Source organism: Senegalia massiliensis (assembly GCF_900626135.1).
Lineage (GTDB): Bacteria > Bacillota > Clostridia > Tissierellales > SIT17 > Anaeromonas > Anaeromonas massiliensis.
Genome location: NZ_LR130785.1, coordinates 773,396 through 831,066, shown reverse-complemented (window position 1 = coordinate 831,066; position 57,671 = coordinate 773,396). Strand labels below are relative to the sequence as shown.

General features: G+C 28.7%; 55 protein-coding genes, 1 pseudogene and 2 riboswitches (2 of these 58 running past the window's edge). Of the genes and pseudogenes, 8 read left to right on the top strand and 48 right to left on the bottom strand.

Features of this window, described 5'->3' with window-relative positions; all coding sequences use genetic code 11:
* The 4 genes from E0D94_RS04050 to E0D94_RS04035 all read right to left on the bottom strand — a co-directional run.
* Positions 1 to 118, bottom strand: the beginning of a protein-coding gene (locus tag E0D94_RS04050; protein WP_130806023.1) for a type III restriction-modification system endonuclease. It extends 2,870 nt beyond the left edge of the window; the window shows 118 of its 2,988 coding nt (coding positions 1–118); the start codon lies at positions 116 to 118; the stop codon falls past the left edge of the window.
* 1 nt (position 119) lies between these two features.
* The gene (locus E0D94_RS04045) at positions 120 to 2,111 is read right to left on the bottom strand and encodes a site-specific DNA-methyltransferase (RefSeq protein ID WP_130806022.1); all 1,992 of its coding nucleotides are present in this window, start codon (positions 2,109 to 2,111) and stop codon (positions 120 to 122) included.
* Complete coding sequence (locus E0D94_RS04040) at positions 2,104 to 2,331, bottom strand: helix-turn-helix domain-containing protein (RefSeq protein ID WP_130806021.1); 228 nt, start codon at positions 2,329 to 2,331, stop codon at positions 2,104 to 2,106. The genes E0D94_RS04045 and E0D94_RS04040 overlap by 8 nt, the downstream gene beginning before the upstream one ends.
* A 414-nt stretch (positions 2,332 to 2,745) precedes the next feature.
* Positions 2,746 to 3,054, bottom strand: coding sequence for a hypothetical protein (locus tag E0D94_RS04035; RefSeq protein WP_130806020.1), 309 nt, complete (start codon positions 3,052 to 3,054; stop codon positions 2,746 to 2,748).
* A gap of 254 nt (positions 3,055 to 3,308) precedes the next feature.
* Here E0D94_RS04035 and E0D94_RS04030 point away from each other — a divergent pair, with 254 nt between their 5' ends.
* Both E0D94_RS04030 and E0D94_RS04025 read left to right on the top strand, forming a co-directional pair.
* A complete protein-coding gene (locus tag E0D94_RS04030) occupies positions 3,309 to 3,863 on the top strand; it encodes a helix-turn-helix domain-containing protein (RefSeq protein ID WP_130806019.1) in 555 nt (184 codons plus the stop codon).
* Between the two features lie 361 nt (positions 3,864 to 4,224).
* Entirely contained in the window at positions 4,225 to 5,325 is a 1,101-nt protein-coding gene (locus E0D94_RS04025) for a DNA polymerase III subunit gamma/tau (RefSeq protein ID WP_130806018.1), read from the top strand.
* Between the two features lie 240 nt (positions 5,326 to 5,565).
* Here the strand turns inward: E0D94_RS04025 and guaA are convergent, their stop codons facing one another.
* Both guaA and guaB read right to left on the bottom strand, forming a co-directional pair.
* Positions 5,566 to 7,110: a glutamine-hydrolyzing GMP synthase gene (gene guaA / locus E0D94_RS04020; protein ID WP_130806017.1), complete on the bottom strand. Its 1,545-nt coding sequence runs from the start codon at positions 7,108 to 7,110 to the stop codon at positions 5,566 to 5,568.
* A gap of 11 nt (positions 7,111 to 7,121) precedes the next feature.
* Positions 7,122 to 8,576, bottom strand: coding sequence for an IMP dehydrogenase (gene guaB, locus E0D94_RS04015; RefSeq protein ID WP_130806016.1), 1,455 nt, complete (start codon positions 8,574 to 8,576; stop codon positions 7,122 to 7,124).
* A gap of 76 nt (positions 8,577 to 8,652) precedes the next feature.
* Positions 8,653 to 8,754, bottom strand: a riboswitch (purine riboswitch).
* Between the two features lie 122 nt (positions 8,755 to 8,876).
* Between guaB and E0D94_RS04010 the strand changes: the two genes are divergently transcribed.
* Positions 8,877 to 9,851: an LCP family protein gene (locus E0D94_RS04010; protein ID WP_130806015.1), complete on the top strand. Its 975-nt coding sequence runs from the start codon at positions 8,877 to 8,879 to the stop codon at positions 9,849 to 9,851.
* 32 nt (positions 9,852 to 9,883) lie between these two features.
* Here E0D94_RS04010 and larC read toward each other — a convergent pair.
* The 3 genes and pseudogenes from larC to larE form a co-directional block, all read right to left on the bottom strand.
* Positions 9,884 to 11,103 (bottom strand): annotated as a pseudogene (larC, locus tag E0D94_RS04005) (nickel pincer cofactor biosynthesis protein LarC).
* 35 nt (positions 11,104 to 11,138) lie between these two features.
* Positions 11,139 to 11,894, bottom strand: a complete 756-nt coding sequence (larB, locus tag E0D94_RS04000) for a nickel pincer cofactor biosynthesis protein LarB (RefSeq protein WP_130806014.1) — start codon at positions 11,892 to 11,894, stop codon at positions 11,139 to 11,141.
* The gene (gene larE, locus E0D94_RS03995; protein ID WP_130806013.1) at positions 11,887 to 12,699 is read right to left on the bottom strand and encodes an ATP-dependent sacrificial sulfur transferase LarE; all 813 of its coding nucleotides are present in this window, start codon (positions 12,697 to 12,699) and stop codon (positions 11,887 to 11,889) included. Before larE ends, larB begins: the two co-directional genes overlap by 8 nt.
* A gap of 304 nt (positions 12,700 to 13,003) precedes the next feature.
* On the opposite strand from larE, the gene E0D94_RS03990 reads away from it, so the two are divergent.
* From E0D94_RS03990 to E0D94_RS03980, 3 genes are all read left to right on the top strand, one after another.
* Positions 13,004 to 14,524: a Na+/H+ antiporter NhaC family protein gene (locus E0D94_RS03990; RefSeq protein WP_130806012.1), complete on the top strand. Its 1,521-nt coding sequence runs from the start codon at positions 13,004 to 13,006 to the stop codon at positions 14,522 to 14,524.
* Between the two features lie 188 nt (positions 14,525 to 14,712).
* The gene (locus E0D94_RS03985) at positions 14,713 to 14,898 is read left to right on the top strand and encodes a CsbD family protein (protein WP_130806011.1); all 186 of its coding nucleotides are present in this window, start codon (positions 14,713 to 14,715) and stop codon (positions 14,896 to 14,898) included.
* 35 nt (positions 14,899 to 14,933) lie between these two features.
* Complete coding sequence (locus E0D94_RS03980; RefSeq protein WP_130806010.1) at positions 14,934 to 15,125, top strand: CsbD family protein; 192 nt, start codon at positions 14,934 to 14,936, stop codon at positions 15,123 to 15,125.
* A gap of 45 nt (positions 15,126 to 15,170) precedes the next feature.
* Here the strand turns inward: E0D94_RS03980 and groL are convergent, their stop codons facing one another.
* The 13 genes from groL to E0D94_RS03915 form a co-directional block, all read right to left on the bottom strand.
* Positions 15,171 to 16,808, bottom strand: coding sequence for a chaperonin GroEL (gene groL / locus E0D94_RS03975; RefSeq protein WP_130806009.1), 1,638 nt, complete (start codon positions 16,806 to 16,808; stop codon positions 15,171 to 15,173).
* A 31-nt stretch (positions 16,809 to 16,839) separates the two neighbouring features.
* Positions 16,840 to 17,121: a co-chaperone GroES gene (locus tag E0D94_RS03970; protein WP_130806008.1), complete on the bottom strand. Its 282-nt coding sequence runs from the start codon at positions 17,119 to 17,121 to the stop codon at positions 16,840 to 16,842.
* A 196-nt stretch (positions 17,122 to 17,317) separates the two neighbouring features.
* Complete coding sequence (locus E0D94_RS03965) at positions 17,318 to 18,415, bottom strand: AI-2E family transporter (RefSeq protein WP_130806007.1); 1,098 nt, start codon at positions 18,413 to 18,415, stop codon at positions 17,318 to 17,320.
* Between the two features lie 67 nt (positions 18,416 to 18,482).
* Positions 18,483 to 19,175 (bottom strand): DUF554 domain-containing protein, encoded by a 693-nt coding sequence (locus tag E0D94_RS03960; protein ID WP_130806006.1) that lies wholly within the window; start codon positions 19,173 to 19,175, stop codon positions 18,483 to 18,485.
* A 14-nt stretch (positions 19,176 to 19,189) separates the two neighbouring features.
* Entirely contained in the window at positions 19,190 to 20,074 is an 885-nt protein-coding gene (locus E0D94_RS03955) for a DNA-3-methyladenine glycosylase family protein (protein WP_130806005.1), read from the bottom strand.
* Positions 20,075 to 20,178: 104 nt separating this feature from the next.
* Entirely contained in the window at positions 20,179 to 21,522 is a 1,344-nt protein-coding gene (gene gdhA / locus E0D94_RS03950) for an NADP-specific glutamate dehydrogenase (protein WP_130806004.1), read from the bottom strand.
* 142 nt (positions 21,523 to 21,664) lie between these two features.
* Entirely contained in the window at positions 21,665 to 22,480 is an 816-nt protein-coding gene (locus tag E0D94_RS03945) for a hypothetical protein (RefSeq protein ID WP_130806003.1), read from the bottom strand.
* A 73-nt stretch (positions 22,481 to 22,553) separates the two neighbouring features.
* Positions 22,554 to 24,635, bottom strand: a complete 2,082-nt coding sequence (locus E0D94_RS03940; protein ID WP_165442856.1) for a methyl-accepting chemotaxis protein — start codon at positions 24,633 to 24,635, stop codon at positions 22,554 to 22,556.
* Positions 24,636 to 24,811: 176 nt separating this feature from the next.
* The gene (locus E0D94_RS03935; RefSeq protein ID WP_130806001.1) at positions 24,812 to 26,035 is read right to left on the bottom strand and encodes an electron transfer flavoprotein subunit alpha; all 1,224 of its coding nucleotides are present in this window, start codon (positions 26,033 to 26,035) and stop codon (positions 24,812 to 24,814) included.
* Between the two features lie 19 nt (positions 26,036 to 26,054).
* Positions 26,055 to 26,840, bottom strand: coding sequence for an electron transfer flavoprotein subunit beta/FixA family protein (locus tag E0D94_RS03930; protein WP_130806000.1), 786 nt, complete (start codon positions 26,838 to 26,840; stop codon positions 26,055 to 26,057).
* 20 nt (positions 26,841 to 26,860) lie between these two features.
* Positions 26,861 to 28,000, bottom strand: coding sequence for an acyl-CoA dehydrogenase (locus tag E0D94_RS03925; RefSeq protein ID WP_130805999.1), 1,140 nt, complete (start codon positions 27,998 to 28,000; stop codon positions 26,861 to 26,863).
* Positions 28,001 to 28,318: 318 nt separating this feature from the next.
* A complete protein-coding gene (locus tag E0D94_RS03920) occupies positions 28,319 to 30,067 on the bottom strand; it encodes a sigma 54-interacting transcriptional regulator (RefSeq protein WP_130805998.1) in 1,749 nt (582 codons plus the stop codon).
* 41 nt (positions 30,068 to 30,108) lie between these two features.
* The gene (locus E0D94_RS03915) at positions 30,109 to 30,738 is read right to left on the bottom strand and encodes a redox-sensing transcriptional repressor Rex (RefSeq protein ID WP_130805997.1); all 630 of its coding nucleotides are present in this window, start codon (positions 30,736 to 30,738) and stop codon (positions 30,109 to 30,111) included.
* 222 nt (positions 30,739 to 30,960) lie between these two features.
* On the opposite strand from E0D94_RS03915, the gene E0D94_RS03910 reads away from it, so the two are divergent.
* A complete protein-coding gene (locus E0D94_RS03910) occupies positions 30,961 to 32,871 on the top strand; it encodes an ABC-F family ATP-binding cassette domain-containing protein (protein ID WP_130805996.1) in 1,911 nt (636 codons plus the stop codon).
* Between the two features lie 296 nt (positions 32,872 to 33,167).
* On the opposite strand, the gene E0D94_RS03905 is transcribed toward E0D94_RS03910, so the two are convergent.
* Positions 33,168 to 33,368 (bottom strand): TM2 domain-containing protein, encoded by a 201-nt coding sequence (locus E0D94_RS03905; protein ID WP_130805995.1) that lies wholly within the window; start codon positions 33,366 to 33,368, stop codon positions 33,168 to 33,170.
* 39 nt (positions 33,369 to 33,407) lie between these two features.
* Positions 33,408 to 34,427, bottom strand: a complete 1,020-nt coding sequence (gene tsaD / locus E0D94_RS03900; RefSeq protein ID WP_341274568.1) for a tRNA (adenosine(37)-N6)-threonylcarbamoyltransferase complex transferase subunit TsaD — start codon at positions 34,425 to 34,427, stop codon at positions 33,408 to 33,410.
* Positions 34,428 to 34,528: 101 nt separating this feature from the next.
* Here tsaD and E0D94_RS14720 point away from each other — a divergent pair, with 101 nt between their 5' ends.
* Positions 34,529 to 34,705, top strand: a complete 177-nt coding sequence (locus tag E0D94_RS14720; protein WP_165442855.1) for a hypothetical protein — start codon at positions 34,529 to 34,531, stop codon at positions 34,703 to 34,705.
* A gap of 35 nt (positions 34,706 to 34,740) precedes the next feature.
* Here E0D94_RS14720 and E0D94_RS03895 read toward each other — a convergent pair whose 3' ends face one another.
* The 24 genes from E0D94_RS03895 to E0D94_RS03780 all read right to left on the bottom strand — a co-directional run.
* Positions 34,741 to 34,962: a hypothetical protein gene (locus tag E0D94_RS03895; RefSeq protein ID WP_130805993.1), complete on the bottom strand. Its 222-nt coding sequence runs from the start codon at positions 34,960 to 34,962 to the stop codon at positions 34,741 to 34,743.
* A 49-nt stretch (positions 34,963 to 35,011) separates the two neighbouring features.
* A complete protein-coding gene (locus E0D94_RS03890; RefSeq protein WP_130805992.1) occupies positions 35,012 to 35,734 on the bottom strand; it encodes a YIP1 family protein in 723 nt (240 codons plus the stop codon).
* Positions 35,735 to 35,748: 14 nt separating this feature from the next.
* Positions 35,749 to 36,201 (bottom strand): ribosomal protein S18-alanine N-acetyltransferase, encoded by a 453-nt coding sequence (gene rimI, locus E0D94_RS03885; protein ID WP_130805991.1) that lies wholly within the window; start codon positions 36,199 to 36,201, stop codon positions 35,749 to 35,751.
* Positions 36,194 to 36,907, bottom strand: coding sequence for a tRNA (adenosine(37)-N6)-threonylcarbamoyltransferase complex dimerization subunit type 1 TsaB (gene tsaB, locus E0D94_RS03880; protein WP_130805990.1), 714 nt, complete (start codon positions 36,905 to 36,907; stop codon positions 36,194 to 36,196). Before tsaB ends, rimI begins: the two co-directional genes overlap by 8 nt.
* Positions 36,876 to 37,364, bottom strand: coding sequence for a tRNA (adenosine(37)-N6)-threonylcarbamoyltransferase complex ATPase subunit type 1 TsaE (gene tsaE / locus E0D94_RS03875; protein WP_130805989.1), 489 nt, complete (start codon positions 37,362 to 37,364; stop codon positions 36,876 to 36,878). Before tsaE ends, tsaB begins: the two co-directional genes overlap by 32 nt.
* 88 nt (positions 37,365 to 37,452) lie before the next feature.
* The gene (locus E0D94_RS03870; protein WP_130805988.1) at positions 37,453 to 38,055 is read right to left on the bottom strand and encodes an ECF transporter S component; all 603 of its coding nucleotides are present in this window, start codon (positions 38,053 to 38,055) and stop codon (positions 37,453 to 37,455) included.
* A 97-nt stretch (positions 38,056 to 38,152) separates the two neighbouring features.
* A riboswitch (FMN riboswitch) is annotated at positions 38,153 to 38,274 on the bottom strand.
* Between the two features lie 52 nt (positions 38,275 to 38,326).
* A complete protein-coding gene (locus E0D94_RS03865; protein WP_242620474.1) occupies positions 38,327 to 39,562 on the bottom strand; it encodes an MFS transporter in 1,236 nt (411 codons plus the stop codon).
* A gap of 100 nt (positions 39,563 to 39,662) precedes the next feature.
* Positions 39,663 to 40,475 (bottom strand): metal ABC transporter permease, encoded by an 813-nt coding sequence (locus E0D94_RS03860; protein ID WP_130805986.1) that lies wholly within the window; start codon positions 40,473 to 40,475, stop codon positions 39,663 to 39,665.
* A complete protein-coding gene (locus tag E0D94_RS03855; RefSeq protein ID WP_130805985.1) occupies positions 40,472 to 41,230 on the bottom strand; it encodes a metal ABC transporter ATP-binding protein in 759 nt (252 codons plus the stop codon). The genes E0D94_RS03860 and E0D94_RS03855 overlap by 4 nt, the downstream gene beginning before the upstream one ends.
* A 67-nt stretch (positions 41,231 to 41,297) precedes the next feature.
* Positions 41,298 to 42,251, bottom strand: coding sequence for a Gfo/Idh/MocA family protein (locus tag E0D94_RS03850; protein WP_130805984.1), 954 nt, complete (start codon positions 42,249 to 42,251; stop codon positions 41,298 to 41,300).
* Positions 42,252 to 42,354: 103 nt separating this feature from the next.
* Positions 42,355 to 43,713, bottom strand: coding sequence for an N-acyl-D-amino-acid deacylase family protein (locus E0D94_RS03845; RefSeq protein ID WP_130805983.1), 1,359 nt, complete (start codon positions 43,711 to 43,713; stop codon positions 42,355 to 42,357).
* A gap of 26 nt (positions 43,714 to 43,739) precedes the next feature.
* Positions 43,740 to 45,152, bottom strand: coding sequence for a YfcC family protein (locus E0D94_RS03840; protein WP_130805982.1), 1,413 nt, complete (start codon positions 45,150 to 45,152; stop codon positions 43,740 to 43,742).
* A 19-nt stretch (positions 45,153 to 45,171) separates the two neighbouring features.
* Positions 45,172 to 46,374 (bottom strand): M20 family metallopeptidase, encoded by a 1,203-nt coding sequence (locus tag E0D94_RS03835; RefSeq protein WP_130805981.1) that lies wholly within the window; start codon positions 46,372 to 46,374, stop codon positions 45,172 to 45,174.
* Between the two features lie 116 nt (positions 46,375 to 46,490).
* Entirely contained in the window at positions 46,491 to 47,246 is a 756-nt protein-coding gene (locus E0D94_RS03830; RefSeq protein ID WP_165442854.1) for an IclR family transcriptional regulator, read from the bottom strand.
* Positions 47,239 to 48,483 (bottom strand): M20 family metallo-hydrolase, encoded by a 1,245-nt coding sequence (locus tag E0D94_RS03825; protein WP_130805979.1) that lies wholly within the window; start codon positions 48,481 to 48,483, stop codon positions 47,239 to 47,241. The genes E0D94_RS03830 and E0D94_RS03825 overlap by 8 nt, the downstream gene beginning before the upstream one ends.
* Positions 48,484 to 48,515: 32 nt before the next feature.
* Positions 48,516 to 49,676: a M20 family metallopeptidase gene (locus E0D94_RS03820; protein ID WP_130805978.1), complete on the bottom strand. Its 1,161-nt coding sequence runs from the start codon at positions 49,674 to 49,676 to the stop codon at positions 48,516 to 48,518.
* Between the two features lie 115 nt (positions 49,677 to 49,791).
* The gene (gene orr, locus E0D94_RS03815; RefSeq protein WP_130805977.1) at positions 49,792 to 50,865 is read right to left on the bottom strand and encodes an ornithine racemase Orr; all 1,074 of its coding nucleotides are present in this window, start codon (positions 50,863 to 50,865) and stop codon (positions 49,792 to 49,794) included.
* Between the two features lie 45 nt (positions 50,866 to 50,910).
* Entirely contained in the window at positions 50,911 to 53,067 is a 2,157-nt protein-coding gene (locus tag E0D94_RS03810) for a Tex family protein (protein ID WP_130805976.1), read from the bottom strand.
* A gap of 155 nt (positions 53,068 to 53,222) precedes the next feature.
* Entirely contained in the window at positions 53,223 to 54,023 is an 801-nt protein-coding gene (locus E0D94_RS03805) for an HAD family hydrolase (protein ID WP_130805975.1), read from the bottom strand.
* A 52-nt stretch (positions 54,024 to 54,075) separates the two neighbouring features.
* On the bottom strand, positions 54,076 to 55,002 hold the full coding sequence (pfkB, locus tag E0D94_RS03800) for a 1-phosphofructokinase (RefSeq protein WP_130805974.1): 927 nt from the start codon (positions 55,000 to 55,002) through the stop codon (positions 54,076 to 54,078).
* Positions 55,003 to 55,011: 9 nt separating this feature from the next.
* Entirely contained in the window at positions 55,012 to 55,866 is an 855-nt protein-coding gene (locus tag E0D94_RS03795) for a tagatose bisphosphate family class II aldolase (RefSeq protein ID WP_130805973.1), read from the bottom strand.
* Positions 55,867 to 57,021, bottom strand: a complete 1,155-nt coding sequence (gene nagA / locus E0D94_RS03790) for an N-acetylglucosamine-6-phosphate deacetylase (protein ID WP_130805972.1) — start codon at positions 57,019 to 57,021, stop codon at positions 55,867 to 55,869.
* A 9-nt stretch (positions 57,022 to 57,030) separates the two neighbouring features.
* A complete protein-coding gene (agaF, locus tag E0D94_RS03785; RefSeq protein WP_130805971.1) occupies positions 57,031 to 57,456 on the bottom strand; it encodes a PTS galactosamine/N-acetylgalactosamine transporter subunit IIA in 426 nt (141 codons plus the stop codon).
* A 62-nt stretch (positions 57,457 to 57,518) separates the two neighbouring features.
* Positions 57,519 to 57,671 carry the end of a PTS system mannose/fructose/sorbose family transporter subunit IID gene (locus E0D94_RS03780; RefSeq protein ID WP_130805970.1) on the bottom strand. It continues 690 nt past the right edge of the window, so only the last 153 of its 843 coding nucleotides appear in the window; its start codon lies beyond the right edge, outside the window; it ends in the stop codon at positions 57,519 to 57,521.

The following is a 57,671-nucleotide window of genomic DNA, read 5'->3' as shown; positions in this document are numbered from 1 at the left end:
CTATTATTGGATTTTGATAGATTGGATTGTTAGAAGTTATTCTCACATCTTTTAAAACTTTAGTTACGGCATTTAAAGCTTCTGTTTGATGTGGTAATATTTTTAACTTTATGTTCATCTTAATACCTCTCAATCAAGCTAATAGTTTTTCCATTTTTTAAGCTTTTCATATTCTTCTTTAACTCATGAATCACATTAAACACCACGGAATAAGGATATATTACTATTCTAGATAGATTAATTTCATCTTTTTCTATTTTCTTTATCAGTTCCATTGCATCTTGTGAGGTTAAACCTGGATCTATTATATAAAGTGTGTCTTTATATATATCTGCTTTATATTGATATAATTTAATTTTTTCTGGATTTGATGTTAAACCATATCCATCCATGTTTAGCCAAGTATATAATATAGTTTCTCTACCTCCTACACCATTAAAGTCAAATAACTCTGTCATATCATCATAAATAAAATTCTCATGGGGATCAAACTCTATTATTTTATCTAAAGTTTTATCTTCAGGCTTTTTTAAATTATATAATTTATAGCCATAGTCTACATCCGCCTTAGTTTCTTTTTTTATCTTTTCAGCTGCCTTTTCTATGCGTGCTCTACCGATTTCATCTATTGTTCTATATCCTGCTTTATAAGCAGCCTTGTCCTTATCTATTCCTTCTGGCAATTGAACCATAATATATTTTCTATTGCCATTATCTTCTGAATTTAGTTTCATTGTTGCATGTGCTGTTGTAGCAGAGCCTGAGAAGAAATCTAAAACAATCTCATCGTCATTAAAGCCAGTACCTAATTGAATACACTTTTTTAATAAATCTAACGGTTTAGGAAACGAAAAATAATCTGAGAGACCAATTTCTCTTAGTTGTACAGATCCTTTTTCATAAATTACTTCCTTTTCATCCCAAACACCCCGATTAGAACTATACAACTCATTATCAAACCATATAGTTTTTGAAGTTACTTTAGGATTCCTATATTTTTCATACACTCCGAATTCACCTGTTCTTTTTAATTTCCCTACTACGTTGTTTTCCATTGTTATTTTATCAGAATTTGCAATTAATCTATCCTTCCCCCATCTCCAACAGCTCTCTTCACCCTTGCTATTTAATGGAAGTACTTCAACACTAAAATGCTCATCTTTTTCAAGGGATACAGGGTAGTATCCATTCTTATCTTTTTCATTGGAATTCACATAAATTGGATAAAATAAATTAGGTCTATTAAATTTACCGAACTTAGGATTCCTATTTCTTAGCTCTCGCTCACTAAATCCTCCAATATTATCCTGCATAGAGAACCCTTCACCATTACCATTTAGTTGAGCAATTTTTGTAGCAGAACTTTTAGCATAGACAAGAATATATTCATGCGTTTTTGCAATGTCCTTATAAGTCTGTCCACGCTTATTAGACTGAACTATAATTTGTGCAATGAAATTTTCCTCACCAAATATTTCATCACAAATCAATTTTAAATTTGTCATTTCATTATCGTCTATAGATATAAAAACAACTCCATCATCGGTCAATAAATCTCTTGCCAACATCAATCTTGGATACATAAAAGTCATCCAAGCAGAATGAGTACTTTTTCCTGCTAAACTTAAAATTCTTTCTGCTTCATCTTCTTCTATTCCTATGGATTTGGCCAAATTTTCTTTTGTAAATTTAAAATTATCTGAATATACAAAATCACCACTTCCAGTGTTATATGGTGGATCAATGTAGATACATTTAATTTTATTAGAATAAGAATTTAATAAATGTTTGATTGCATCTATATTATCTCCTACTATGTACATATTCTCAGAATTAATATTATCATCTTTAAGATTATGTTGTAAATCTGGAACTACTACTGTTTCCGTTTCTAAAGAGGTTTGAAGTTTTGCATAGTTTTTGCCTAAAAAGCTAAGTTCATATCCCTCTTTTTCTATATCAATCTCTTCTTCTATTAACATCTTCTTAAATTTATCAATTAAAAAGTTTGCATCTTTATCAAAATAATTAGGGAAATTTTTTTTTAGTTTTTCTATTTCATAACTATTTATTTTTTTATTTTCATTACTTTGTATCTGGTTCTTAATCATATTTTAAGCTCCTCTCATCTACCCTTATATACTCAATTATATCTTCAATATTACATTCCAGAACTTCACAAATCTTTTCTAAACTCTTCATGTTTATATTTTCATTTTTACTTAGTTTTGCTATTGTTGCGCTAGACATTCCAGTAGCTTTTTTTAAATCTTCTTTTGTCATATCCTTCTTTTCTAGTAGTTTCCATAAGTTATTATATGAAAAAGCCATAAGTGCCTCCCGTATTTCTTCTTTAGATATCTAAAGCTATTGTATCATATATTTAACTATTATTTCCACTACCACCTATAAACTTTTATTTAATTTATTTTTGTGTATTTTAAATTAGTTCACTATAATTATTTTAGGGGATTGGGGATACTCCCCAACAAGCAATTTATAAATTTAAACTTCTAGTTTTAAATAAACAAATTTCGGAAGTGAGTACTCACTTCCTGTGCTTGCTAATATAGTATTGTAACTTGTAACCTACTTTTCAAAAGTGCTAGGGGAGGACTTATTATATTTTAGAGTCTTACTCAAAGAGCTCTATTTACAGGTCTTTATCTTGTGTCTTTTTTAGCTAATTATCCTACTCTAAGAGTTTTAAATTCTTGGTTACAAGTTACAAAGTTACAAAATATTTTAATCTATTTCTCTCTCATAATAAATTTTTACTGGTATAGATATTCCATTTGGTTTTATTCTTTTAGTTTTTGGAAGTCTAACTGCTTTCCATTCTGTGAAGTAGTTTCCCATAATCTCAGTAAAGGATTTTGATTTGAGAGTAAATCCAGCCATAGTTAATTCTCTGAAACATGTTATATGTGGAAGTAGTGTCCTAGGTTTATATTCTTCTAGGAAATATCTTAGATCCTCTACATCTGGATTTATATATTTAAACTTTTCTTGTTCTATATCTAATGCTTTTGCTAAATGAATTGATATATTCATATCATACTTATTTGATTTATAAATAGATACAGCCTGAGCTATAGCTTGTTCAAAATCATAATTTACTTATCTTTCATATTCTTCTTTTAAAAGACCATTAGAATAGTCTTCATTATAATAAATTGATTCTTCTATTCTGCTTTTATGACATTCTACAGGTAGGTATATTTGGGTAAAATATTCTTAAGAAGTTTAAAGGTCTTTGCCTTTAATTTTTACTGATGGTATAATATAACAAAAAAGTTACTCTACTTATGAATTTTGGATCAATATTAAAGTTTTTTAGAAGTTTAAGAGGATATACCCAGGCAAAGCTAGGAGCTAAAGTAGGATTAAATGATGTCAGAATTAGACAATATGAAAGTGGAGCGAGAACTCCAAGAGAAGATTTACAAAAAGAATTAGCAGAGTCTTTAGATATAAAAGATTTATACTTAGAAACAGGGGGATTTCCTGAAAGTTTAGAAGAAGCTATGTATAGCTTATTTAAACTAGATACTACTTATCCATTAAAGATAGAAGAAGTTGATATTGAATATACTGGCAAAAAGGGAAACACCTATACTAAAACTGAATATGTAATGCATTTTCAAGATGCAGCTGCTGCATCTATGACAAGCTTTTTAACTGCTTGGAAGAAAATGAGAGATGCTTATGATAATGAAGAAATTACTTTAGAAGAATACCAAGATTGGAAAGCCAATTTTCCTGGAAGTACATCTAATAACTACAAACCTACTATAATGAATAAGGAGAAAAATTATAAATATCACTTTGAAGAGAAATATAAGTTATACCATTATATTTAATTCCCTTTAATTTCAGGAAATTAAAACCTATTAATTCAATAACTTAAATTTTAACCGTGTATAATTCTACACGTTTAAAAATAAAGCCCTCTTAAACGATATACATTAAAACTTAAGTAATAGATTGAAAAAAGAAATTCAATTCATTATCTCTAAATCAGACAATATTGTTATACACTAGTATATTCAAAGATATTGCTTTTGAATTTATTTCATGGATATTTCCTGAATTTAAATCTCGTTTTATTTTAACTTTACCATAAAAGTAAATCCGCTATTCTAAATAAGATTTCACTTTTCACATGAATGAATATATATCTAGCAGTATAATTATTATAGATTTCTTAACTGGAGGATGAAAATGAAAAACTATGCTTATGAAACTGCATATTATGATTTGTGTGGTATCTACTATTTAATTAGATTAAGAGATAATAAAAAATTCAATCAGCTACCCATACATTCTATAGGCCGAGATTCTTGCTTAATTATTTATCAGATAAACAAAGACCTTTTTAATAAACAAGTCTCATTAGATAACAATATTAAAGTAATTAGGCATAAAATTAAACAGTACAATAAAAAAGGAAAAAATGAAAAAATATACAAAGATATCGTTGATAACTCTATTCTTCAGTTTGGAGACGACATTGATAATATTGGTTTATATGTAGAAGATGGCTTTTTGGTTGGAAGCACGATATTTCATCAATACGTATATTTAGACACTGACCTTTTAAATTCAAAATCAAGCGAACATAGTGTTTTTGAATTTTACAAAACCATTGGTAGTACAATTCGTGAATTTGCAAATATAATATATGATTTGTCCACATACAAATTAAGAACATTAGAAAATACTCCAATTCTTGAGTATGTAGATGAACAAGATTATCAAATGAAAGATATTCATCATTCTCAATTATTTAATGGAGGAACAAAAAACAACATAATTAAAACCAGACTTTTAATTATGTTGCAAGAGGTCACCTTTTGCCTATGGTTACAAAAAGCAACAAAATTTAGTAGTGATGAGAACTATTTAAGTAAGTATATAGCTGTTCGTTTAATATCTATAAAAACTGATGAAATTATGGATAATCTTAAAAATATACAAAAACATTTAAAAGACGGATTTGAAATAATTGATAAAAAATTTAATGGGGAACTTAGCAACATAATAATAGAATACGATTCAGAATTAAAAAAAGAGTGTCAAATACTTAGAAATTTTTTACACTATGATCTTAATGGAAGTAATTTTTTAGATTATATTATTTGTAAAAAAGAAAAAGAACCTAACTATGAAAAAAATATCGTATATAAAATAAATAAATATACAATGAAACCTTTATATATAGTACTATCGCAATACTTCGATATAAAACAGTTTAAAAGTATGAGCGATTGGCAAAAAATAAAGAATAGAATAATAACAATTTTAAAAAATAATTTCTTTTAAAATAACTCTACTTATAAATTTATATACTGATATTTAATTTAAGGAAATGTAAATAGTATATTTTTGGCTTTAAAAACAAATTATTTTACAGGCTCAATTACTATAATTTATAATCTATTATTTTTACTTCTTTTATATAATATAAACTCAAAATATTCATAAATATTATTTAAATAGTACTTCCAAAAAACAAAAAAGTCTTGAACCCTCTGTTTCCAAAGGTTTCAAGACTTTTATTCATTACTCCCACTCAATAGTACTTGGTGGTTTACTTGTTATATCATATACTATTCTATTTACTCCATCTACATTGTTAACTATCGTGTTTGATGCTCTTTCTAATACTTCATATGGTATTCTTGCCCAATCACTTGTCATTCCATCTGAGCTATTCACTGCGCGAAGTCCAACTGTATGAGCATAAGTTCTTCCATCTCCCATTACTCCAACACTTTTTATATTAGGTAATACTGCGAAGTATTGCCATATACTATTTTCAAGTCCAGCTTTTTTTATTTCTTCTCTAAATATATAATCTGCTTCTCTTACTATATGAAGTTTTTCTTCTGTTATTTCACCTAAAACTCTTATAGCAAGTCCTGGTCCTGGGAATGGTTGCCTCATTATTACATCATCAGGCATATTAAGTGCTTTTCCAAGTACTCTTACTTCATCTTTAAATAATTCTCTTAAAGGTTCTACAAGTTTAAAATCTACATCTTCTGGAAGTCCTCCTACATTATGATGTGATTTTATAACTTCTGCTTTATCTGTTCCACTTTCAATTACATCAGGATAAATTGTACCTTGAACAAGATAATCAATATCCTTAAATTCTTTTTTCAACTTTTCTTTTTCTCTTTCAAATACTCTTATAAATTCTTCACCAATAATTTTTCTTTTAGTTTCAGGGTCTGTTACGCCTTCTAATTTTGATAAGAATATATCTTGTGCATTTACTCTTATAAGGTTCATGTCAAATCTTTCTTTAAATACTTTTTCTACTTGATCCCCTTCATCTTTTCTAAGTAATCCATGATCTACAAATATACATGTAAGATTTTTTCCTATTGCTTTATGAACAAGTACTGCTGCAACTGATGAATCTACTCCACCAGATAATGCACATATTGCTCTTTTATCTCCTATTTGATTTTTAATTCTCTGGATTTCTTCTTCAGCAAAATCTCCCATATTCCAATCTTCTTTTAAATCACATACATTATATAGGAAGTTTCTTATCATATCCGTCCCTTTTTCTGTGTGATTAACTTCTGGATGAAATTGAATTGCATATATTTTCTTTTCACTATTTTTCATAGCTGCTACTGGACAAGAGTCTGTATTTGCTGTTACTTCAAATCCTTCTGGTAATTCACTTATAAAATCTGTATGACTCATCCAACAATTTAAATTATCACCTAAATCTTTGAATATGCCTTCGTCATCTAATATGTTTAGTTCTGTTTTTCCATATTCTCTTTTTTCAGCTCTCATAACTTTTCCACCAAATTGTTCTGCTATTAATTGGCCACCATAACATATTCCAAGTATTGGAGCATTTAATGAAAATATTTCTGAACTTACTTTAGAAGAACTTTCCCCGTACACGCTATTTGGTCCACCTGAGAATATTATTCCATCAGGATTTAGAGATTTTATTTTTTCTACATCTGTGTCATATGGTAATATTTCACAAAATATTCCTGCTTCTCTTACTCTTCTTGCTATTAATTGGCTATACTGTCCACCAAAATCTAGTATTAATATATAATTGTTTTTCATTTAATCACCCTTTAACCTTTAGTATAATTTGGAGCTTCTTTTGTAAGTTCTACATCATGTGGATGACTTTCAATAAGACCTGCACCAGTTATTTTTATAAATTGAGCTTTTTCTTTTAAATCTTCTATGGTAGCTGTTCCACAATAGCCCATACCTGATTTTAATCCTCCAATTAATTGATATATTGTATCTTTAAGAGGTCCTTTGTAAGGTACGATTCCTTCTATTCCTTCTGGAACAAACTTTTTATTATCTTCTTGGAAATATCTATCTTTACTTCCTTCTGCCATTGCACCCATAGATCCCATACCTCTATATACTTTGAATCTTCTACCTTTATATAATTCAGTATGTCCTGGACTTTCTTCGCATCCTGCAAAAAGTGAACCTAACATTACTGTATCTGCACCTGCTGCAAGTGCTTTTACTACATCACCAGAATATTTGATTCCTCCATCTGCTATTACAGGGATATTATACTTTGCTGCTGCTTTAGCACAGTCATAAACTGCAGTTATTTGTGGTACTCCTACTCCTGCTACAACTCTTGTAGTACAAATTGAACCAGGTCCTATTCCCACTTTTACTGCATCTGCACCTGCTTTTATAAGGTCTTCTGTAGCAGATGCTGTTGCTACATTTCCTGCTATTACTTGAAGTTCTGGATATTTATCTTTTATTTTCTTTACTGCTTCCATTACGCCTTTAGAATGACCATGAGCTGTATCTACTACTATTACATCCACTTTCTTATCTCTTAATGCACTTACTCTTTCCATCATATCATTAGTTACACCTACTGCGCCACCTACTAATAATCTTCCACCTTCATCTTTTGCAGAGTTTGGATGTTCTATAGCTTTTTCAATATCTTTTATAGTTATAAGTCCTTTTAGATTATTCTCACCATCTACTAATGGTAATTTTTCTATTTTATTTTTTTTCATTATTTCAAGGGCATCATCCATTATTATGCCTTCTTTTGCTGTAATTAAATTTTCTTTTGTCATTACATCATCTATTTTTTTATCTAATTGTTTTTCAAATCTTATATCTCTATTAGTTATTATCCCTACTAATTTATTATCATTATCTGTGATAGGAACTCCTGATATTCTATATCTCTCCATAAGTGCCAATGCATCAGATATGAGATTTTCACGTGATAAATAAAATGGATCTGTTATTACACCATGTTCTGATCTTTTTACTCTATCTACTTCTAAAGCCTGTTTTTCTATGCTCATATTTTTGTGAATTATACCTATACCACCTTCACGAGCTATTGCTATAGCCATTTTTGCTTCAGTTACTGTATCCATTCCTGCAGTAAGAAGTGGTATATTTAAGCTTATTTTATTTGTAAGTCTTGTTGCTGTTTTAGTGTTTTTTGGTAATACTTCTGATTTTGCTGGTACTAATAATACGTCATCAAATGTTAATCCTTCTTTAAGAAATTTTTCCATTGTAATCCTCCCTTTCAATATTTTAAAAAACCTTAAGCTCCATAAGTGGAACCTAAGGTTTTATATAATCATATTATATCCTAAGTTTTCCACTCATAGTCAGACAATTTATGGTTGCCCGGTAGAGACTTTCTGGCCATATCCCAGAGTATATATGAGTAATCGTTTATTAAGTTTTAATAATGGTAACAAATTTTTAAATTGGTGTCAAGAAAAGTTTAATTATGTTACAATAATGTATTATTACAGCTGTGTTAATATTTAAATTTACTATTGTAGTTTCCATTATATAGATATATAATGTTGAGTAGGTATTTTAAAAAAAGGAATGATAATATGTCGAAAAAGAAGATATTTTTAATAGGATTTTTAGCTTTATTTATAGGATTAGTTTTAGGTGGAGGAGCTTATTTCCTTTCTACAATAAATAAACTAGACAGAACTGATATTCCTACTGATCATGAAGATTTAGGAATTGATGAAGAAGTAGCAAAAGAATTAGAAGAAAAAAATAGTAATATAAAAAATATAGCACTTTTTGGTATTGATGCAGAAGAAGGACTTAAGGGAAGATCTGATGCTATTATGGTTCTTACTATAGATGATAAGCATAATAAATTGAAGCTTACTTCTATAATGAGAGATTCTTATGTAAAGATGGAGGGTAGAGGTCAGGACAAATTAAACCATGCTTATGCTTTTGGAGGTCCTGAACTTGCTATAAAAACTATAAATCAAAACTTCAATCTAAACATAAAAGACTTTGCTACAGTTAATTTTTCAACATTACCAAAAATTATAGATGCAGTAGGTGGAATTGAAATAAATATAAAAGATTATGAAGTTTCAAGAGCTGGTGTATCTAGTGCAGGTCTTCAAACATTAAATGGTGAACAAGCATTAAAATATAGTAGAATCAGATATGCTGGAAATGGTGACTTTGAAAGGACACAAAGACAAAGAGAAGTGTTGCTTTCACTTTTTAACAAAGTGAAAAATAGAAGTATAACTTCAAATATTTCTCTTGCAAATGAAATACTTCCACTTATAAAAACTAGTCTTACAAATTCAGAGATTATAAAAATGGGAACATCTGTTATGAAAAATGGTTCAATGACTCCTGAAATGGCACGATTCCCAAGAGATGAGCATGCTCATGGAGAAAAGATTAATGGTGTATATTATTTAGTATATGATGAAGATGAAACTATTCAAACAATGCATGATTATATATTTGAAGATAAAAGTTTAGACTCTAAAGCAAGTTCAAATTAATCGAAAAGTGAATGCTTAAGCATTCACTTTTTTTAATATAATATATTTTTATTTACTTCATCATATATCATTTTTATAGATATATGATTTTTTTCTGCTACTGATTTTACATCTTCATATTCAGGTGAAATTTGAATTATTTTTCCATTTTTAAATCCAATCTTTACTTTGATTTTTCCGTACTTTGTATCTATATAATCAAATTTTCTTTCAAGAATTTCTCTATTAATCTCAATAATTCTTACTCCAAATGTAGTAGTTTGCTTGAAAATCTCATTTATAATGTCTTCTCTTTTATCTTCATTTACTATGACAGAAAGTTCTATTCCTGGTCTGTTTTTTTTCATAATTATATTTTTAAGATATACATCTAATGCACCTTTTTCAAATAATCTAGGAAATAAATAAGAATATATCTCTGAATTCATGTCATCTATATTTGTTTGGACTAATACTAGTTTTTCTTCACTTTTTTTTTACCTATTATTACTCTAAGTACATTTGTAATATCTAAATCTTTTGTTCCTATTCCATAACCTATGTTCTCTATTTCCATTTGAGGAGTATCTATTATGTCATCAGCTAAAGCTTTTATTATTGCAGCTCCTGTTGGAGTTACAAGTTCTGATTTTATACCTGTAGAATATATCTCTATTCCTTTTAAAATTTCAAGAGTAGCTGGTGCTGGAACTGGTATTACTCCATGAGCACATTTTACATGACCTGTACCTATATGAATAGGTGAAGAATATATTTTATCTATATCTAACAAATCTATACATATGGCAGTTCCTACAATATCCACTATAGAGTCTACTGCTCCTACTTCATGAAAATGTACTTCATCTATATTTTTTCCATGAATTTTTGCTTCTGCTTCAGCGACATTTTTGAATATTTTTTTACTCATTTTTTTTACATTATCATTTAAATTACTATTATCAATTATACTTTCTATTTTAGCTAAATTTCTATGCTCATGATGATGTGAATGAGTATGATTATCGTGGCTATGACCGTGGTCATGTTCATGATGATGTGAATCACTATGTTTTATTATTACATCAAAGTCTGTGCCTGTTATACCATTTTTTTCGTTCTTTTTTATTTCTAAATCAAACTCATCTATATTTAATTTTGATATTTCTTTTAAAAATTCATCCTTGTCTACACCTAAATCAAGTAATGCACCTATTGTCATATCTCCACTTATACCAGATAGACAATCAAAATATAATATTTTTTCTTCCATTGTTATTACCTCCAAATTTCAAATAATCTACTACATTATAAATTAATCTGTCTATTTATTGTACTAGCTAAATAACCTGCTCCAAATCCATTATCAATGTTTACTACCCCTATACCACTTGCACAACTATTGAGCATGGCTAGAAGGGCTGCAAGGCCTTTAAAATTAGCACCATATCCTACACTTGTAGGCACTGCTATAACAGGTTTATCTACAAGACCACCTACAACTGAAGCAAGTGCTCCTTCCATACCAGCTACAGCTATTATAACATTGGCTGAATTTAATTTATCTTTATTTGACAATAACCTATGAATTCCAGCAACTCCTACGTCATATAATCTTTCTACATTATTTCCAAATACCTCAAGTGTTATTGCTGCTTCTTCTGCAACTTTGATATCAGATGTTCCCCCAGTTACTACAAGTACAGTCCCATTTGTTTTTTTCAATTCTTCTTTTTTTATAACTATAAGACCAGGTAGTTCATAATATTCAATATTATCATCTAAATCTTTTATAGCTTCATAAACTCTTTTTGTAGCTCTTGTTGCCAATATATTTTTACCTGTACAAAGCATCTGTTTTATAATTCCTCTTATATGTTCATTAGTTTTACCTTCACAGTAAATTACTTCAGGGTATCCATTTCTAATTTCTCTATGATTATCTATTTTGGCATAGCCTAAATCATCATATTCTAAATTCTTTATAGTTTCTATTCCTTCATCTATTGATATTTCATCATTTTTTATCTTTTCTAAAAATAATTTTAACTGATCCTTATTCACTCCTATCAACTCCATCATTCATTTTACCCATTCTATATCCTTCCATATCTAATGTAACATATTTAAATCCTATACTCTTCAATTTGTCTGAGACTTTTTTCATCATATTTACATCAAAAAATTTAGGTAAGTCTTCTTTTAATACTTCTATTCTAGCAATACCATTATGATATCTTACTCTATATTGATTAAATCCTAAACTTTTTATATACTCTTCTCCCTGTTCTACTAATCTTAACTTTTCATTTGTAAGTTTTTCACCATAAGGAATTCTAGTTATAAGGCATGCAAATGCAGGTTTATTCCAAGTTGGTAAATTTAACTCTTTAGATATTTCTCTAATATCAGCCTTAGTAAGGCCCACCTCTTTTAAAGGGCTTATTACATTTAATTCTTTAAGTGCTTTTAGACCTGGTCTATAATCTCCTAAGTCATCTATATTTGTGCCATCTACTATATTAGTTATCCCTTTCTTTTTTGCTTCTTCTTTTATTATAGAAAACACATCTTTTTTACATATATAACATCTGTCCTCTGGATTATATATTAACTCTTCATTTTCTATTTTTTCTATTTCTATAATTTCATGGTTTATTCCTAACTCTTTTCCAAACTCTTTTGCTTCTTCTATTTCAGATTTTGAATGTTGTGGTCCACTAATGGTTATAGCTATTGCATCTTGTCCCAATTCATCAGCTGCAATCTTAGCTAAAAGTGTACTGTCTACTCCACCAGAAAAAGCAACTGCTAGATTATCTAAACTTTTTATATATTTTCTTAATTTTTCTAATTTTGAACCTGTCACATAATCAACTCCCTGTGAATTGCTTAATTTTAAATCTATGATAATTATATCATACGGATACACAAGATACACACTCTAAAAAATTTACTATTTTGAATATTTTAAAAAGCTTGTCTGACACGCAAAATTTTGTTATGATGTTATCAATGAAATCGTTTTTATTTACATTGAATTCTATTTCATTAAAGCTATTTTTTATTTCCTATATGTTGTATAATATATTAAAATGGTTTAGCTATAAGTTTTATTTTTTATGTTTTTTTATTTTTGTTTTTTAAAATATAATATAGTGGGGAGATTATTTATGAATTTATTTGTGGGATTTCTTAAGTTTTCACCAGTTTTTTTAATGGCCGGACTAATGATATCAGGATTTGATGCATTATTAGCAGCGCCAATATCTACAATCTATGCTGCTATTGTAGCATATGCAACAGAAAAATTTTCTTTCAATGACCTATTAGACAGTGCCGTTGAAAATGTGAAAGAAATGCAATTAGTTTTCTTTATTCTTATGGCAGCTTACGCAATGGCAGAAGCATTTATGGCTACAGGAGTTGGTGCTGCTATCATTAATGCAGCCTTAAACCTTGGTCTTAATGGAAAAACTGTAGCAGTTACTGCATTACTTGTAACTGGTATTCTATCAGTAGCTACAGGTACATCTTGGGGAACTTTTGCTGCATGTGCTCCAATATTCCTATGGTTAAATCATATCGTAGGCGGAAACCTTATGCTTACCACCGCAGCAGTAGCTGGGGGAGCTTGTTTCGGTGATAACATAGGTCTTATATCTGATACTACTGTTGTAAGTTCTGGTATACACAAAGTTGAAGTTATACATAGAATCAGACATCAAGGCGTTTGGTCTGTAAGTTGTTTGATTCTAGCAGCTATAATTATTTTCTTTGTTGGTGCAGGAATGGGATTACCTGATGTAGTGGGTAATGCAGGAGAAGCTATTAATCAAATTCCAGAAGAAGTATGGTCTAACCTTGATGCAGAAAGACCATCTGCTGTTACATTATTAAACCAAGTTCAAGATGGAGTTCCTTTTTATATGGTTATTCCACTAATACTAGTTATAGCTGTTGCTATTAAAGGACTACCTACTCTAGCATGTCTTGGTATTGGAATAATTTCATCATTAATTTTAGGATTATTTGCAGGTACTGTAACATCTATAGCTGGAAAAGATGGATTCTTAAATTTAATGATGACAGGATTTGCTGATGCAGGAAGTTGGGTTATAGTTATGATGATGTGGGTTGGAGCTTTTGGTGGTATAATGGCAAAAATGAATGCTTTTGCACCTCTTTCTAATTTAATATCTAGAAATATTACTAAAGTTAGACAACTTATGTTTGCTAACGGTTTGCTTTCTATAGCAGGTAATGCTGCATTATCTGATGAGATGGCTCAAATAGTAACTATTGGACCTATTATGAAAAACCTTACTGATGAAAATGTAGAAGCTAGTGAAGAAGATATGTATAAACTAAGACTCCGAAATGCAACCTTTAATGATGCATTAGGAGTATTTGGATCTCAGTTGATTCCATGGCATGTTTATATGAGTTTTTATGTAGGAATTGCTACTGCAGTATATCCAATAGCTAAATTCTCAGCAATTGATATTATAAAATATAATTTTATGGCAATGATTGCCGTTTCTTCAATCTTAATTCTTACATTAACTGGATTAGATAGATTGGTTCCTTTATTTGGAATACCTTCTGAACCAGATGTTAGAATTAGAAAGCAATCTGAAAAAAGATCTAAAGAAGAATTTAAATCAATAGATAAAACTGCAGCTGGAAAATAAATTTCGTTAAAAACATATAGGAAAAAATTTAACCAAACATATTCAGTTAATAAACTAAGGAATGTTTTCAAAAACTACTTGAAAACATTCCTTTTAATTTTCCTTTTATTTAAAATATTTTTATTCTAATCATAAAATAATTTAAAAATAATAATTGTGGGTATACAATTATTAAAGGAGGTGCACCCATGGCACATGAAGAAAAATCAAAATGGGAAAAGATAAAACAAAACATAAAAGAAAAGTGGCATGAACTTACAGATGAAGACATCGAGTATATTAATGGTGACACGGAAAGGTTAAATGAAAAATTTAGAGAAAGATATGGCAAGTCTTATGATGAAATAGAAAGAGACAATATGTATCATAATTAATTTTATATAAACAATAGATAAAGGAGTGACTAATTTTGGATAAATCAGATTTAAAAGCAAAATGGACACAAGCTAAAGGTGAAGCTCTGAGAAAATGGGGTAAACTTACTAATGATGATTTAGATGTTATTGAAGGAGATAGAGAAAAATTAGTAGGAAAACTCCAAGAAAAGTACGATATGAGTCGTGAAGAAGCAGAAAGAGAAGTTGATAGTTTTAGATTTTAATAAAAAAGTGTAATAAAAAATCTGGGGTTAACCCCAGATTTTTTATTACATCATTGGCATTCCGCCCATACCGCCTGGCATTCCGCCTCCTGCTGGCATATCATCTTCACCTTCTTCATCTGCTACTACAGATTCTGTAGTAAGTACCATTGCTGATACTGATGCAGCATTTTGTAAAGCTGATCTTGTTACTTTTGTTGGATCAACTATACCTGAAGCTATCATATCAACATACTCTTCATTTAATGCATCAAATCCAATACCTTTTTCACTTGTTTTTACTTTTTCAACTATAACTGAACCTTCAAGTCCTGCATTTTCACAGATTTGTCTTACTGGTTCTTCAAGTGAACGAAGTACTATATTAACTCCAGTTCTTTCATCACCTTTAGTATTTTTTACAAGCTCTTTTACCTTTGGTACAGCATTTATTAGAGCTGTTCCACCACCAGGTACTATTCCTTCTTCTACTGCAGCACGTGTTGCAGCTAATGCATCTTCTATTCTTAATTTTCTCTCTTTAAGTTCTGTTTCTGTAGCCGCTCCAACTTGTATAACTGCTACTCCTCCTGCAAGTTTTGCAAGTCTTTCTTGAAGTTTTTCAGTATCAAATTCTGAATCTGATGCTTCAATTTGAGCTTTTATTTCATTTACTCTATTAGCAATTTCATTTTCATTACCATTTCCACTTACTATAGTAGTATTATCTTTGTCTATTCTAACAGTAGATGCAGAACCTAACATATCTAATGTAGTTTCTTTTATGTCATATCCTAATTCTTCAGAAATAACTTCTCCACCTGTAAGAATAGCAATATCTCTTAACATTTCTTTTCTTCTATCACCAAATCCTGGTGCTTTTATTGCCACACAGTTAAATGTACCTCTAATTTTATTTACTACAAGAGTTGCTAATGCCTCTCCTTCTATGTCTTCTGCAATTATAAGTAATTGCTTTCCTTGTTGAACTATTTGTTCAAGTACTGGTAATATTTCTTGAATATTAGTTATCTTTTTATCTGTAATTAAAATATATGGATCTTCTAAAGATGCTTCCATCTTTTCAGTATCTGTTACCATATATGGTGATAAATATCCTCTATCAAATTGCATACCTTCAACTACATCTAAAGTAGTACCCATTGAACGTGATTCTTCAACAGTTATAACACCATCTTTTCCTACTTTCTCCATAGCTTCTGCTATTAACTTCCCAATAGTTTCATCATCTGCTGAAATAGATGCAACTTGTGCTATAGCATCTTTTCCTTCTACAGTTTTTGAGATGTTTTTAATCTCTTCTACTGCAGTTTCTACAGCTTTATGTATCCCTTTTTTAAGAATCATAGGATTTGCTCCAGCTGCAACATTTTTAAGTCCTTCTCTTATCATTGCTTGAGCAAGTAAAGTAGCAGTAGTTGTTCCATCTCCTGCAACATCATTTGTTTTTGTAGCAACTTCCTTAACAAGTTGTGCTCCCATATTTTCATATGCATCTTTTAATTCAATTTCACGAGCAATAGTAACACCATCATTAGTAATTAAAGGTGCACCAAATTTTTTATCAAGTACTACGTTTCTTCCTTTAGGTCCTAATGTAACTTTTACTGTATCTGCTAATTTATTTATACCCTTTTCCATTGAACGGCGGGCTTCTTCTCCAAATCTAATTTGCTTAGCCATTAAATAATCACTCCTTTTTATTTTTTAAGCTTTATTCAACAATTGCTAATACATCATTCAATTTAATAATTGTATATTCTTCACCATCAAGTTTAACTTCTGTACCTGAAAATTTAGAAGCTATAACTTTATCGCCTACCTTTATTGTATCTTTCTTTTTATCGTCTGATGTTATTCCATCGCCTAATGCTAAAATTTCTGAAATTTGTGGTTGTTCCTGTGCTGAGTTTGGTAATACTATACCACTTTTAGTTTTCTCTTGAGCTTCTATCTTTTTAATAACTAACCTATCTCCTAATGGCTTTAAATTCATAATTACCCTCCTTGAATATATTGTCTTTTTATTATTAGCACTCATTAAGCATGAGTGCTAATGCTTACAAATATAATAGTACAAAATTGTACTATTATATGCAAATCTAAATATAGTAAATAATTATAGATTATTTTTATTTATTTAAGATTAACTCTTAAAATCTATCATTTACTTGGTTTTTCTCTTAATTACTTTAAATCTTAATATTATTATTTTTTAATCTTTTATCTACAAATCTCATTACTAAAAGTCTAAGTACTGCAACAACAGGTACTCCTAAAAGCATACCCATAAATCCAAACAAAGCACCACCAATAGTAATTGCAGAGATTATCCAGAATGGTTTTACTCCTACATGTTCTCCTAAAATTTTAGGACCTAAATATAAACCATCAAATTGTTGGATAACAAGTATAGTTATTGCAACCCAAAATGCTTTTATTGGAGAGATGAAAAGTGTGATAATAATAGCAGGTACTGCTCCAATAAATGGACCAAAATAAGGTATCATATTAGTAATTCCTACAATAACACTTAGTAACATAGCAAATGGAGCTTTTACTACTAAAAATAGTACTAAAAAACATATTATTGCTACTATTAATGAGTCTATAAGTTTTCCTACTAAATATCTAGAGAACACTCTATTTACATCTCTACCTAATTCTATTATCTTAGTAGCATTAGTATAACTTAAGATAGAATAAAGTAATCTTTTAATTTGTCTTTTGAAATTTTCTTTATCTTTAAGCATATATATTGATATAACTATAGATAAAATTATTTCTAGTAAAAAAGCTGTCACATTGATAGCTTGAAATACAACTTGATTAACTGCCAAATTAGCTAATTCTGTTATTTTAGCAATTGAATCTAATAGTATTTTTTCTAGATTTTCAGTTGCTATACTATTACTTAATATTTCAAATTTAGTTAGGTTATATTCAATAAATTCTTGAATATTTTTTACATAAGTTGGTGTGTTATCTATAAGTATAGTTATACTCTTAATTATATTTGGAGTAACTATGGCAATTAAAAACACTAATATCCCAAGTACTATAATATAAGAAAAAAATATACTTCCTAACCTATTAATTTTAAATGATTTTTCAATATATATAACTAAAGGATTTAAAAGGTAGGCTATACTAAATGCAATTAAAAACGGACTTAAAATATTAAAAAAATCAAGAAATGAATGTGGATTATCTATAAATTTAAACAAAAATATAGATAATATAATTAGTGGTAGAAAATTTAAATATGAAACGACTTTCTTTTTGTTCATTGCTACTCCCCTTCAAATATTTATTCTTCCTTCTATTATATATTATATATATTAAAAATGATATAACTTAAATACTAAGATATATTAATTTAACAGCATAAAATACTAAAGGTAAAAAAATTGCTGGAAGCATATTGCTTACCTTTATCTCTTTTAACCCTAATATATTTATTCCAATAGCTGATATAAGAATTCCACCTACAGCTGACATTTCTAAAACTACTGGATCTATTAAAAAATCAGTTAGAAATGATGCAAGTATTGTTATGCTACCTTGATATAAAAACACAGCAAAACTAGAGAAAGCTACTCCTATTCCAAGGGTAGATGCAAATACTATAGATGTCATACCATCTATTACTGATTTTGCATAAAGTGTATTATGATTTCCTGTTAATCCACTTTCTAGTGAACCAACTATAGCCATAGCCCCTACACAAAATATTAAGGAAGTCGTTACAAATCCTTTAGAAAAATTTGAATCATTTCTACCCAACTTTCTTTCTAAGAATTCTCCCAGTTTATTTAATTTTTTATCTATTTTTAGACTTTCACCTATTATTACTCCTATTATTAAACTAAATATCATTGTAAGAATACTTTCACTTTTAAGAGCAGATGTAAGGCCTATTACTATTACAATAAGTGCAAGCGAATCCATTATTATTTGTTTATACTCTTCTTTTAATCCTTCTTTGATATTTACACCTATTATTCCTCCTAACAATATAGTGAGGAAATTAACTATAGTACCTATCAATCCACATCAACTCCTTATTTTTTCTTGCCTATACCTAATTCTCGTGCATAATAAAATAAATATTGTTGTGCAAATCCTGCTAACGCTCCAAATTTTTCTTGACCATACTCTTGTATAAGTTTAAGTTTTGTATCTTGCTCTAAATAAAAATGCTCCATAACTCTTTTAACCCATACATCTATTGGAAATGCATCTGATTTTTCCATAGAAAATAACATTATACAATCTGCTACTTTAGGTCCTACTCCTGGAAATACTAAAAGATCTTTTCTTGCATCATTTGTAGACATATTCTTTATAGCATAAATATCCATTTCCCTTTTATCAACTATATTAGCAGCTGATGATATGTATTTAGCTCTAAAGCCTAAGCCACATTCTTTTATTTCTTCTACAGATAGTCTATTTAAACTATTTGCTGTAGGAAAACTATAATATTTATTACCTTTATATTCTCCTATAAATTCTCCATATTTTTCACTTAATAAATTTAATGATTTTTTTATTCTAGAAATCATATTATTTGCTGAGGTTATAAAAGAAATGAGTATCTCCCATTCATCTTGATTTAATATTCTCATTCCCTCTCCAAATTTAATAGCTTTTTCGAGTATAGGATCTTTTGATAACTCTTTTTTTATTTCATCATAATCTCTATGTAAGTCAAAATAATGATACCAAATACTTTCAAAATCTTCTCTATTAGTATTAGAAAATACAGCATCATTACCTTCTTTTTTTATATTAAGTATCTTTCCATAAGCAACTATAGTATAACTTCCATCATCTTCTACATGCCATCTAAATGCTTGGCCACACTCAAATATATGTTTAGGCTCAAAATTCTTTATATCCTTTATTATAATTTTATCATTTTGTTCTATTAATTCATAGCTCATTTTATAATTACCTCCTATTTCTTTATCTAAGATAATTACCCTAATAGGATATTTTTAAACCTATACAATAGTAAAAGGTCCCTTTTAAAGGGACCTTTTATATATTAATATATTCCTTGAGCCATCATTGCTTCTGCTACTTTTAAGAATCCTGCAATATTTGCACCAGCTACTAGATTATATCCAAATCCATTTTTTTCTGCTGCAAAACGAGCATTTTCATGTATATCTTTCATTATTTTTTGTAAGTTTTGGTCTACTTCTTCTTCTGTCCATGATAATCTTAAGCTATTTTGTGCCATTTCAAGTCCAGAACATGCAACTCCACCAGCATTTGCTGCTTTTGAAGGACCTACTATTAATCCTTGTTCTTGTAAATATTTAAGTGCATCATTTGTTGTAGGCATATTTGATACTTCACAGTAGTATTTTAATCCATTCTCTACCATTTTCTTAGCATCTTCCATATGAACTTCATTTTGAGTTGCACAAGGCATCGCTATATCAACTTTAACACCCCATGGTTTTTCTCCTTCAAAATATTCTACTCCAAATTTATCAGCATAATCTTTTACTTTATCTCTACCTGACATTCTCATTTCAACCATATAGTTTATTTTCTCTTCACCAGATATTCCATCTGGATCATAAATATATCCATCTGGTCCTGAAAGTGTAACTACCTTTCCACCTAGCTCATTTATTTTTTGAACTATACCCCAAGATACATTACCAAATCCAGAAACAGATACTGTTTTACCTTCAAATGTATCTCCATGATAATTTAATATTTCATTCATAAAGTATGCAGCACCAAAACCTGTTGCTTCTGGTCTTATTAAACTTCCACCATATGATAATCCTTTACCTGTTATAACCCCATTTTCAAATGCGCCTCTTATTCTTCTATATTGTCCATATAAATATCCTATTTCTCTAGCACTTACACCTATATCCCCTGCTGGAATATCTACATCTGGTCCAATATGTCTATATAATTCAGTCATATAAGCTTCACAGAAATTTCTTATCTCACGATCAGATTTACCTCTTGGGTCAAAATCAGAACCACCTTTACCTCCACCCATTGGAAGACCTGTAAGTGAATTTTTAAATGTTTGTTCAAATCCTAAAAACTTTATAATACCTGAATATACTGATGGATGGAATCTTAATCCACCTTTATATGGTCCTATTGCTCCGTTAAATTGAACTCTCATACCACGATTAATTTGAATTTTACCTTCATCATCTTGCCAAGCTACTTTAAAAGATATTTGTCTTTCAGGTTCAGCCATTCTTTCTAATATATTTGCTTCAACATATTCCGGATGATTTTCTAATACTGGTTCTAATGTACTATAAACCTCTTCTATTGTTTGAATAAATTCTGGTTCGTTTGCATTCCTCTGCTTTACTTTCTCAATTACCTCTTCTACATAAGACATTAAAAAACTCCTCCCTTTTTTTGAACTATTAATATATTATGTAACTATATTAACCAAAAATAAACTATGAAAACCTTTTCACATGTATTGCCTTTCAATACAATCTTATGATAACATAAGAAAATTTTTTTGTAAATAAATATTAAGGATTCATAACTTTTTTTATATTAACATTAACACCTAATACATTTAAAGAAGTAGTATACTCTATTTCTTCAATTATATATTTTTGTAATTTCTCTATAAATAAAGGTAAGATTTCTAATTTATCAATATTTATATCTACATTTATTTCTATACCATGAATATTGTTTTTTATATAAATATTATTTATTCTTTCTACATTAGATAATTTATAGGCTGCAATTTTTATTAAATCTTTAAGTACTCCATTGGATATAGTATATTTACCGAGATAACTAAATGTAGGTCTTACTACAGTTTTTTCATAAATATCTTCTTTATTTTTTTCATCTTTCCTTCTAAATATTTTAAGTGTATCAATAAAATATCCTGAAAAATCCTTTTTAACTTCAAATGTAGGTACTGGTATTATATGCTTTCCTTCTTTTTGTCTAGAATTTTTTGCAATTAGTATTTCTTCTTTTTTAGATATTTGATTTATATAAATTTTTTTAGATATTTTAGGTAGTTCTAATGTGTCTGCAATTCTTTCTACCATTCTATCTGAAGTACCAAGTATCAAAATTTTATCTGGAGCATCTGCTTTTAATACGTCCATTACTTCTTTTTTATGCTTATTATCCATAAATAATGCTCTTTTCACTGCACTAATAGTTGAGTTTTCTCTTTTAGCAGATTTACCTGCCATTACTTTTGCTCCTTTTATAAGTAATCCATCATCTAATATATATTTAATTTTCTTATCCTTTGCAACATTTATAGCTTTATAGCTTTTTCCTGTTCCACTTTCTCCTACTAAGGCATAAACCTTCATATAAATCACCTCAAAACTTTAGATATAAAATATTATAACAAAAGGAATCAGCATATGCTAATTCCTTTTAAATTTACACTTTAAATCTATCAATTTGATTATTTAGCTTATCTGCTAAACTATTTAAATTATTAGCAAGTACTGCCACTTGTTCTACTGCAGAAGTTTGTTGTTGCATTGAAGCACTTACTTCTTCTGAAGCTGCAGCTGTCTCTTCTGATACAGATGATATATTTTGTATAGAATCTATTAATTTATCTTTTCCACTTTCGATAGATTTTATAGCATCATCCATTCCTTCAATTCTACTTGATATATCATCAATTTTTAATGATATTTTTCCAAAACTATCATTAACTTTTTCTACTGCATCTCCTTGTTTAATTGAACTTTCCTTTACATCATTCATAACATTTACTGTATTTTTACTTTGAGTTTGAATTCCAACTATTATTTCTCTAATTTCATCTGCTGCTTTTCCAGATCCTTCTGCAAGTTGTCTTATTTCATTTGCAACAACTGCAAAACCTTTTCCATGCTCTCCTGCTCTTGCAGCTTCTATAGATGCATTTAGTGCAAGTAAATTTGTCTGCTCTGCTATTGATGTAATAGTTTGTAATATATTTCCTATGTTTTTAGATTTATCATTTAATTCAAGTACTGCTTTTTCTATATTTTCTGTACTAGTCTTATTATCTACATTTTCTTTCTTTAATGTTTCTACTGCTTCTACACCATTTATATTCAAATCCATTACATCTTTAGTAGAATTCATTATCTCTTCACTACTTGTAACAAGTTCATTTATTTTATCTCCAAATCCTGAAACCATCTGTGCTCCAGTTTCTGCATCCCCTGCTTGCTCAGATGCTCCCTTTGCTATTTCTTCCACTGTGCGTGCTACTTCTTCAGCAGAAGCACTAGTTTGCTCTGATGTAGCTGCTAATTCTTGAGAAGAACTAATTACTTCCATAGATACATTTCTTGAACCTTTTATAAGATTTTTAACTTCTTCTATCATCAGATTAAATGTATCAGATAATATTCCAATTTCATCATTAGACTTTACATCTGATTGTACAGTAAAATCACCTTTTTTCACCTTTTCCATATCATCTACTAATTTGTTTATAGGTTTTGTTATTCTTCTAGAAAAGAATATTGCTATTATACTTCCTATCAATAATACAACTACAGCTATTTCTATTGTATACAATAGAATCTTTTCTAATTCATCTCTTATTTCACTCATATATGTAGCATTTAAAACCTTCCAATCTAATCTATCTATTGTATCAAATGTTGTAAATTTATCCTGTTCTTTTCCGTCTTCTACCATTGAATATTCTACTAAACCTGATTTTTTTTCTTCTACGGCTTTTTTTAATTTTTCAACAGGAACTTCCTTACCAATCAATTCACTATTTGGATGTGTCATTATGTTGTTACTTTTATCTAATAGAATAAGTTGTGTATTTTCACCAAAATCTATCTCAGCTAATCTTTCATTTATAACAGCTAAAGATAAGTCTATAGCTATTACTCCAACTAATTTATCTCCATTGTATACAGGATTAGAAAGTGTTATTACTGTATCTTTTGTATCTTCATCTATATAAGGTTCATTCCAAACTAAACTATTAGACTCTTTTGCTAAGTTATACCAAGGTCTAGTAGTTGGATCATAAGAAGTTTCTCCCAAATCAGTTATAGGAAAATCATAAAAACCACCATTTATATCTCCAAAATATATACTTATTATTTCATTATATGTATTATAATATCTTCCTAATGAATTTGAGACTTTCTCTACTTGTTCAGGACTTAATTCTGTCTCTCCTTCTGGTATCTCTAATTCTGTAAAAATTGGATCGTTTGATATAATATTTAAACTCTTTTCATAACTTGAAAAATAATTATCCATAGTAACTTTCACTTCATCTGTGAATATTTTTGATGTATCTTGTAACTCCCCTTTTAATGAGTTACTAGTCACTAAAAATGAAGAAGTTCCAACATATGATACTGTTAAAAGTATTATTACTATTATTAATGTTACCACTTTTTTAGTTAGACTCTTTTTTCCTGTTGTTTTTTTCTTTTCAACTTTACCCCCTTGTTTAAATTTTGATAATATTTTTTTGAATTGTTTCAATTTTTCCCCACCTCCATTATACTTATCGACATATTTCGTACTTTTTTTAGTAATATTAATTTTTTTTAATAAAATTAATATTATTTTTGACATAAAAAATAGTCTAGTTAAATTTAACTAGACTATTTTAAAATTATTTTGGTCAGCTGTAACTTTTAGAAATCAACTGCCTTAATTTAAGATTCTACCGCCTTTAAAGCTGTTACTATATCATCTACATTGTCAAGAGCTTCTAATAATTCTGGAAGTACTTCAAATAAGTCTCCTACAATACCATAGTCTGCAACTTTAAATATTGGTGCATCAGGGTTTTTATTTATTGCTACAATACAATCAGAAGATTGCATACCAGCTAAATGCTGTATAGCACCTGATATTCCTGCTGCAATATATAATTTTGGTCTTACTGTAGTTCCAGTTTGACCTACTTGGTGAGAATGCTCAATCCATCCTTCATCTACTGCTGCACGAGATGCTCCTACTACTCCACCTAATTTTTCTGCTAATTTTTCAAGTAATTCAAATCCTTCACCTGTTTGAACTCCTCTACCACCAGCAACAATTATTGGTGCTTCATCAAGAGCTACTGTTTCTTTTTCAGATTTAACTATTTCTAATACTTCTGTTTTAAGATCTCCATCTTTAAATTCTATTTCAATATTTTCTATAGTTCCTACTGCATTTTCATTGTACTTAGCTTTTTCCATAACTCCAGGTCTAACTGTAGACATTTGTGGTCTGTTATTTGGGCAAACTATTGTAGCCATTAAATTACCACCAAAAGCTGGACGTGTTTGAAGTAATTTTCCATCTTCTTCATCTATTTCTAAACGAGTACAGTCTGCTGTAAGTCCTGTAGCTACTTTAGCTGATACTCTTGGTCCTAAATCTCTACCAATTGTTGTAGCACCTATTAACATTATTTCAGGCTTTTTATCTTCTATAAGATCAGATATTACCTTAGCATAAGCATCTGTAGTATAATTTTCTAATTTTTCATGATCTACTTTTAGAACTTTGTCTGCACCATATTTAATTAGTTTTTCAGCATTTTCATCTAAATCTTTACCTAATAATACAGCACTTAATTCTACTCCTCTTTTATCTGCTATTTTTCTTCCTTCACCAAGGAGCTCTATAGAAACATTTAATACTTCACCAGATCTTTGCTCTGCAAATACCCATACTCCTTTATAGTCATCTATATTAATTTTACTTTGTACCTCTTCTTCATCTTTAACTATTGCATCCACTGGACAAGCTTCAACACATTGTCCACAAAGTGTACAATTATCCTTTATAGTTGCTTTTTTATCAATCATATCTATAGCATCAAATGGACATACTTTTACGCATATTCCACAACCAATACATTTGTCTGTTATTACTCTTATAGCCATTATTGTCCCTCCTTTGGTTTTATATTATTTGTCTTTCTTTAAGTCTAACTATTAAGTTTCTTACTTTTTCGTCAGTTGTTCCTTCTAATTGTTCTCCAGCACCTTTTGTAGCTGGTGTGAATGATTTCTTAACTTGTGTTGGAGATCCTTTAAGTCCTATTTGTGTATTATCAACTATGATGTCATCTAATGACCATACTTTTATTTCTTTTTCTCTAAATGCATCATATATTCCTCTAATTGAAGGATATCTAGGTTCATTTAATTCACCTATTGCAGTAAGAAGTACTGGCATATTTGTCTTTATTTTATAATATCCATCTTCTATTGCTCTATGAGCTATTACTGCATCTCCTTCTACATCTAATTTTTCAACATATGTTATTTGTGGCAAATCAAGATGCTCTGCAATTTGTGGTCCAACTTGTGCTGTATCACCATCTATTGCTTGTCTTCCACAGAATATGATATCAAAATCACCTAATCTTTTTATTGCTCCAGCAAGGGTAGTAGATGTTGCCCAAGTGTCTGCTCCAGCAAACGCTCTATCACTTAATAATATAGCATCATCTGCTCCCATAGCTAAAGCTTCTTTTAAAGCTAACTTTGCTTGAGGTGGTCCCATAGTTAGTACTGTTACATTTGCATTATATTTATCTTTTAATCTTAAAGCTTCTTCCAAAGCATTTTTATCATCAGGATTTATTATACTTGGAACGCCTTCTCTTATAAGAGTTCCTGTTTTTTTATCTATTCTTACTTCATTTGTATCAGGAACTTGCTTTATACATACAATAATATTCATCCTCTTTCCTCCTATCATTTTTAAGCTAATACATTTCCAGCTATAACCATTTTTTGAACTTCTGAAGTTCCTTCATATATCTCTGTAATCTTAGCATCTCTCATCATTCTTTCTACTGGATAATCTTTTGTATATCCATATCCACCATGTAATTGAACTGCTTTTGTAGTAACTTCCATTGCAACTTCTGATGCATAAAGTTTTGCCATAGCAGCTTCTTTTCCATAAGAAAGACCTTTTGCCTTTTTATCTGCTGCATTATATACAAGTAATCTCGCTGCATTAATTTTAGTTTCCATTTCTGCTATCATCCATTGTAATCCTTGGAATTTTGCTATTGGTCTACCAAATTGTTCTCTTTCTTTTACATAGTTTACTGCTTCATCCATAGCACCTTGAGCAATTCCTAGTGCTTGAGCAGCAATACCAATTCTTCCTCCATCAAGAGTAGACATTGCTATTTTAAATCCTTTTCCTTCAGAACCTAATAAATTTTCTTTAGGAACTTTTACATTTTGGAATATTAATTCTGTTGTAGCTGATGCTCTTATACCTAATTTATCTTCTTTTTTACCAATTTTAAATCCTTCATAGCCTGCTTCAACTATAAATGCACTTATACCGCGAGTACCTTTAGATTTATCTGTCATAGCCATTATGATATAAATATCTGCTTGGCCACCATTTGTAATAAATACTTTTGAACCATTTAATATATAATGATCTCCTTCTAATTTTGCAACTGTTTGTTGACCAGCTGCATCAGTACCAGCATTAGGCTCTGTTAAACCAAATGCTCCTATTGATTTTCCTTCTGCAAGAGGTTTTAAATATTTTTGCTTTTGTTCCTCTGTACCATATTTATATATTGGCCATGCACCAAGTGATGTATGTGCTGATAATATAACACCTGTAGTACCACATTTCTTAGATAGCTCTTCTACTGCTATAGCATAAGCAATCTCATCTCCACCTGCTCCACCATATTCTTTAGGAAATGGTATTCCTAACATTTCGGCTTTAGCCATCTTTTCAACTGTTTCTTTTGGAAATCTTTCAGTTTCATCTATTTCTGCTGCAATAGGTTTAACTTCTTTTTCAGAAAATTCTTCCATGACTTTTCTAATCATTTTTTGCTCATCATTTAGACTGAAATTCATTTTTTACCCTCCTTAAATATATAAAACAATTATTTGCTTTTTCTTTTCGTATATTTATAATGCATAATACGTGCCAATAGATAAAAAAATATCAATTTTTATTTATAAATGCTTAAATTACTATGTTATATATTTTTTATTGAAAATAATAACTCTGTTTTATTGTTAATTATATAACTAAATCTGTGTTGTTTTTTATACACTTCAAATAAAAACCTCTGACACTATTGTTAATTACAAGACAAAGATAGAGTGTGTTAATTTTTATACACTGTATGGAAATTAGGACAGAATAAAAGCTTAGGTTTCCCTAAGCTTTTATTCTATCTTATATTTATCCATTTTTTCATATAAAGAAGACCTACTAATATTTAGTATTTTTGCTGCATGTACTCTATTTCCACTTGTAAGTTCGAGAGCATTTATTATTGTATTCCTCTCAGTAATTTCTACTGCTTTTTTTAGTGAAAAGCTAGTATCTTCATTATTATTATTTTTTCCTCTTATATATTCAGGTAAATGAGAAATATCTATCTCACATCCTGACTCAACAATATTTATAGCTCTTTCAAGTACATTTTCAAGTTGTCTTACATTACCAGGCCAATGGTATGTCTTTAAAATATTCCTAGCTCCATCAGATATTCCTTTAATATATTTACCTACATCCCCTTTATGTTTTTCTAACAGTATATCTATTAAAATATCTAAATCTTCTTTTCTTTCTCGTAAAGGAGGAATATTAAGTTTTATGACATTTATTCTATAATATAAATCTTCTCTAAATTCACCTTTTCTAATCATACTGCTTAGATCTCTATTTGTAGCAGATATAACTCTCACATCGATTGGATATGTTTTATTAGAGCCAATTGGTTCCAACTCTTTTTCTTGTAAAACTCTAAGTATCTTAGCTTGCATATTTAATGGCATATCCCCTATTTCATCTAAGAAAATAGTACCTCCATCAGCTAATTTAAATTTTCCTATTTTTCCACCTTTTTTTGAACCAGTGAATGCACCCTCTTCATATCCGAATAGTTCTGATTCTAATAAATCCTCTGGTATTGCAGCACAATTCATTTTTACAAAGGGTTTTAATTTTCTTGGACTTGCATTATGAATAGAATGAGCAAATAACTCTTTACCTGTACCACTCTCACCTACTATAAGTATTGTAGAGTTACTTTTTGAAGATTTTTGTGCAAGTAACTTTACTTTATTCATAGTATCACTGTTTGAAGGTATATTTTCAAATGAATATTTAGCTCTTCTTTCCTTTATAAGCTCTTTCTTATAATATTTAAGTTCATTTTCAATAACATTTAATTTTTTAGCAAGAGAATTTACCTGTTGTATATCTCTAAACATAATTTTCCCTATTGCACCAACTACTTTACCTTCTTCAATAATTGGTATTCTCATAGCTACAATATTTCTTGAACCTATTTTTTGTATTTCTCCAATTTCTGACTCTCCTGTATCAAGTATTACATGAAGTCTTGTATTTTCTATTACATCTGTAACATCTTTTCCTATTACCTCATCTTTATCAACATTCAAAAATTTTGCATAAGAATGATTTATCATAGTTATTTTTCTATTTTTATCAATTACAACTATTCCGTCATATGCATTATTTAATATAGTCTTTAATGTTCCAGTTAAGTTTTTTTCTGTATCTAACTTCCTGTTAATTACATTATTTGTATTATAATACGCTTTTAATAAATCAGTATTTGTCAAAACTCCTACTAAATTATTTTCTTTATCTAATACTAAATTCCTACCCATATTCATATCTAATATTTTATCTGTATCTTGATCTGGATAAATCCATTTGATGTCCTTATTCATTATATCTTTAATTTCACTATGCAAATCTATATTATTTGCTATAGCATAATATAAGTTTTCTTTTTGAAAAATTCCTATAAGTTCTCCTCTAGAATCTAATACAGGTAAAGAGTCTATCTTATTATCATACATTAATCTTGCAGCATATATTATTTGTTTATCTTGATTTATAGTTATAGGATTTCTAGTCATTACATCATTTACTTTCATAATTTCCTCCATATTAGAAAAGGCCATCTATAAGACGGCCTTTATTTTTTCTCTTTTAAAAGATAAGATAATGTAAATAAACTTTCATTTAAATGTACATCTTCAACTGTTATATTTTCTGGTACTTTTAGATCTGCTGGAGCAAAGTTCCAAATACCTGTAACTCCACTTTCTACTAAAGTATCAGCTATTTCTTGACTACCTTCTTTAGGTGTACATATAATGCCTATTTCAATATCATTCTCTTTTATAAACTCACCCATATCTTCCATAGCCTTAACTTCTACATCTCTTAACTTTTTTCCTGTTACTTTAGGATTTTTATCAAATATACCTAAAATTTCAAATCCTGAATCTGAAAATCCTCTGTAATTTGCAATTGCTTGACCTAAATTACCTGCTCCTATTAGTACAGCACGATATGTTTTATCTAATCCTAAAATTTTCCCTAATTCTCTTTGTAGATCTTCTACATTATAACCATAACCTTGTTGTCCAAATCCACCAAAATTATTTAAATCTTGTCTTATCTGAGAAGCAGTAAAATCTGTAAGTTTACTTAGCTCCTTTGATGAAATCCTTTTAATATCATTTTCTAAAAGTTCAGATAGATATCTATAATATTTCGGCAATCTTCTTATTACAGCCATAGAAACATTTTTATTTTTCATTCCTAATCCCTCTCATTCATTCAAATTTATAAATATGTTAATTATATAACATAACATTAGCATGCGTCAAATTTTGCACTAAGATTATTATACTAGATTTTTATATAATTATCAAAGTTTATATACCATTCTTAATACTATACCCAATTATATCTATTTTTAAAAACTGTACTTCAAAAAAAATATCATATATAATAGGATAAGAAATAAGGAGTGAAAAAAATGATAATCTTATCATGTAATAATATAAATAAGTCTTATATTGGAGAACCAATTTTAGAGGATATATCTTTTGCAATAAATGAAAAAGAAAAAGTTGGATTAGTAGGCTTAAACGGTGCTGGAAAATCTACACTTTTTAAAATATTAATAGATGAAATTTCTATGGACAGTGGAGAAATATATATTGCAAATGAAACTAAATTAGGTTATTTAAAACAAAACACATTATTTGAAAGTGAAAAAACAGTATATGATGAAGCTTTAGAAGAATTTAAAGATATTATTGATTTAGAAAAAAGTATAAGAAAATTAGAAATAGAAATAAGTGAAAAAAGTAAATCTGATAACTTAGAACAAATGGACAAACTTATGAATAAATATTCTAGATTATCAGAAGAATTTAATGAAAAAAATGGATATGCATATAGTAGTGAAATTAAAGGTGTATTAAAGGGACTTGGTTTTTCAGAAGAAGAATTCTATAAGCCTATAAATAACTTAAGTGGTGGTCAAAAATCAAGAGTTCTACTTGCAAAACTATTACTTAAAAAACCAAATTTATTATTATTAGATGAACCTACTAATCACCTAGATATTGATGCAATAAATTGGTTAGAAAAATATATAAAAGAATATAATGGAGCTGCAATTATAATATCTCATGACAGATATTTTTTAGATTCTACTGTTACTAAAATATTTGAATTAGAAAATAGAAAACTTCAAATATATAATGGAAACTATAGTACATTCATGAAAAAGAGAAAAAAAATAATAGAACTAAAAAATAAAGATTATGAAAATCAACAAAAAGAAATAAAAGATGAAAAAGAAAAAATAAGAAAGCTTGCATTAGGTGGTAAAAGAGCCATTAGACAATCTAAAAGTAGACAAAAAATGATTGATAAAATAAATGTTTTAGATAAACCTAAATCTATAGATGGTCGTTCCAAAATAAAATTTGAACCTAAGATAAAAAGTGGTGATGATGTTTTAAAAGTAGAAGACATATCAAAATCCTTTGGAGAAAATGAGTTATTTAAAAATGTTTCCTTTAATATATATAGAGAAGAAAAAGTAGGGCTAATAGGACCAAATGGAGTAGGTAAAACAACACTTTTCAACATAATATTAAAAAACATAGAAGCAGATAGTGGAAAAATAAATATTGGCCACAAAGTGAATGCAGCATATTATGATCAAGAACAAACAAACTTAAATACTAATAAAACAATAGTAGATGAAATTTGGGATGAAAACCCATCATTTGATCATTATACTATTAGAAGTATTTTAGCCAGATTTTTATTTACTGGTGATGATATATTCAAAGAAATATCTACACTTAGTGGTGGAGAAAAAAGTAGATTGTCTCTTATGAAACTAATGCTTTCTAAAGCTAATTTTCTGCTCATGGACGAGCCAACAAATCATTTAGATATTGATTCAAAGGAATCATTAGAAGATGCTTTAATAGATTATACAGGTACTTTATTTGTCATATCTCATGATAGATATTTTCTAAATAAAGTAACAGACAAAATACTTGAATTAACTAACGAAGGTTTAGAAGAATACCTAGGAAATTATGATTACTATATTGAAAAAAAGAATGCAATAATAGATGTTGAAGAAAATAAACCTACTAAAACAAAAACTCAATTAAAAAATGAACAAAAAAAACAAAAAGAAAAAATACGTAATGAAAAAAAGAAAAAAAAGAAAATTAAAGAAATAGAAAAACAAATTTCTGATTATGAAAAACAATTAAATCAATTAGAATATGATATGTGTTTACCTGAAATATATTCAGACCCTGGAAAAAGTACTGAAAACATAAAACAAAGTAAAATAATAAATGAAAAATTAGAATATTTATATAATGAATGGGAAATGCTACTTTCAGATTAATAGAAAGTAGCATTTTGTCTTATTTTATCATTAAAAAAAGATTATTGTTTACCAAACATGCGTGCTAATTATATCTGTTTAAATATAATTGGGCATAAATTAAAGATTATATACAAATAATCCACATTTTATACACATAATCCCCAAACTTATTAACATTTTCTTTTAGAACATACCTATTTCAGAGTTCTTTTCCACATTATCCACAGAATTTGTAGATAAAACTGTAAACATTGTGGAAAAGTCATGTTATTATATCTTTCGCCAAAATTCAATTTTCAAGTTAACATAATACATTAATTATACTTTCTATCAAATTCTTTCTGAGTCATTACTAACAATAATATTCCTTGAATAATCCCTATTATTTCTGGTATTCCAGTCCATGCAAATAATAACATAAATATTCCTTGTCCAGTTTGTCCAAGATAAAATTTATGAATACCAAAGCCACCTAGAAATATAGCAAGCAATCCTGCAATAAACTTATTTTTCATATAACCATCCTTTATATGTTTTATTACAATAATTATACCCTAATCTCCTAGTTTTAAATTTGGAACTGCATTTAAACTAAGGTCAGAATACTTATTATTTATATAATTATAATATCCAGCTGATGCAATCATAGCTGCATTATCAGTACATAATACTCTTGATGGATATTTAACCTCTATATTATATTCCAAAGCTTTCTTCTGCATTAATTCACGAAGTCCACTATTTGATGCTACTCCTCCAGCTATAGCTATTATTTTAGAATTTTTCATTTTAGCTAATTTAACTGTTTTATCAACTAATACCTCTATTACAGCATTTTGAAAGCTTGCACATACATCTTCTACAACTATATTTTCACCTTTTTGCTTCATGCTATTAAGGTAATTTAATACTGCTGACTTAAGACCACTGAAACTAAAATCAAAGCTATCTTCCTCTAAATAACTTCTTGGAAAATCTATTGCATCTTTATTTCCCTTTTTTGCTAGATCATCAATGATTGGACCACCTGGATAACCTAAATTCATAGCTCTTGCTATTTTATCAAATGCTTCACCTGCAGCATCATCTCGAGTTCGACCTAATATTTCATATTTTCCATAATCTTTTATATAAACTAAATGTGAATGTCCACCTGATACTATAAGACATACAAAAGGCGGCTTAAGATCTGGATATTCTATATAATTTGCACTAATATGCCCTTCTATATGATTAACTCCAATTAATGGCTTATCTAGTGCAAAACTAAGTGCTTTAGCATATGATAAACCAACTAAAAGAGCACCTACAAGACCAGGTCCATATGTTACTGCTATATTATCTATATCATTTAATGATAACTTTGCTTCATTTAAAGCATCATCCAATATATAATCTATTGTTTCAATATGTTTTCTAGAAGCTACTTCTGGAACTACTCCTCCAAATTTTTTATGAAGATCTATTTGTGAAGATATTCTATTAGTTAAAACTTCTCGTCCATTTCTAACTATTGCTATTGAAGTTTCATCACAAGAAGTTTCTACTCCCAATGTAATTACATTTTTCAAAATTATCCCTCCAAAACTATTTAATTTAATTATATACCATGTTGAATATTATAAACAAGTTCTACAAAAACTAATTTTAATCACTTTAAAAGGAGTGTGATTTTATGCCAAAAAATAGACATATAGGATATGATGGTGTAGATAAGAATAATAGTTTTTTCAAAGAATTATATAAAGCAACTGCCTTTGGTGATTTATCTCTTTATAATAATATGAATGAATTTACAAATCCTAAAAGAGATAAAATTCATTTTGATAAAAGAAAAAACGAATTTAGATAAGTAATAAAAAATATTAGGACACCTAATTAGGTGTCCTAATCTAACTTTACATCCATACTTGATAAAATTTGATCTATAAGATTTAGATTACATTTATGATTTGCATTAAAATGTTTGCAATTTTCACAACTAATAGTCTCTTCCCCCATAGATTTTACTTCTGACCTTAGGTTTTGATTTTCTTCAAAATTATATTTACTACATCTTTCAGCTATATTTTTTAATTGATCTTTATTTGCCATATTTATATCACTCAATTTATCATCTCCCAAATAGTTATATCTTTAGTATAACTATTTTAGAAAATTATATTCCAAGATTTAAACCACCACTTGTTAAAACATACACTCCTGCATAAAATATAACCCAAAAAATCCAAGGGATAAGTACTGGTAATATTGCCTTTTTATATGAAATTTCAAATATATATTTTGTACCAATAAATGATAATACAAGATACCATATTATAAAAACATCTATACTTAAAGCTATTCCAAAAAATAGAGATCCTTCTAATGATGCAGGTAATATTTGGGCTAAATTAAATTTAAAAACATCAAAATTTGTGAAATATACTATTGTTCTGGCAATTAATGTTCCAAGAACTATAGGTATATATGAATAACTAGTTACAAGCATACCTTCTTTTGTATCTCCATCTCCTCCTACAAGTACAGAAAGTCCTGTTATCATAAATGCCTTGAAACCAATTACAACTAAAGGCATTACTCCAGCTAAAGCAATTGTCATATATTTATAAATTTCTAATTGAGAGTCATTTGGAATAGGTTGACCACTTTGTTTTGCACTATCTATCATGCTGCTTATAAAATCAGTAGAACTTATTTCAATAAATGCTGCTAAAAATGAAATTACTAATATAATTATTATAGGTAATTTTAAATTTGGATAAAATTTTATACTTTTAAACAATTCTATTGGATTTGTAAATACATCTTTTATCTTTTCTTTCATTGTAAGTTCCCGTGCATCACTATAATCTATAAATTCATTAAAATTATCACTCATAAAAAACACTCCTTTTAAAATAAAACTTCTTTCCACATAATAATTGCATCTTCATTTGTATCAGAATAATATCCAGGTCTAATTCCCACTTCTATAAAATCATTGTTTTTATATAATTTTATAGCAGGATAATTAGATTTTCTAACTTCAAGTGTCATCCTTTTTATCATCATTTCTTTAGAAATCTCTACAAGGCCATTTAATAATTTATTGCCTATACCCTCTCCCCTATATTCAGGATGAACTGCAATGTTTGTAATATGAGCTTCATCAAGTATAAGCCACATTCCTCCATAACCAACTATTTTATCATCACCTTTAGCGACTATATATCTTGCAAGTTTATTTTCTTTTATCTCTTTTATAAAGGATTCTTTTGACCATGGAGTTGAAAATGACATATTTTCTAATTCTAATATATTATCAATATCTCTATATTCCATATTTCTAATTACTATATTATTCATCTTTTTTCTTCATCTTCTCATCATATTGTCTTTCTGCTTGAGATTTTCTTAAATATTCAGGAACTAATAATTTATAATCTATATCTTCACCATTTTTAACTTTTCTAAATGCAAGTTCTGCTACTGATGATGCCCTTGGCATTCTTGTAGAATTAGTTGAAAATATTATTCTATCACCTAATTTACTTTTCAATATGCTACCATATTTAGATTCTACATCTCCATTTATAATGATATTTTCATCTCTTTTTTCAAGTATTTCTATTATATTTTCTAATTCTAAAACATCTTGTTCCATACAAATATTAAATTTACCATCTACCCATTTATATATTCCAGTATATACTCTATCACGTCTAGCATCCATCATGGGAACTATAATTCCATCTGCAAATGGTATATTAAATGCTAAAGCATCAATTGTTGGTATGCCTACTGTCTTTTTATCATGAGCATGTGTCATTGCCTTAATACTTGCTAATCCTATTCTAAGTCCAGTAAAAGATCCTGGACCTATTCCTGCTGCATATATATCAATATCTTCTGGTTTTAGACCTAAATTATCCATTAGTGTCTTTATACTAGGCATTAATTTCACCGAATGAGTCATATTGTCATTTATTATATATTCACCTAGTAAAGTTTCATCATCCATTACTGCACATGTTGCTACCCTAGAGGAACTTTCTATTGCTAGTATTTTCATGTTTTTTCAACTCCTCAATTAATTCTTTATATCTTTCACCTATCAAGTTTATATTAAACTTTCTTTTATTGTCTTCTTCTAATCTTTCTATATTTATTTCTACTCTATCTTCTGGAAGTATCTCCTTTATAATAGATGACCATTCAATTATATTTACACTTTCTGAATCCATATATTCATCATAACCTATATCATACATCTCATCTACATCTGATATTCTATAAACATCAAAATGATTTACATGTACTTTCCCCTCATATTCATTTACTATGGTAAATGTAGGACTTGTTACATATTCATCTACTCCTAAACCCTTTACAATGGATTTAGTAAGTGTAGTTTTTCCTGCACCTAAATCACCATCTAAACAAATAACATCTCCTGAGTTTAATAAACTACCTATTAATTTTCCTAATTTTTCTGTTTGCTCTGTACTTTCTGTAATTATTCTTATCATATTTAATCTTTTCCTTTCCTAATCCTACTATGTATTATATAATTATTGCCCATTATATACAAGAAAAAACCAAAGCAAATAGCTTTGGTTATTTATGAAGTAACGGTGATATTCTCTTATATAATGGTATAGTTATAGCGGAAATTAGTATACCTTTTACAATATTAAAAGGTGTTATTGCAAATATAACAAGTGTCTCTACATCTTTTACAAATCCATTAAGGGCAGATCCCATTTCTACAAAACTACTTATTGGTAATCCATATAGTTTTGAATAAAAAGGTAATAAGAAAAAGTAGTTTGCAATAGCTGCTACAATAGTCATAACAATAGTTCCTGCTAATAACCCAACTATAGCAGATTTAAAGCTTTTTCCCTTTTCGTAAATTATTCCTGCAGTAAATACAAATAAACTACCTACTATAAAATTAGCAAGTTCTCCTACAGCTGCTGTAGTGGTACCTTCAAGTGCAAGATTTAAAACATTTTTAAGTAGTTCAATAACAACTCCTGTCATTGGTCCTAAAGCAAATGCACCTATCAAAGCTGGTATATCACTAAAATCAATCTTTAAAAATGGTGGAGCAAACCATAATGGTACCTCTATAAACATAATTAAAAATGCTAATACTGATAATACTGCTGTTTTTGTAAGATATCTTGTATTTACTTTCTTTTTAGTTGCCAACATTTAACTTACCTCCTGTATTAGTTTCTTCAGGTAGATAATATAAGCCCTTGGAAAACTCCAAGGGCTTTAAATTCTACATAATTAAGTATGTATCATACTTAATCCTCTTCCATCCAGACTTTACTGTCGGTCTTGGAGTTTCACCAAGTCAACCATATTTTCATATGGGTCGCGGACTTTACCGCCGGTCGGGAATTTCACCCTGCCCTGAAGATTAACTATTTATTTTTTATTTTTATTAATTTAATTATAATATATAGTTATTAGTTTGTCAATAAATATTCTTACAGTTAGTTTCCTTTATAAATAATATTGATACCATGGATATTATTATAAATATTAAACATACATATAAGCTTAAAGTATAATCATAATTACTTGATTCTAGAACATACCCTATAAGTGGTTGAATAATTGCTGCAAACAAAAACCCTCCCATATTAGCTATGGATGTAGATACGCCTGAATATTTCTCTGGATTAACTTCTTTTACTATTGCCCATGAAAGTATAAATCCAGAAGAAAATAACCCCATAAGAAAAAACAGTATATATAAATAATTTATATCAATATCTACAAATATAAATACTAGCCATATGCATAAATAAATTATAGTTGAAATTATAAACGGTAGTTTTCTTTTCTTTAATTTATCTGAAATATTACCAATAACTAAACTTCCTACCATAAGTCCAATTGTTATCATCATAGTAAATATGGAAGCTTCACTTTTAGAAATATTATATGTATAAATCATATAAGGAACTCCCCATGTCCCCATAAAAGCTATAACTGTACCAAAAATTCCTCCCATAGCAAAAAAACTTGGCCATGTATATGGATTCTTAAATACTGTCTTAATACCACTTCTAATATTTAAATCATCTTTTTCATTAATAATTACAATGGGCTTAAGCCCTACATCTGTAGGAGTATTTCTTACTATGATATATGCAAGTATTGCTATAGCAATGCTTATAAATCCAATTACAGAAAAAGAATTTCTCCATCCAATTGCTGCTACTAACAGCACTAAAGGATATTGAGCAAGCAAAGCTCCACCGTTTCCAATAAAAGATGTAAAACCTGACATCTTTCCAAATTCTGAAGGTTTAAACCACTGTGATAGTACTTTAAGTATTGAAATAAAAACTACAGAAACTCCAAAACCTACTATAAGTCTACCAATGTAAGCCATAGTAATATTTTGAGAAAATCCAAATATAATAGATCCTATACCTGCAAATATAGTTCCTAATGTAACCGTTTTCCTAGCCCCTAAAGTATCAGCTAATATTCCACTTGGTATTTGCATTAACATATATGGATAAAAATACATGGAACCAAAATTTCCAAACTCTACATCTGTTATACTAAACGAATTTATAAGTTCTTCCCTTACAACACCTGCTGCTACTCTATGAAAAAATACTATTACATAAGAAAGAGCAAGTACTCCCCATATAATCCATCTCCTACTATATTCCTTCTCATTTATACTCTCCAAATAAATTCCTCCTTTAAAATATACATCTAATTTTAAGTATATCATACATAATAATACAATTATTAAAAAAATCTTGGAGTATTCTCCAAGATTAATAAGTTTATTTTCTAAAAATTTTTCCCTTAATAATAGCTAATATAAAATATGTTGATGCTGATAAAAGTATTATTGTAGCGCCTGAAGCTATATCAAATGTATATGATATAAATAATCCTGTAATTGTAAATATAATCCCTATTATACTAGAAATTATCATCATATTTTTCAAATCATAAGTAAATAATTTAGCAATGGCAGGTGGTATAGTAAGAAGAGCTATAACAAGTATTATTCCTACTACTTTAAGTAATACTACAATAGTTAAAGCTATCATTACAAATAAAAAGTTCTCCAACAATCTAGTTTTTATTCCCAATACTCTTGAAAACTCTTCATCAAATAAATAAGATTTCCAATAGTTAAATAATAATATAATAGAAGTAACTACTACAATATTTGCTACAATCATTATATTCATAGAAAAATCTGAAACTGTAAGAATATCTCCAAAAAGATAAGATGTCATATCTGGTGGATATCCTTCCATTAAGGATATAAAGAATATACCTAAGGACATTCCTACTGACCAAAATATGCCTATTATAGCATCTGAATTAGTTTTTGCACGTCTATTTATTGTAGATATGGAAAGTGCAGCAATAATTGAAAATAAAAATGCACCTATTATAGGTTCAAATCCCAATAGATACCCAAGACCTATACCTCCAAAAGAAGTGTGGGCTATACCTCCACTCATCATTACAAGTTTCTTTTCTACAATTATAGTACCTATTATTCCACAAACAATACTTGCAAGTATTGCTGCAATAAAAGCATTTGTAAAAAAATCATATTTAAATGCTTCTAATATCATATTTCTTCACCTTCCTCATCATGAACATGAAGCACTCTATGAGGAGTATTTCCATGTGCTATTAATTCTACTGGACAACCATAAACATTTTCTAATGTCCTTTTGCTCAATTTTGTATCCTCACCATGATAATGCATCTTCTTATTTAGACAAGCTACCGTATCTATATAAGAATTAATGACCCCTACATCATGACTTACTACTATTATAGTTTTATCTTCATTTAACTTTTTAAGTAAATTGTATATTTCTGTTTTAGAATTAGCATCTAAACTTGCTGTAGGTTCATCTAATATCATAATTTCAGGTTCCATTATAAGTGCACGAGCAATAAGTACCTTTTGAAGTTGTCCACCTGATAATTGTGATATTTGTCTATTTCTAAATTTATATATGCCAAGGCTATGCATTATTTCCTCAGCCTTTTTAATATCTGTATTTTTAAATCTATGAAGAAATTTAATTTTCCCTTCAAGTTTACCTAAAAGTATAACATCTAATACTTTTATAGGAAATGATCTATCAAAGTTACTAAACTGAGGCACATAACCAATAGGTCGATTATCATTTATTTTTACTTGACCAGTATTTGGTTTTATAAGACCTAAAAGAGATTTTAAAAGAGTAGTTTTCCCTCCACCATTTGGTCCTATTATTCCTAAAAATTCTCCTTTTTTTATGTTTATATTTATATCATCTAAAGCAATTACATTATCATATTTTACAGTAAGATTATTTACTTCTATGATATTCATAAGTTCACCTTCCTTGTTGATTGAAGCCTATCTATTCTATTTTATCACCCTTGTCAATATTTGAGTTTTAATTCCACTCTTTACTAATAGATTCCATTAAACCAATTGTACTAACAGTCATATCACGATTCATTATTGGACTTTCAATTAAATTATTTTTTAAACATTCTTCAATATGTTCTATTTCATATTTTAATTCATATTGGCATGGAAAATTTAACTCTTTTTTATTACCATCATGAAATACTATTACTGCATTTCTAGCTTTCCAATAATTAGGTATCTCTATATATCCTAGTTCACCATATATTAATGCTTTGTTGGTAGTAAGAACATGATAAGATGTTGTACTATTAATCATAATATCATTATTTAATTTCAAGCTTATAGCATATTGAGAATCAGCACCTTTAGGCCCAATTAAACTCATTGCATTTACTTGTAATATTTCTTGTTCAAAAATATATTTACTTAATTCCAAAAAGTAACTTGCATTAGCAAATAATGCTCCTCCTCCAGCTTCTTTTGAATTAACCCAGTTATCAGGTTCAGGTAGATAAGAACTTGTGAAATTTACTAATTTTACTTCTCCAATAACTCCATCTTCAATTATTTTTTTTACTCTATTTGTTATTGGTAAAAATACTGATTTCTGTGCTTCCATTATAAATAGTCCCTTTTCCTTTGCAAAGTCAAATAAATGTTCTGCTTCTTCTTTTTTTAAAGTAAAAGGCTTTTCACATATTACATTTTTATTGTGCTTTAATGCTTCTAAAGCATCATTATAATGATTACCATTTATAGTAGCAATATATACTACATTTACCTCTTTATCTTCATATAATTCTTTATAGCTACCATAATACTTAGGTATTTTAAATTCTTTTGCTTTTTCCTTTGCCCTATTAATATTTCTGGAAGCTATAGCTATTATTTCTCCTTTACCTACTTGTTTTACAGCATTTATAAATCTTGGTACTATTGAAGCTGTACTTATAATTCCATATTTAATATTATCCATTTGAAATTCCCCTTTCACAATTACCTTTTATATACTATATTACCCCATTTATATTGAAAAATTAAAAAAACTGGTTCATTTATGAACCAGCTCTTCTTTATTTTTATTTTCTTATAACTTTTCCAAGTCTGGATTCTTTTATATTATTATCTTCAACTGCTATTTCACCATTTATTATAACATATTCAATACCTTCTGGAGGTACCGTAGGGTTTAAATAATCTGCATTATCTTGAATGTTTTCAGGATTAAATATAACCAAATCTGCATCATAATTTAATTTTATTTCACCTTTATGTTTAAGTCCTAATCTTTTTGCTGGTTTTAATGACATCTTTTTTAAAGCATCTATCATAGTTAACTCTTTTTCTTCCCTTACGTATTTGGACAATATTCTTGGAAATGTGCCAGCTCCCCTTGGATGTCCTTGAGATTTATTATATAACCCATCACTTGCAATACTCATAAAAGGTGATTTAATTGCTTCTATTACTTCTTTTTCATTCATTACAAAAGCTACTACTAACATATTAGGATATTCTTTTCGAACTTTATGAAATAATTCTTGATCACACTTGACACCTTTATATGGTTCTTCAGTAAGTAAAATACTATCATATGATTTATTCCAAAGTTCAAAACATCCTTCATCAAATACGGCTGAACCAATATAAGTACTAAACGCCTCATATGGATAACAATCTGCTTCAATATCAATACCATCATCTATAGCATTTTGTATTACTTCTAAAGTTTCATCCATCATACCGTAAGCTGCACAACTACCTAAATGAGATATTTGCATTGGTATTCCAGTTTTCTTGGAGATATCTATAAGTTCATTAACAGATTCTATAGCATATTTAACATCTTTTCTATAATGAGCTGAAAGTAATACTTCTTTTCCTTTTAAAGGTTCACATAGTTTAACAATTTCATCTAATGTTATTCCCGGTGAATATTCAATTCCAAAAGATAATCCTATTGCACCATAATCTATAGCCTCATTCAATAAAACTTTCATTTCCTCTATTTCTTTATCAGTTGCTTTTCTATACCTATCTTCTATTCCTACTTGTTCTCTTAAATAATTATGTCCTATAAATAAAAGATAGTTTATAGGAGAACCATTTTTATCTACAAAATCATAAAACTCTTTAATTGATTGCTTATTTATTCCACAATTTCCTCCAACACCAGTAGTAACACCCATAAGTAACATTTTATTAGCTATGTCGTAATCATCATTATCAACAGTGTTTCCTATTGTTTCTTCATGCATATGAATATCTATAAATCCGGGAGATACTACCATATTACTTGCATCTATTTCTTTTTTAGCTTGACCAATGTTTTCCTCTATTTTAATTATTTTACCATTAGTTATTCCAATATCTAATACTTTTTTAGAATTGTCATTAAAATCATATATTGTTCCATCTTTTATTTTGATATCAAACATATTTTCATCCCCTATTTATAAATTTATTAAAAAGGACCGTAACCAATAATATTAGCTATTACAACTAGTATTCCTGCAACTAAATACTCTAATAATATTAGTGGCAATATCCATTTTGCCCATTTGTCCCAAGGTACTTTTGCTAAAGCAAGACCTGCCATAAAATAGCCTGAAGTTGGTGTGAAAATATTAGAAATACCATCTCCAAATTGATAAGCAAGTACAGCAGTTTGTCTTGTTACTCCTACTAAATCTGAAAGAGGAGCTAAAATTGGTATAGAAACTGCTGCCTGACCACTACCTGATGGTACTATAAAGTTAAGGAAACATTGGAAAATATACATTCCTAATGCTGCAAGATATGATGGTAGTCCTGATACTAAACTAGCTGTAGAATGTAGTATTGTATCAAGTATTTGTCCTTCTGTAAGTACGACAAGTATAGCTCTTGCAAATCCAACAACTAGAGCTCCTCCTGCTAGATTAGACATACCTTCTATTAGACTTTCTGCAAAGCCATTAAATCCAAGTCCTCCTATAATAGCAACTACTATAGCCATCCCTAAGAAAAGTGCAGAAATTTCTTCTATATACCAACCATAATTTACAACACCAAATACTAATAATCCTATTGTTGCTGCTACTACTAATAAAACTATTTTATGCCTTCCTGTAAAATCCATTAAATTATCTAAATCTAGAGTATCTTCTCTTTTTTGATCTGCTTCATACATTAATGATTTTTTAGGATTTTTCTTAACCCTTCCTGCATACCAAAAAATAAATGAAGTAGCTAATAGATACATCACAATATAGGCCAATATTCTATATCCCATACCAGAAAATAAAGGAATTCCAGCTATACCTTGTGCTACTCCTATAGTAAAAGGATTCATAAATGCTCCTGCAAATCCAGCCCCAGCTCCTGCAAGCACCATTCCTACTCCTGTAAGAGAGTCAAATCCAAGTGCTATTGAAAGTGTTACCATTATAGGTATAAAGGGAAGTGTTTCTTCTGCCATACCAAAAACAGCACCACCTAGTGAAAATACAAACATAATTATAGGTATTATTAGTTTTTCTTTACCTGCCATCATTATAGTTACTTTACCTAATCCTGCTTCTGTAGCTCCTGTTGCTTCTACAACTGCAAATGATCCACCAACTATGAAAATAAAAAATATTATTAATGCCGTTTCAACCATACCTTTTGGTACAGATTTTAACAATCCAAATGGAGTTACTGGTGTTCTTTCAACATTTTCAAATGATTCAGGATCTAATACTTCTCTTCCCTCTTGGTTTTCCACCATATTATATTCACCAGCTGGTACAATATATGTTAGAACACCACAAATTAAAATTATTGTTAATAGTATTACATATACATGTGGTACCTTAAACTTTTTCTTTTTATTATCTAATTTAACATCACTCATTTATATACCCCCTATTTTTTTAACTACAATATTCCAAGGCTATCAATATATATATAACTGTAGCAGGATAAATTTGCTTTTTGTCTATAAATTCCTTGGATGAATGAGCTGATTCCAAATCTCCTGGTGCAAATACAATCGTCTCTATATTTCCATATGATGAAAGTAATCCTCCATCAGTCCATGCTGGGAAATAAGTTAATTTTGTATCTTTATCCATTATTTTATCTGTTATACCTTTAGATATCTTCACTATCTGACTATTTGTATCTGTTTCCATAGCTTCATGAACATAACCATCTCTCATAACACTTTCTTTCATTATTTTCATTTCACATTTAAATTTATCATCTTTTTTAGACATATCATCTAAAATATCTTGATATTCTTTTAACATATCTTGGTAGTTTTCTTTTGGTACCCATCTTCTATCTATTTTGAGTTTGCAATTTCCTGCTACTGTACTTGGCTGAGTTCCACCATTTATAGTTCCATAATTCATAGAAGATGTACCTATTATAGGATGAGCGTTTGAATATATTTTTGGCATAACTTCATCTTCTATCCTCTGTATAAAATTTGTTGCTTTTACTATTGCATTTATACCTTCTTCTTGTTTTCCACCATGAACAGTTTTTCCTACAAAATCAAACTCAATCCATTCTAGTCCTCTATGAGCCACACATATTTCTAGACTTGTAGGCTCTCCAACTATGGCAGCATCTATATCTAAATTTCTTTTAAGTAAATCTATAGTTCCTTCACTACCTTCTTCTTCATCAATTACTCCTGCAAATATTAAATCACCTTTTAATTCAACTTTTGACCTTTTAATTGCTATCATAGAAGCTATCATACATGCTAAAGGTCCTTTCATATCTACAGTACCTCTTCCATATAGTTTATTTTCTTTTTCTATTAACTGACATGCATTTTCCATGTCATATGGAGGTACAGTATCAGTATGTCCTGTTAATAATAAATTCTTTCCAATACCATTTCCCTTGATTTTTGCAATAACATTACATCTTCCATCTACTACTTCTTGAACTTCTGCTTTAATATTTTCAGATTCAAAAATATGTTTAATTCTTTCTGCAACTTTTGTTTCTTGTGATTGAATTCCTGGATAACTTGGTATTTCTACTAATTCTTTGATAATCTTAATAACTTCTTTTTCTGAAATTAATTCCTTAATTTCATCGACATTTTTATTATCCATTAAACTCCCCTTTCTTGTAGTTCATTATATGAACTATCAATTTGTTATATGAACTATTTGTAATAATTATAACATAATTTTCTGAATATTACTATAAAAAAATATATTCCATAAATTTATGGAATATATTTTTCTAATTTTGGTCTATATTTAAATAATATTTCTTTTAATTTTTCTATTTTTTTCATATAGTCATCTGTTTTTAAAAAAGATACAGCTAAACAGGATACAACTTCTCCTTTAGAGTTAAATATAGGAATGCCTACTCCTATTGCATATTTAAAGCTTTCTTCTATGCTAGTTACATAACCATCTTTTTTTATTTTTTCATACTCTTGTAAAATTTCTTGAGTAGTTGTAAGTGTATTTTTAGCTACTTTCTCATATGTTTCTTTCTCCAATATTTTTATTACCTTTTCTCTATCATAATAAGCCATAAGACATTTTCCATAACAACCTCGATTTATAGGATAAAAGATTCCTGGTCTATAGTTCATTTTCATAGGTTGATATAATTCAATTTCATAAAGTGATATTATTTTTTCTCTATCTCTTATAGCTAAACCTACAGATTCTTTTGTTTCAGCAGATATTTCATTTAATATCTCTTCTACTTTATTTTCAAAGTTAAAATTATTTAAATATACACTACCTAATCTATATACTTGAGGACCTAGTCTATACATCTTAGTTAAATTATCTTTTATGACTAAATCATTCTCTAAAAAAATATTTAAAATTCTGTGTATAGTTGTTTTATTTATTTTTAATATATCTGCTAATTCTTGTGCTTTATACTCATATGGTGTATCGCTTAATTTATTAAGTATTAATATAGATTTTTCAATGCTTGATAAATTTTTATTACTCATTATCATCCCTCATTGCTAACTCTACTATAGTATTTAACATCAGTTCAATACCCTTTTCAAAATCTTTAGGCTTAGTAAATTCATCTGGATGGTGGCTTAACCCATTTTCACTAGGTACAAATATTAAAGATGTAGGAGTTATATGAGCCATATTCATTGCATCATGCCCTGCACCACTATTCATTTTTAAGTATTTATATCCCAATTTTTCTGATATATTTTCCATTAGCTTTATATTTTCTTCTGATAAGTCTACTGGAGGCGTATAAAGTGTCTTTATAACTTCAATATCTATATCTAATTCTTTTTTTATTTTTTCAATTTCACTTTTAAAGTCATTATATACATTATTAATGCTTTCTTCTTTAGTAGATCTAATGTCTACTGAAATTTCTACAAAACCAGGTATAACATTAGAAGCATTTGGGGATAACTTTAGTTCACCAACAGTTGCTACTGTGCTTTCACCTATATTTTTTGCTATTTTTTCTATAGAAATTATAAATTTTGATGCTGCAACTAATGCATCTTTTCTATTGTTCATAGGAGTAGTGCCTGCATGTCCTGCTTTTCCTTTGAATTTTATATCATATCTATCTAATCCTACTATTGTTTCTACAAGTCCTATATCTTTGTTATTATTTTGTAAAACAGATCCTTGTTCAATATGAAGTTCTATAAAAGATTTTATGGAATTCTCATCCCTTTTTGCATCTTCTAAATTAGGGGTTAAGCCAAATTCTATCATTGCTTGTCTTAAACTAACTCCTCTTTTGTCTTTAGCCCTATCTAATTCTTCCTCTTTCATTAGTCCTGCCATAGCTCTAGAGTTTGATACTCCAGTACCAAAACGTACTCCTTCTTCATCATTCATTGCAACCATTTCTATTGGATAGAAATTTTCTATATTATTTTCATCCAATACTCTCATGATTTCAATAGCTGCTACTACTCCTAATACTCCATCTAATTTTCCACCATTTATTACACTATCATAATGAGAACCCAACATAATAACTTGTGCATTAGAATTTTTTCCTTCTCTTCTACCAAATAGATTAGAATAACCATCTTCATATATCTCTAAGCCTATTTTTTTCATTTCTTTTTTTATATATTCTCTAGCTTCTTTATCTTCTTTTGTAAAAGAGAGTCTTGTTAATCCATCTCCTGGTGTTGCATTAAATCTAGCTAATTGTTCAATATCATTAACTACTCTACCTAAATTTATTCTCATATTATCATCTCCAATACCATTATATCATTTAATTATTTGTTAGTATTGTTAAATTCTTCTTTTATCTTTTCTAATATCTCTTTATTTTCAATTATTTCTTTTCCAGTTGTAGCTAAAGCTTTTATTGTTTTCTTCATATTTTCATGTGCATAATCTGTAAGTGTAGCATCTCTAAATTCTCTTGTATGACCTGGAACTTCTCTTCCTGTAATATCAAATGTTGGATGAATTGCAGGGCATACTTGACTTACATTTCCTGCATCAATAGAACCAAAGCTTTCTCTAGGCTCATATATTTCTTCTACACCAGTATCTTTTAAGTTTTTTGTATATAGATTTGACAATACATTATTTGTAACCATATTATCATAAGATGCTTCATAATTTGATATCTCAATTTTTGTTCCTGCTGCAAGTGATGCTCCTTTAGCACAGTTTTTAACTTTTTCTACTAATTCAATTAAATATGTTTTAGTAGTAGCTCTTACATAAAATTGTGCTATAGCTAAATCAGGTACAATATTAGCAGCTTCTCCACCCTCTTTTATTATTCCATGAATTCTTGCAGATGGTAAAATATGTTCCCTAAGCGCATTTATATTATTAAAAGTATTTATTGCTGCATCTAATGCATTTACACCTTCATGAGGAGAAGCTGCAGCATGAGCTGTTCTTCCTGTATATTTAAATTGTATAGCTTCCATGGCTAGACTTTTTCCACTTTTTTCATATTTATCTCCTGGGTGAGCTATCATGGCTACATCTATATCCTCAAATGAACCTTTTTCTGCCATTATTACTTTAGCACCACTAGTTTCTTCTGCTGGTGTCCCAAATACTACTACTTTTCCACCAATGTCATCTATGATTTTACTTAATGTAATTCCAGCTCCAGTACTTGTAGTTCCAAGTATATTATGACCACATCCATGACCTATGCCTGGAAGTGCATCATATTCAGCTAAATAACTAATAGTAGCCCCTTCTTTACCACTATCATAAGTAGCCTTAAATGCTGTATCTATATCTAAATAGTTTTCTTCTACATCAAATCCATGTTTTTTTAATATATCTATATGAGCCTTACTAGATTTATATTCTTCATAGCCAAGTTCAGGATTATCATATATATATTTACTCAAATTTTTAAGTTCCTTTTCTAAATCTTTTACTACTTTATCAATATTATTCATTTATAAATTCTCCTTTCGATTTTAAAATTATCATATCACTTATTTTGCCCCATTTAATATTTTTTAAATTAAAAGAACCTTGAATTGAAATCAAAGTCCTTTCTATAATTATTCTTTATTTTAAATAATCTTTATATATAAATTGTGATGTCATAGCTCTTAATATTGCTACATAATTTAGTTCAAATTCTACTGTATCTCCTATATCATAATTATTATTTGTATGAGTTAAATCTAATATAATATGATCACTACTTCCTCCTAATATCTCTATGTTTTCATCTATAGGCTTCATCCAATCTAAATCAATATCTTGTCTTCCTATTGCACATATTGCTCTTATCATATCTCCTTTATCTTCAAATACAGGTACACTACCAAAGGCATCTACTGATGCAGTACCTATGGGTTTTGAAGGTTTCTTTTTAAGTTCTATTATTTCCGTTTTAAGTTTATATGCATCTATAAATGTATCATCTATTCTAGTATCATTTACTTCTACTGTACCTAGCATTAAAACTGTTCCAAATCTTAGTTGATTAACAAAATTAGGCAATCTTCCTTTTTGAATTAAATGTGTACTACTTGAATTTCCTCCTGATATAGTATTAACTTTTATATCAAACTTTTCCTCTATTTTTGTTTTTAGCCTATTTAATTTTTCTAAATTTTCTTCTGTAGGCATTATTCCACCAAAACAAGACAGATTAGTACCAAGTCCTTCAAACTCTACACCTTTTAGTTCTATTATTTGTTCCACTGTTTTTAATGCATCTTCTTCATCAAAAACTCCTTCTCTTAAATCACCAACATCTATCATAAGTATTATTTTATGTTTTTTTCCTATTTTAAGAGACTCTTCAGATAACTTTTTTATAGTTTTAATTTCTGAATTTAAGGATATATCTGAGAATTTTACTACATTAGCCGCATTAGATATCATAGGAAGACGAAGTAACATTTTTTCTGCTTTTATATCCTTTAATCCTTTTAATGCTTCTATTCTAGATTCACCTATTATTTTTATTCCACCATCTATTAATGCATTTGCAACTTCAACTGATCCACAAGTAACCTTATTCACTCCTACTATTTCCACTCCTATGGATTTACAAATATCAACCATTTTCTTTGTATTATGAGTGATTTTTCCTAAATCCACTTCAACTCTTGGATATCTTTTTGTCATTTTATATTCCCCCAATATTTTAATTTGTTTATATTATAAATTTATTTAAATACCCTTCATTGTAAGTGATACTCTACCTTTTTGTAAATCTACATCCATAACTTTTACTTTTACACTATCTCCTACTGAGACTATGTCCATTGGATTTTTTACGTATTTATCACTTAACTGAGATATATGAACTAAACCATCTTGTTTTACTCCAATATCTATAAATGCACCAAAATCTACTACATTTCTTACTGTTCCACTTAATACCATTTCAGGTTTTAAATCTTCCATCTTAAGTACATCTGATCTAAATACTGGCTTAGGCATATCTTCTCTTGGATCACGTCCTGGCTTTTCTATTTCTTTTACTATATCTTCTAATGTTGGAACTCCCACTTCTAGTTCTTCTGCCAATTCTTCTATTGATCCATTTTCTACTATTCTAGATTTTATATCTTTAAGTTTTCCACTTTTTATATCTTCCTTTGAATAACCTAATCTGTTTATTAATTTCATAGTTATATCATAACTTTCAGGATGAACTGAAGTATTATCAAGAGGATTATCTCCTTCTGATATTCTAAGGAATCCTGCACATTGTTCAAAAGTTTTTCCACCAAGTCTTTTAACTTTTTTAATTTCTTTTCTATTTTTAAATCTTCCTATCTCTTCTCTATATTTTACTATATTTTTAGATACTGCAGGTGATAAACCAGCAACATAGTTGAGAAGTGAAGGTGATGCTGTATTTAAATCTACTCCAACTGTATTAACACAATCTTCTACTACTGATTTAAGAGAATGTGAAAGTTTAGATTGATTTAAATCATGCTGATACTGACCTACTCCTATGCTTTTCGGATCAATTTTTACTAATTCTGCAAGAGGATCTTGAAGTCTTCTACCTATACTTATTGCTCCTCTTATGGAAACATCTATATCTGGATATTCTTCAGTTCCAAGTTTAGATGCAGAATATACTGAGGCTCCTGCTTCTGATACAATTGTATAATATACCTTTTTTTCTATTTCATTTAACATGCTGGATATAATAGCTTCAGTTTCTCTTGAAGCTGTACCATTCCCAATTGGAATAATATCTATATCATATTTTTCTATTATATCTTTCATTATTTTTTTAGATTCTTCTACTTTATTTTGTGGTTCGTTTGGATATATAGTAGTATAGTATAATAATTTTCCTGTTTCATCTAATACTGCAATTTTACATCCTGTTCTAAAACTAGGATCAATAGCCATAACTCTTACCCCAGACACTGGTGGTATCATAAGAAGTGGCTTTGTATTTTTTGCAAATACTTTTATTGCTTCTTCTTCTGCTCTTTCTGTAAGTATTGATCTTATTTCTCTTTCTATGGATGGAGAAATAAGCCTTTTATATGAATCTTCTATAGCTTCTATTATAGCGGATTTAAAAATGCTATTTTCATTTATTATAGTATTCCTTTTTAAATAGTCTAATATTATATCATCTGGAGTTATTAGATTTATCTTTAATATACCTTCTTTTTCTCCACGGTTTATTGCAAGTATTCTATGATTTGCTATCTTTTTAACTTCTTCATTATATTCATAATACATTTCATATACTGAGTTTTTATCTTCTTTAGATAATGTTGAAGAAATTACAGATTTATTATACAATACTCCTCTAATATATTTTCTAAAATCGGCATTATCAGATATAATTTCAGCTATTATATCCTTTGCACCATCTATTGCCTCTTGTATTGAATTTACTTCTTTTTCTTCATCAATATATTCTTTTGCTACTTCTTCAATGCTTCCAACTTCTATTTCTTGTTCGAGCATAATGTCAGCTAATGGTTCAAGTCCCTTTTCTTTTGCTTTTGTAGCTCTTGTTCTTCTTTTTTGTTTAAAAGGCCTATATAAATCTTCTACTCTTTGTAATTTTTCTGCAGATAATATTTCTTTTTCTAATTCATCTGTAAGTTTTTCTTGTTCATCTATTAAACGAATTACTTCTTCTTTTCTAGATTCAAGATTTCTAAGGTAAGTAAGTGACTCATCTAAATCACGTAAAAGTTCATCAGATAATCCCCCTGTTACTTCTTTTCTATATCTTGCTATAAAAGGTATTGTATTACCTTCATCAATTAAATTAATAGTGTCTTCTACTTGTTTTTTTCTTATATTAAATTCTTCTGCCAGTTTTAATACTATATCCATTTATTTTCCTCCTAAAATTACTGATCCCACAGCTTAAAATTCTAATTATCCATCTTGAATATGATGTATAAAGAATTGTATAACTCATGGATAAGACTACTATTCATCAGAAATGAATCTGATTGAGTCTTACTTCATGTTATTATTATATAGTTTTAGGAAGATTTACTCAAATTTATTTTTTCTTTAATTGCTTCTATTACCCCATTTTCATCATTAGATTTTGCTATGAAATTAGCATCCTTTTTGAACTCCTCTGGAGCATTTTCCATAGCATAACTATATTTTGCTTCCTTTAGCATTGGAGTATCATTAAAATAGTCACCAAAAGCCATTGTTTCCTCTTTTTTTATATTAAATTTTTCTTGTATCATCTTGAGTGCTATACCTTTGTCGGTATCTTTGTTATATACATCTAACCAAAACTCGCCTGATACCGAAACTTTAGCTTCATTACCAAAATGTGGTGAAAAATATTCATTATATAAACCTTCAATATTTTCTGGATGATATACAGCTATTTTTAATATTTCATCATCAATTGTTTCTAAATCATCTACTATTTCATACTCTTTATAATATTTCTCTATTTCATCTATTATTTCTTTTTTATCAGTATCTAAATAAGCTTTTCTCTTGCCAGAAAGCACCAGGTGTACATCTTTCATATTTTCTACTTTTTTTATAATTTCTTTTACTTGAAGGTAATTTAATTCTTTAGAATATAATTCTTCCTCTTTGTACATTACCATAGTACCATTATCTGCAATAAATGCCATATCATCAGCATAGTCATTAAAATTTTCTCTTAATTTATAATATTGTCTTCCACTTGCTGCCACGAATTTTATACCTTTTTCTCTTAATTTGTTAAAAACATCTGAAAATTCATCACTGATATTACCATCACTTTGTACCAGTGTTCCATCCATGTCTGTTGCAATAAGTTTTATCATTTTATCCACCTTCCTTTTATAGATAAATAGCTGAGGATTAATCCTCAGCTATTTATATTTTTCTTACTTTTATTTTTTTTCTTAATTCATTTACTTTTTCTATGTCGATACTACCTGTTCCTTTTTCCATTGCATTACTCATTCCACAAGCATTTGCATATTTTAATATATCTTGAATATCAAGACCTTTTGAAAATGAGTAGGCAAACCCAGCTACTGAACTATCACCTGAACCTACTGTATTCTTAATTTTTATTTTTGGTATATCCACTTTGAAATTTCCTTCTTCACCAAAAAAGTACATTCCATTACTTCCAAGTGATACTAAAATATTTTCTGCACCTTTTCTTAATATCTTATGGGCTGCCATTTTTATAGCCTCTTCACAATCTAGTCTTATGCCAGTTATATTTTCTAATTCTTCTTTATTTGGTTTCACTAAAAATGGATTTGACTTTAAATTTTCTAAAAATGCATCTCCACTTGTATCAAGTATTACCTTTTTATTATATTTTTTTGCTATTTTAATTATATCAGAATAAATATTTATATCTACTCCTTTAGGTAAGCTACCTGATATAGCAATAATATCTAATTTCTCTAATTGTAGTTCAAGTTCTTTTAGAAATTTATTTTTATCTTCTTTTGATATAACTGGACCTTTTTCTAATATTTCAATATTATCATTATTATCATCAATTATATTTAAACATGTTCTTGTTGTTCCATTAATAGATGTAAAACTATCATTTATACCTAATTTTGATATTTCATTTCTTATAAAATCACCTGTATTCCCACCTAAGAAACCAAATCCAGTTACATCCTCACCTAAAATTCTTGCTACTCTTGAAACATTTAAGCCTTTACCTCCAGCACTAGCCATATAATCTTCTGTTCTTTTGACAGTATTTTTTTCTAAAATGTCTATATTATATCGTCTATCTACTGCTGGATTTAATGTGATTGTTCCAATCATTTTATCACCTTATGCCTTATCATTACTATTACATAATAATATTTTCTTTTTAACTAATTCTTTCATACTAGCTTTAGCATCTTTCATATATTTTCTTGGATCATTAGCTTCTGGGTTTTCTTTTAAATAATTTTTTAGTTGGTCAGAAAAAGCTATTTTTAATTCTGTTGCAATATTTACTTTGCAAATTCCAAGTTCTATACATCTTTTAACAGTTTCATCAGGTACATCAGATGCACCATGTAATACTAGAGGAACATCAACTCTTTTCTCTATCTTTTCTAGTCTTTCAAAGTCTATATTAGGTTCTGATTTATATAATCCATGTGCTGTACCTATTGCTACAGCAAGAGAATCTATTCCAGTTCTTTCTACAAAGTCATTTGCAAGTTCTGGATCTGTTAATTGAGATTCCGATTCATCTACTACTAAATCATCCTCTACACCTACTAATTTTCCAAGTTCCGCTTCAACAGATACATCATATTTTTTTGCAAAATCTACTACAGATTTAACTTTTGCAATGTTTTCTTCATAAGGAAGAGCCGATGCATCAATCATTACTGCTTTTGCTCCAAGTTTTATAGCACGTTCTATAGCTTCTACATCTTCATGATGATCTAAATGATATGCAATAGGTACATTTGAATTTTTTGCTGCTGCTTTCATTATATTTATAAGATAATCTTCACCAGCATAACCTACTGTTCCTGGAGTTGCTGCAAGTATTACAGGAGAATTTAATTCATTTGCAGCTTCCACTACTACTTGCACTGTTTCTAAGTTGTGAATATTAAATGCTGGTACTGCATATCCACCTTTTCTAGCATCTTCTAATAAATTTTTACTTGATACAATAAACATCTACATCTTCCTTTCGTAAACAATGTTACCTTCTACTATAGTCATATATATATTAAATTCATCATCTATTATAGTGATATTTGCTTTCTTATTTTGTTTTATACTACCTACTTTGTCATCTATTCCTATAGCTTTTGCTGGTATAATTGATGCAAGTCGTATAGCTTCATATAAATCTATACCTGTGGCCTTTTTTATATTTTTTACTCCATTTTTAATCTTAAGAGTACTTCCTGCAAGAGAACCATATTCAGTTCTAGCTATAGAATTTTTTACATTTACTTTTAATTCTCCTAAAGAATATTCTCCATCTTCAAGTCCACCAGCTCTCATACAATCACTTATAAGATATAATTTATCATTTTTCTTTAATCTATAGAGTATTCTCATAACTGCTGGATTCACATGAATATTATCTGCTATTAATTCTGCATATATATCTTCACTATCCATTATTGCCCCTACTACACCAGGTTCCCTATGATGAAGTCCTGTCATACCATTAAAAGTATGCACACCAATTTGCGCACCATTTTTTATAGCATCTATGGTCTGTTCATAAGTTGCATTTGTATGACCTATTGATGTTTCAATACCTTTTTCTTTCAAATATTTAATGATTTCTTCTGAGTTTTCTTTTTCTGGAGCTATTGTTACAACTTTAAGTGTATCCTTAGATACTTCAATAAGCTTTTTTATTTCATCTAATTTAAGTTCTCTCATAAAGTTTACTGGATGAGCTCCTTTATGCTCTTCAGTTAAATATGGTCCTTCCAAATATGTTCCTAAAACCTCTGCACCTGTTAGTCCTTTGTCTTTAGATTTAACTACATTTTCTATAGCCTTTTCTATTTTTTCCATAGGTGCTGTAAGTGTTGTAGCTAAAAATGAAGTTACACCATTTTCAGCAAGATATTTAGATATATTGTCTAAAGAATTATAATCAGCATCCATAACATCATATCCATTTGCTCCATGTATATGAAGGTCTATTAATCCTGGAATAACCTTTAATTCTCCTACATCTATAACATTTACTTTTTCATCATTTTGTTTTGATATTTTTTCTATTTTTCCATGGTTTATTATAATATATCCATCTTCTAAAATATTATCTTCAGTATATATTTGTTTTGCTTTTATAGCATATTTCATATTATCACCTTATATCCCGTCATCTTCATCCTGTTGTTTTTGCTTTTTCTTCATTTCAAAAGTTACTATTTGTTTTTTTCCTACTTCCATTGCTCTATTTTTAAGCTCTAATAAATCTACATTTTCTCTATCAAATAATATTTCCATTATCATTGGTACATTTGTACCTGCTATTACTTCAATATCATCATGTTCCATTGATAGTTCTACTGCCATTTTAAAAGGAGACCCTCCTGGAATATCTGTAAATATTAAAGTACCTTCTGTATTCATCTTTTCTATTTTTTCTTTTAAATTATTTTTTAAATCATCTGTAGAATGATTTTCTAAAAAATCTACAGTAGCTACATTTTCTTGTGTACCTGCTACAAGTTCTATAACTGAATTTATCCCTTTAGCAAATTCACCATGGCCTGCTATTATTAAACCTATCATTTTTTATCTCCTTTCATTTAAAATATGGAAGACCAGTGGTCTTCCATATTTAATTATGTTTATTAAAATAATCCTAAATATTGTCCTGCTACACCAAATACTACTGTTATTCCAATAAGAGCAAGTGGTGACCAACCTTTTTTAAGTAAATAATACATTAAAAATGCATAGCCAAGTGGAAGCATTTTTGGCATTATTTGATCTAGTACACCTTC

Coding starts and splice junctions, on each gene's coding strand:
- E0D94_RS04045 (WP_130806022.1), bottom strand. CDS start 2,111: ATGATTAAGAACCAGATACAAAGTAATGAAAATAAAAAAATAAATAGT.
- E0D94_RS04040 (WP_130806021.1), bottom strand. CDS start 2,331: ATGGCTTTTTCATATAATAACTTATGGAAACTACTAGAAAAGAAGGAT.
- E0D94_RS04035 (WP_130806020.1), bottom strand. CDS start 3,054: ATGAATATATCAATTCATTTAGCAAAAGCATTAGATATAGAACAAGAA.
- E0D94_RS04030 (WP_130806019.1), top strand. CDS start 3,309: ATGAATTTTGGATCAATATTAAAGTTTTTTAGAAGTTTAAGAGGATAT.
- E0D94_RS04025 (WP_130806018.1), top strand. CDS start 4,225: ATGAAAAACTATGCTTATGAAACTGCATATTATGATTTGTGTGGTATC.
- guaA (WP_130806017.1), bottom strand. CDS start 7,110: ATGAAAAACAATTATATATTAATACTAGATTTTGGTGGACAGTATAGC.
- guaB (WP_130806016.1), bottom strand. CDS start 8,576: ATGGAAAAATTTCTTAAAGAAGGATTAACATTTGATGACGTATTATTA.
- E0D94_RS04010 (WP_130806015.1), top strand. CDS start 8,877: ATGTTGAGTAGGTATTTTAAAAAAAGGAATGATAATATGTCGAAAAAG.
- E0D94_RS03990 (WP_130806012.1), top strand. CDS start 13,004: ATGAATTTATTTGTGGGATTTCTTAAGTTTTCACCAGTTTTTTTAATG.
- E0D94_RS03985 (WP_130806011.1), top strand. CDS start 14,713: ATGGCACATGAAGAAAAATCAAAATGGGAAAAGATAAAACAAAACATA.
- groL (WP_130806009.1), bottom strand. CDS start 16,808: ATGGCTAAGCAAATTAGATTTGGAGAAGAAGCCCGCCGTTCAATGGAA.
- E0D94_RS03970 (WP_130806008.1), bottom strand. CDS start 17,121: ATGAATTTAAAGCCATTAGGAGATAGGTTAGTTATTAAAAAGATAGAA.
- E0D94_RS03965 (WP_130806007.1), bottom strand. CDS start 18,415: ATGAACAAAAAGAAAGTCGTTTCATATTTAAATTTTCTACCACTAATT.
- E0D94_RS03955 (WP_130806005.1), bottom strand. CDS start 20,074: ATGAGCTATGAATTAATAGAACAAAATGATAAAATTATAATAAAGGAT.
- gdhA (WP_130806004.1), bottom strand. CDS start 21,522: ATGTCTTATGTAGAAGAGGTAATTGAGAAAGTAAAGCAGAGGAATGCA.
- E0D94_RS03945 (WP_130806003.1), bottom strand. CDS start 22,480: ATGAAGGTTTATGCCTTAGTAGGAGAAAGTGGAACAGGAAAAAGCTAT.
- E0D94_RS03935 (WP_130806001.1), bottom strand. CDS start 26,035: ATGGCTATAAGAGTAATAACAGACAAATGTATTGGTTGTGGAATATGC.
- E0D94_RS03930 (WP_130806000.1), bottom strand. CDS start 26,840: ATGAATATTATTGTATGTATAAAGCAAGTTCCTGATACAAATGAAGTA.
- E0D94_RS03925 (WP_130805999.1), bottom strand. CDS start 28,000: ATGAATTTCAGTCTAAATGATGAGCAAAAAATGATTAGAAAAGTCATG.
- E0D94_RS03920 (WP_130805998.1), bottom strand. CDS start 30,067: ATGAAAGTAAATGATGTAATGACTAGAAATCCTATAACTATAAATCAA.
- E0D94_RS03915 (WP_130805997.1), bottom strand. CDS start 30,738: ATGAAAAATAAAAATGTTTCTATGGCTGTAATAAGAAGATTGCCGAAA.
- E0D94_RS03910 (WP_130805996.1), top strand. CDS start 30,961: ATGATAATCTTATCATGTAATAATATAAATAAGTCTTATATTGGAGAA.
- E0D94_RS03905 (WP_130805995.1), bottom strand. CDS start 33,368: ATGAAAAATAAGTTTATTGCAGGATTGCTTGCTATATTTCTAGGTGGC.
- E0D94_RS14720 (WP_165442855.1), top strand. CDS start 34,529: ATGCCAAAAAATAGACATATAGGATATGATGGTGTAGATAAGAATAAT.
- E0D94_RS03890 (WP_130805992.1), bottom strand. CDS start 35,734: ATGAGTGATAATTTTAATGAATTTATAGATTATAGTGATGCACGGGAA.
- rimI (WP_130805991.1), bottom strand. CDS start 36,201: ATGAATAATATAGTAATTAGAAATATGGAATATAGAGATATTGATAAT.
- tsaB (WP_130805990.1), bottom strand. CDS start 36,907: ATGAAAATACTAGCAATAGAAAGTTCCTCTAGGGTAGCAACATGTGCA.
- tsaE (WP_130805989.1), bottom strand. CDS start 37,364: ATGATAAGAATAATTACAGAAAGTACAGAGCAAACAGAAAAATTAGGA.
- E0D94_RS03870 (WP_130805988.1), bottom strand. CDS start 38,055: ATGTTGGCAACTAAAAAGAAAGTAAATACAAGATATCTTACAAAAACA.
- E0D94_RS03860 (WP_130805986.1), bottom strand. CDS start 40,475: ATGATATTAGAAGCATTTAAATATGATTTTTTTACAAATGCTTTTATT.
- E0D94_RS03855 (WP_130805985.1), bottom strand. CDS start 41,230: ATGAATATCATAGAAGTAAATAATCTTACTGTAAAATATGATAATGTA.
- E0D94_RS03850 (WP_130805984.1), bottom strand. CDS start 42,251: ATGGATAATATTAAATATGGAATTATAAGTACAGCTTCAATAGTACCA.
- E0D94_RS03845 (WP_130805983.1), bottom strand. CDS start 43,713: ATGTTTGATATCAAAATAAAAGATGGAACAATATATGATTTTAATGAC.
- E0D94_RS03840 (WP_130805982.1), bottom strand. CDS start 45,152: ATGAGTGATGTTAAATTAGATAATAAAAAGAAAAAGTTTAAGGTACCA.
- E0D94_RS03835 (WP_130805981.1), bottom strand. CDS start 46,374: ATGGATAATAAAAATGTCGATGAAATTAAGGAATTAATTTCAGAAAAA.
- E0D94_RS03830 (WP_165442854.1), bottom strand. CDS start 47,246: ATGAGTAATAAAAATTTATCAAGCATTGAAAAATCTATATTAATACTT.
- E0D94_RS03825 (WP_130805979.1), bottom strand. CDS start 48,483: ATGAGAATAAATTTAGGTAGAGTAGTTAATGATATTGAACAATTAGCT.
- E0D94_RS03820 (WP_130805978.1), bottom strand. CDS start 49,676: ATGAATAATATTGATAAAGTAGTAAAAGATTTAGAAAAGGAACTTAAA.
- orr (WP_130805977.1), bottom strand. CDS start 50,865: ATGACAAAAAGATATCCAAGAGTTGAAGTGGATTTAGGAAAAATCACT.
- E0D94_RS03810 (WP_130805976.1), bottom strand. CDS start 53,067: ATGGATATAGTATTAAAACTGGCAGAAGAATTTAATATAAGAAAAAAA.
- E0D94_RS03805 (WP_130805975.1), bottom strand. CDS start 54,023: ATGATAAAACTTATTGCAACAGACATGGATGGAACACTGGTACAAAGT.
- pfkB (WP_130805974.1), bottom strand. CDS start 55,002: ATGATTGGAACAATCACATTAAATCCAGCAGTAGATAGACGATATAAT.
- E0D94_RS03795 (WP_130805973.1), bottom strand. CDS start 55,866: ATGTTTATTGTATCAAGTAAAAATTTATTAGAAGATGCTAGAAAAGGT.
- nagA (WP_130805972.1), bottom strand. CDS start 57,021: ATGAAATATGCTATAAAAGCAAAACAAATATATACTGAAGATAATATT.
- agaF (WP_130805971.1), bottom strand. CDS start 57,456: ATGATAGGTTTAATAATAGCAGGCCATGGTGAATTTGCTAAAGGGATA.